This window comes from Providencia sp. 2024EL-00732 (assembly GCF_044006275.1).
In the GTDB taxonomy this organism is placed as follows: domain Bacteria; phylum Pseudomonadota; class Gammaproteobacteria; order Enterobacterales; family Enterobacteriaceae; genus Providencia; species Providencia huashanensis.
In genome coordinates this window covers 807,400-865,070 of record NZ_JBIPDG010000001.1, presented here as the reverse complement: position 1 = coordinate 865,070, position 57,671 = coordinate 807,400, and the positions used below count along the sequence as shown (strand labels likewise).

The 57,671-nt window shown below is 38.8% G+C and carries 46 protein-coding genes and 1 other annotated feature (2 of these 47 only partly in view); of the genes, 24 read left to right on the top strand and 22 right to left on the bottom strand.

Translation table 11 applies throughout. The features are described from left to right. On the bottom strand, positions 1-115 hold the 5' portion of the coding sequence (hns, locus tag ACHB7C_RS03975) for a histone-like nucleoid-structuring protein H-NS (protein WP_042843638.1). 296 nt of this gene lie to the left of the window's left edge; 115 of the gene's 411 nt are visible here — the first part of the coding sequence; the start codon lies at positions 113-115; its stop codon lies off the left edge, out of view. Between the two features lie 530 nt (positions 116-645). Here hns and ACHB7C_RS03970 point away from each other — a divergent pair. Continuing rightward, positions 646-1,275 (top strand): thymidine kinase, encoded by a 630-nt coding sequence (locus ACHB7C_RS03970; protein ID WP_048607277.1) that lies wholly within the window; start codon positions 646-648, stop codon positions 1,273-1,275. A gap of 199 nt (positions 1,276-1,474) precedes the next feature. Here ACHB7C_RS03970 and adhE read toward each other — a convergent pair whose 3' ends face one another. Then, positions 1,475-4,165, bottom strand: a complete 2,691-nt coding sequence (gene adhE, locus ACHB7C_RS03965) for a bifunctional acetaldehyde-CoA/alcohol dehydrogenase (RefSeq protein ID WP_042843639.1) — start codon at positions 4,163-4,165, stop codon at positions 1,475-1,477. A 465-nt stretch (positions 4,166-4,630) separates the two neighbouring features. On the opposite strand from adhE, the gene ACHB7C_RS03960 reads away from it, so the two are divergent. The 7 genes from ACHB7C_RS03960 to oppF all read left to right on the top strand — a co-directional run bounded on the left by ACHB7C_RS03960 (position 4,631) and on the right by oppF (position 13,101). After that, complete coding sequence (locus ACHB7C_RS03960; protein ID WP_042843640.1) at positions 4,631-5,275, top strand: YchE family NAAT transporter; 645 nt, start codon at positions 4,631-4,633, stop codon at positions 5,273-5,275. A 558-nt stretch (positions 5,276-5,833) separates the two neighbouring features. Beyond that, positions 5,834-7,447 (top strand): ABC transporter substrate-binding protein, encoded by a 1,614-nt coding sequence (locus ACHB7C_RS03955; RefSeq protein WP_042843641.1) that lies wholly within the window; start codon positions 5,834-5,836, stop codon positions 7,445-7,447. Between the two features lie 99 nt (positions 7,448-7,546). Continuing rightward, positions 7,547-9,187 (top strand): oligopeptide ABC transporter substrate-binding protein OppA, encoded by a 1,641-nt coding sequence (gene oppA / locus ACHB7C_RS03950; RefSeq protein WP_042843642.1) that lies wholly within the window; start codon positions 7,547-7,549, stop codon positions 9,185-9,187. Positions 9,188-9,259: 72 nt separating this feature from the next. Further along, positions 9,260-10,180, top strand: a complete 921-nt coding sequence (gene oppB / locus ACHB7C_RS03945) for an oligopeptide ABC transporter permease OppB (RefSeq protein WP_042843644.1) — start codon at positions 9,260-9,262, stop codon at positions 10,178-10,180. Positions 10,181-10,194: 14 nt separating this feature from the next. Then, the gene (gene oppC / locus ACHB7C_RS03940) at positions 10,195-11,103 is read left to right on the top strand and encodes an oligopeptide ABC transporter permease OppC (protein ID WP_042843645.1); all 909 of its coding nucleotides are present in this window, start codon (positions 10,195-10,197) and stop codon (positions 11,101-11,103) included. 10 nt (positions 11,104-11,113) lie between these two features. Further along, complete coding sequence (locus ACHB7C_RS03935) at positions 11,114-12,103, top strand: ABC transporter ATP-binding protein (RefSeq protein ID WP_042843646.1); 990 nt, start codon at positions 11,114-11,116, stop codon at positions 12,101-12,103. Then, positions 12,100-13,101, top strand: a complete 1,002-nt coding sequence (gene oppF, locus ACHB7C_RS03930; RefSeq protein WP_042843647.1) for a murein tripeptide/oligopeptide ABC transporter ATP binding protein OppF — start codon at positions 12,100-12,102, stop codon at positions 13,099-13,101. The genes ACHB7C_RS03935 and oppF overlap by 4 nt, the downstream gene beginning before the upstream one ends. A gap of 77 nt (positions 13,102-13,178) precedes the next feature. Here oppF and ACHB7C_RS03925 read toward each other — a convergent pair whose 3' ends face one another. Together ACHB7C_RS03925 and cls are read right to left on the bottom strand one after the other, a co-directional pair. Further along, positions 13,179-13,511 carry an HI1450 family dsDNA-mimic protein gene (locus ACHB7C_RS03925; RefSeq protein ID WP_042843648.1) on the bottom strand — a complete coding sequence of 111 codons (333 nt, stop codon included), beginning with the start codon at positions 13,509-13,511 and terminating at the stop codon, positions 13,179-13,181. A gap of 22 nt (positions 13,512-13,533) precedes the next feature. Beyond that, positions 13,534-14,994 (bottom strand): cardiolipin synthase, encoded by a 1,461-nt coding sequence (gene cls / locus ACHB7C_RS03920; protein WP_048607274.1) that lies wholly within the window; start codon positions 14,992-14,994, stop codon positions 13,534-13,536. 287 nt (positions 14,995-15,281) lie between these two features. Between cls and ACHB7C_RS03915 the strand changes: the two genes are divergently transcribed. Then, positions 15,282-15,455 carry a YciY family protein gene (locus ACHB7C_RS03915; RefSeq protein ID WP_129465958.1) on the top strand — a complete coding sequence of 58 codons (174 nt, stop codon included), beginning with the start codon at positions 15,282-15,284 and terminating at the stop codon, positions 15,453-15,455. A gap of 125 nt (positions 15,456-15,580) precedes the next feature. After that, the gene (locus ACHB7C_RS03910) at positions 15,581-16,315 is read left to right on the top strand and encodes a TonB family protein (RefSeq protein WP_042843650.1); all 735 of its coding nucleotides are present in this window, start codon (positions 15,581-15,583) and stop codon (positions 16,313-16,315) included. A 71-nt stretch (positions 16,316-16,386) separates the two neighbouring features. On the opposite strand, the gene yciA is transcribed toward ACHB7C_RS03910, so the two are convergent. After that, on the bottom strand, positions 16,387-16,815 hold the full coding sequence (gene yciA / locus ACHB7C_RS03905; RefSeq protein ID WP_166685047.1) for an acyl-CoA thioester hydrolase YciA: 429 nt from the start codon (positions 16,813-16,815) through the stop codon (positions 16,387-16,389). A 279-nt stretch (positions 16,816-17,094) separates the two neighbouring features. Between yciA and ACHB7C_RS03900 the strand changes: the two genes are divergently transcribed. Then, on the top strand, positions 17,095-17,292 hold the full coding sequence (locus tag ACHB7C_RS03900) for a YqaE/Pmp3 family membrane protein (protein ID WP_042843652.1): 198 nt from the start codon (positions 17,095-17,097) through the stop codon (positions 17,290-17,292). 68 nt (positions 17,293-17,360) lie between these two features. Here the strand turns inward: ACHB7C_RS03900 and ACHB7C_RS03895 are convergent, their stop codons facing one another. Then, a complete protein-coding gene (locus ACHB7C_RS03895; protein WP_042843653.1) occupies positions 17,361-17,918 on the bottom strand; it encodes a septation protein A in 558 nt (185 codons plus the stop codon). Positions 17,919-18,143: 225 nt separating this feature from the next. On the opposite strand from ACHB7C_RS03895, the gene ACHB7C_RS03890 reads away from it, so the two are divergent. Next, a complete protein-coding gene (locus tag ACHB7C_RS03890; protein WP_080750848.1) occupies positions 18,144-19,958 on the top strand; it encodes a SulP family inorganic anion transporter in 1,815 nt (604 codons plus the stop codon). A gap of 109 nt (positions 19,959-20,067) precedes the next feature. Here ACHB7C_RS03890 and ACHB7C_RS03885 read toward each other — a convergent pair whose 3' ends face one another. Continuing rightward, positions 20,068-20,820 carry a YciC family protein gene (locus ACHB7C_RS03885; RefSeq protein WP_395346445.1) on the bottom strand — a complete coding sequence of 251 codons (753 nt, stop codon included), beginning with the start codon at positions 20,818-20,820 and terminating at the stop codon, positions 20,068-20,070. Positions 20,821-21,236: 416 nt separating this feature from the next. Here ACHB7C_RS03885 and ompW point away from each other — a divergent pair, with 416 nt between their 5' ends. Next, the gene (ompW, locus tag ACHB7C_RS03880; RefSeq protein WP_272678656.1) at positions 21,237-21,878 is read left to right on the top strand and encodes an outer membrane protein OmpW; all 642 of its coding nucleotides are present in this window, start codon (positions 21,237-21,239) and stop codon (positions 21,876-21,878) included. 356 nt (positions 21,879-22,234) lie between these two features. Here the strand turns inward: ompW and ACHB7C_RS03875 are convergent, their stop codons facing one another. The 8 genes from ACHB7C_RS03875 to ACHB7C_RS03840 all read right to left on the bottom strand — a co-directional run bounded on the left by ACHB7C_RS03875 (position 22,235) and on the right by ACHB7C_RS03840 (position 33,742). Next, the gene (locus tag ACHB7C_RS03875; RefSeq protein ID WP_217008325.1) at positions 22,235-23,917 is read right to left on the bottom strand and encodes a ShlB/FhaC/HecB family hemolysin secretion/activation protein; all 1,683 of its coding nucleotides are present in this window, start codon (positions 23,915-23,917) and stop codon (positions 22,235-22,237) included. A gap of 537 nt (positions 23,918-24,454) precedes the next feature. Then, entirely contained in the window at positions 24,455-26,599 is a 2,145-nt protein-coding gene (locus ACHB7C_RS03870) for a filamentous hemagglutinin N-terminal domain-containing protein (protein WP_166685044.1), read from the bottom strand. A 483-nt stretch (positions 26,600-27,082) separates the two neighbouring features. After that, positions 27,083-27,889 carry a tryptophan synthase subunit alpha gene (gene trpA, locus ACHB7C_RS03865; protein ID WP_198860652.1) on the bottom strand — a complete coding sequence of 269 codons (807 nt, stop codon included), beginning with the start codon at positions 27,887-27,889 and terminating at the stop codon, positions 27,083-27,085. Then, the gene (gene trpB / locus ACHB7C_RS03860) at positions 27,889-29,079 is read right to left on the bottom strand and encodes a tryptophan synthase subunit beta (protein ID WP_395346442.1); all 1,191 of its coding nucleotides are present in this window, start codon (positions 29,077-29,079) and stop codon (positions 27,889-27,891) included. The genes trpA and trpB overlap by 1 nt, the downstream gene beginning before the upstream one ends. Positions 29,080-29,155: 76 nt before the next feature. Further along, positions 29,156-30,532: a bifunctional indole-3-glycerol-phosphate synthase TrpC/phosphoribosylanthranilate isomerase TrpF gene (trpCF, locus tag ACHB7C_RS03855; protein WP_166685042.1), complete on the bottom strand. Its 1,377-nt coding sequence runs from the start codon at positions 30,530-30,532 to the stop codon at positions 29,156-29,158. Between the two features lies 1 nt (position 30,533). Further along, entirely contained in the window at positions 30,534-31,535 is a 1,002-nt protein-coding gene (gene trpD / locus ACHB7C_RS03850) for an anthranilate phosphoribosyltransferase (protein WP_042843661.1), read from the bottom strand. Between the two features lie 21 nt (positions 31,536-31,556). Beyond that, positions 31,557-32,168: a gamma-glutamyl-gamma-aminobutyrate hydrolase family protein gene (locus tag ACHB7C_RS03845; RefSeq protein WP_129465954.1), complete on the bottom strand. Its 612-nt coding sequence runs from the start codon at positions 32,166-32,168 to the stop codon at positions 31,557-31,559. Continuing rightward, the gene (locus ACHB7C_RS03840; RefSeq protein WP_048607262.1) at positions 32,168-33,742 is read right to left on the bottom strand and encodes an anthranilate synthase component 1; all 1,575 of its coding nucleotides are present in this window, start codon (positions 33,740-33,742) and stop codon (positions 32,168-32,170) included. The genes ACHB7C_RS03845 and ACHB7C_RS03840 overlap by 1 nt, the downstream gene beginning before the upstream one ends. 26 nt (positions 33,743-33,768) lie before the next feature. Then, positions 33,769-33,870 (bottom strand) — a sequence feature (Trp leader region). 164 nt (positions 33,871-34,034) lie between these two features. Here ACHB7C_RS03840 and ACHB7C_RS03835 point away from each other — a divergent pair. The 4 genes from ACHB7C_RS03835 (at position 34,035) to aphA (ending at position 37,946) form a co-directional block, all read left to right on the top strand. Next, positions 34,035-34,895, top strand: coding sequence for a PHP domain-containing protein (locus tag ACHB7C_RS03835; protein WP_166685097.1), 861 nt, complete (start codon positions 34,035-34,037; stop codon positions 34,893-34,895). Between the two features lie 160 nt (positions 34,896-35,055). Continuing rightward, positions 35,056-35,676 carry an L-threonylcarbamoyladenylate synthase gene (locus ACHB7C_RS03830; protein ID WP_042843664.1) on the top strand — a complete coding sequence of 207 codons (621 nt, stop codon included), beginning with the start codon at positions 35,056-35,058 and terminating at the stop codon, positions 35,674-35,676. A gap of 201 nt (positions 35,677-35,877) precedes the next feature. Further along, positions 35,878-36,795: a 23S rRNA pseudouridine(2605) synthase RluB gene (rluB, locus tag ACHB7C_RS03825; RefSeq protein WP_042843665.1), complete on the top strand. Its 918-nt coding sequence runs from the start codon at positions 35,878-35,880 to the stop codon at positions 36,793-36,795. A 437-nt stretch (positions 36,796-37,232) separates the two neighbouring features. Continuing rightward, positions 37,233-37,946 (top strand): acid phosphatase AphA, encoded by a 714-nt coding sequence (gene aphA, locus ACHB7C_RS03820; protein WP_042843666.1) that lies wholly within the window; start codon positions 37,233-37,235, stop codon positions 37,944-37,946. 63 nt (positions 37,947-38,009) lie between these two features. On the opposite strand, the gene ACHB7C_RS03815 is transcribed toward aphA, so the two are convergent. The 3 genes from ACHB7C_RS03815 to ACHB7C_RS03805 all read right to left on the bottom strand — a co-directional run bounded on the left by ACHB7C_RS03815 (position 38,010) and on the right by ACHB7C_RS03805 (position 42,045). Beyond that, positions 38,010-40,160: a filamentous hemagglutinin N-terminal domain-containing protein gene (locus tag ACHB7C_RS03815; RefSeq protein ID WP_395346437.1), complete on the bottom strand. Its 2,151-nt coding sequence runs from the start codon at positions 40,158-40,160 to the stop codon at positions 38,010-38,012. A 523-nt stretch (positions 40,161-40,683) separates the two neighbouring features. Beyond that, positions 40,684-41,274 (bottom strand): cob(I)yrinic acid a,c-diamide adenosyltransferase, encoded by a 591-nt coding sequence (gene cobO / locus ACHB7C_RS03810; RefSeq protein WP_042843668.1) that lies wholly within the window; start codon positions 41,272-41,274, stop codon positions 40,684-40,686. A 6-nt stretch (positions 41,275-41,280) separates the two neighbouring features. Further along, entirely contained in the window at positions 41,281-42,045 is a 765-nt protein-coding gene (locus ACHB7C_RS03805) for a YciK family oxidoreductase (protein WP_042843669.1), read from the bottom strand. Positions 42,046-42,224: 179 nt separating this feature from the next. Here ACHB7C_RS03805 and sohB point away from each other — a divergent pair, with 179 nt between their 5' ends. Next, positions 42,225-43,271, top strand: a complete 1,047-nt coding sequence (gene sohB, locus ACHB7C_RS03800; protein WP_042843670.1) for a protease SohB — start codon at positions 42,225-42,227, stop codon at positions 43,269-43,271. 95 nt (positions 43,272-43,366) lie between these two features. Here sohB and ACHB7C_RS03795 read toward each other — a convergent pair whose 3' ends face one another. Further along, positions 43,367-43,624 carry a DUF2498 family protein gene (locus tag ACHB7C_RS03795; protein WP_042843671.1) on the bottom strand — a complete coding sequence of 86 codons (258 nt, stop codon included), beginning with the start codon at positions 43,622-43,624 and terminating at the stop codon, positions 43,367-43,369. 289 nt (positions 43,625-43,913) lie between these two features. On the opposite strand from ACHB7C_RS03795, the gene topA reads away from it, so the two are divergent. Next, on the top strand, positions 43,914-46,520 hold the full coding sequence (gene topA / locus ACHB7C_RS03790) for a type I DNA topoisomerase (RefSeq protein ID WP_042843673.1): 2,607 nt from the start codon (positions 43,914-43,916) through the stop codon (positions 46,518-46,520). A gap of 277 nt (positions 46,521-46,797) precedes the next feature. Then, a complete protein-coding gene (gene sodC, locus ACHB7C_RS03785; protein WP_042843675.1) occupies positions 46,798-47,322 on the top strand; it encodes a superoxide dismutase family protein in 525 nt (174 codons plus the stop codon). A 213-nt stretch (positions 47,323-47,535) separates the two neighbouring features. On the opposite strand, the gene ACHB7C_RS03780 is transcribed toward sodC, so the two are convergent. Further along, positions 47,536-49,569 carry a M13 family metallopeptidase gene (locus ACHB7C_RS03780; protein ID WP_395346433.1) on the bottom strand — a complete coding sequence of 678 codons (2,034 nt, stop codon included), beginning with the start codon at positions 49,567-49,569 and terminating at the stop codon, positions 47,536-47,538. A 314-nt stretch (positions 49,570-49,883) separates the two neighbouring features. Between ACHB7C_RS03780 and cysB the strand changes: the two genes are divergently transcribed. From cysB to ACHB7C_RS03760, 4 genes are all read left to right on the top strand, one after another. Further along, a complete protein-coding gene (gene cysB / locus ACHB7C_RS03775; RefSeq protein WP_042843677.1) occupies positions 49,884-50,858 on the top strand; it encodes an HTH-type transcriptional regulator CysB in 975 nt (324 codons plus the stop codon). A 298-nt stretch (positions 50,859-51,156) separates the two neighbouring features. After that, on the top strand, positions 51,157-53,829 hold the full coding sequence (gene acnA, locus ACHB7C_RS03770) for an aconitate hydratase AcnA (protein WP_198860650.1): 2,673 nt from the start codon (positions 51,157-51,159) through the stop codon (positions 53,827-53,829). 285 nt (positions 53,830-54,114) lie between these two features. Beyond that, entirely contained in the window at positions 54,115-54,558 is a 444-nt protein-coding gene (locus ACHB7C_RS03765; RefSeq protein ID WP_129465950.1) for a hypothetical protein, read from the top strand. 253 nt (positions 54,559-54,811) lie between these two features. Next, positions 54,812-55,906, top strand: coding sequence for a hypothetical protein (locus tag ACHB7C_RS03760; RefSeq protein WP_198860649.1), 1,095 nt, complete (start codon positions 54,812-54,814; stop codon positions 55,904-55,906). Positions 55,907-56,024: 118 nt separating this feature from the next. Here ACHB7C_RS03760 and hemB read toward each other — a convergent pair whose 3' ends face one another. Continuing rightward, on the bottom strand, positions 56,025-57,002 hold the full coding sequence (hemB, locus tag ACHB7C_RS03755; RefSeq protein ID WP_129465948.1) for a porphobilinogen synthase: 978 nt from the start codon (positions 57,000-57,002) through the stop codon (positions 56,025-56,027). Positions 57,003-57,200: 198 nt separating this feature from the next. Then, positions 57,201-57,671: the 3' portion of a GTP cyclohydrolase II gene (ribA, locus tag ACHB7C_RS03750; protein ID WP_042844326.1), read on the bottom strand. 126 nt of this gene lie beyond the right edge of the window; the window shows 471 of its 597 coding nt (coding positions 127-597); its start codon lies beyond the right edge, outside the window; it ends in the stop codon at positions 57,201-57,203.

The following is a 57,671-nucleotide window of genomic DNA, read 5'->3' as shown; positions in this document are numbered from 1 at the left end:
CTTCAACAACGACGGTTAATTTTTCCAGCATTTCTTCTAACGATTCTAAAGTTACTTCGCGAGCTTGAGCACGAAGAGTACGGATGTTATTTAACGCTTTTAATGATTCGCTCATTTTCCTGGTCTCAAATTATTTGTTGGCATGTGTACAGTAATAATAGAATGCTATTTTAAATTCTGCAATAGCTAAATTACTTCTCTAGTTTAAAAGTTATCTTTTACGAATGCAATTTTTTTACAAAAGAAAAATAAAACTTTCGTAGATATATATACCGCTATTATCAATAACTGAACTAATGAAAAAAATAGCAATAAGAAAAAAACTTTGTGATTTAATATTTCGCAGTGCTTGTCGAAAGTCGCATTCTACTTTTACTCAGAATGAATTGAAGGGGGATACTAACTTAAATTTTCTTTTTTTGATGATGAATTTTAGCTTAACATGCTTTAGCTGATACGGTTTATAGTTAATATCAAATTGGTTTTTATTGTATATAAGGTAAGCTTTATTAGCGATAAGAAGCAAAATAATTGTAAAAAGGGTTAAATTTTCAATAAGTAAAGTGAGATAGTGTCATTTTGTTAATCTAACGATATGTTTTATGGTAAAATTATTGCGTATATTAATTGTGAGGAAACAGCCAGATGGCTCAGCTTTATTTTTATTATTCAGCAATGAATGCAGGCAAATCAACGTCGTTATTGCAATCATCGTATAACTATAATGAAAGAGGGATGCGTACCGTTATTTTCACAGCAGAGATAGATAATCGCTTTGCTCAGGGGAAAGTATCCTCGCGTATTGGTTTATCTGCTGAAGCGTTGGTTTATTCAACAACGACGGATATGGCAGAGGTTATTAAGCGCGAAAATCAGTTACAGAAAGTGCATTGTGTCCTTATTGATGAATGTCAGTTTTTAACAAAAAAACAAGTTGAAGAATTATGTGACATCGTTGATAACGAGGATATCCCTGTTTTGTGCTATGGACTTCGCACTGATTTTGCTGGGCAACTATTTGCAGGCAGTCAATATTTACTCGCATGGGCAGATAAATTGGTTGAGCTAAAAACCGTATGCTACTGTGGGCGTAAGGCTAATAAGGTATTACGTATAGGAAGTGATGGTATTGCTGTATATGAGGGTGCTCAGGTCGATATAGGCGGTAATGAAAAGTATATATCTGTTTGTCGTAAACACTATTCAGAAGCAATAAAACAAGCGCAAATGATGAATGAAGGGATAATTCCTAAAAAACCAATTCATTTTAGGTAGTTTTATATAGTTACGTGTATGGAAATAAAATAATTATTATAATCTCGTTATGCGAGTAGAAGGTGATATAAAACTAGCTATTAGTAAAAATCATATATATCAACGTTAATATTTAGTACGCCGCAACTCATTTTAAGTCCTCAAAAAAGGCACTGTTTCTATAACAGTGCCTTTGCTAATTTAATAATCTATAAATAAATTATTTTTTAGTGGTTTTCTTTTCAGCTGTTTTTTTCTGAGGAACTTTCTTTTCTATATGTTCGGTAACAGGTGCTGTTGAATGCTCAACAAAATCACGACCATAATAGGAATCCAATAATAATTGTTTAATTTCAGAGATTAATGGATACCTTGGGTTAGCACCAGTACATTGGTCATCAAATGCATCTTCAGATAGTTTATCTACGCGAGCTAAGAAGTCTGCTTCAGGTACCCCTGTCTCACGAATAGATTTTGGAATGCCTAAATCTGCTTTTATTTCATCAAGCCATGCTAATAATTTTTCAATTTTAGCGCCTGTACGATCCCCTGAATCAGTTAAACCGAGATGATCAGCAATTTCAGCATACTGTCGACGTGCGTGAGGACGGTCATATTGGCTAAAGGCTGTTTGCTTAGTTGGATTGTCATTCGCATTGAAACGGATGACATTACAAATCAATAGGGCATTGGCGAGGCCATGTGGAATATGGAACTCTGAACCTAGTTTATGTGCCATTGAGTGACATACCCCTAAGAACGCATTCGCAAATGCAATACCTGCAAGGGTAGCCCCATTATGTACACGCTCCCTAGCGACAGGGTTTTTAGCACCTTCGTGATAGCTGGCAGGTAAATAATCTTTTAATAAACTTAATGCTTTAAGCGCTTGGCCATCGGTAAATTCGTTAGCTAGCACTGAAACATAAGCTTCTAATGCATGGGTCACTGCATCTAGACCGCCAAAGGCAGTTAAAGATTTAGGCATATTCATGACTAAGTTTGCATCAACGATAGCCATGTTCGGGGTGAGTGCGTAATCCGCTAATGGATATTTTTGACCTGTTTTATCATCAGTCACAACCGCAAACGGCGTAACTTCAGAGCCAGTACCCGAAGTAGTTGTAATCGCAACTAGTTTCGCTTTAACGCCCATTTTAGGGAAACGGTGAATACGTTTGCGAATATCCATAAAGCGTAGCGCGAGCTCTTCAAAGTGTGTTTCAGGATGTTCGTACATGACCCACATAATTTTCGCTGCATCCATCGGTGAACCACCACCTAATGCAATAATAACATCAGGGTTGAATGCTTGCATTTGGGCAGCGCCTTTACGTACAACTGTTAATGTTGGGTCTGCTTCAACTTCAAAGAATACGTCTGTTTCAATGTGGTGTTTTTTGAGTACATTGACTACTTCATCAACATAACCATTATTAAATAAATAACCATCAGTGACGATAAAGGCACGTTTCGCACCGTCAGTTGCAATCTCTTCAAGGGCGATAGGTAGGCAACCACGACGGAAGTAGATTGAATTTGGTAGTTTATGCCATAACATGTTTTCAGCTCTCTTCGCCACAGTTTTAGTGTTGATCAAGTGTTTTGGCCCGACGTTTTCGGAAATAGAGTTACCCCCCCAAGAGCCACAACCCAATGTGAGAGAAGGAGCTAGTTTGAAGTTGTATAAGTCACCAATACCACCTTGCGAGGCCGGCGTATTAATTAAAATACGTGCTGTTTTCATTTTTTGGCCGAAGTAGTTCACTCGTTCATGTTGATTGTCTTGGTCGGTGTATAAGCAAGAAGTATGGCCAATCCCTCCCATTTCGACTAATTGTTCAGCTTTGGAGACGGCATCTTCAAAGTTTTTACCACGATACATGGCTAAGAGCGGGGACAGTTTTTCATGGGCAAAGGGTTCTGAATCATCAATAACTTTAACTTCACCTATCAAGATTTTAGTCGTGATAGGGACAGTGATGCCCGCCATTTCGGCAATTTTAACAGCAGGTTGGCCCACAATGGCAGCATTTAAGTTACCATTTTTCAAAATGATTTCTTGAACCGCTTTAAGTTCTTTACCTTGCAGTAAATAGCCGCCATGGCTGGAAAAACGCTCACGAACTTGGTTGTAGATCTCATCCACAACAACAACGGATTGTTCTGAGGCGCAAATAACGCCGTTATCGAAGGTTTTTGACATAAGAATAGATGCAACAGCACGTTTGATATCTGCTGTTTCATCAATCACAACAGGGGTATTACCCGCGCCGACACCAATCGCTGGCTTACCAGAGCTATAGGCTGCTTTAACCATACCTGGTCCACCTGTCGCTAAAATCAGGTTAATATCAGCGTGGTGCATCAATGCATTGGATAATTCAACGGAAGGGGAATCAATCCAGCCAATAATATCTTTTGGTGCACCTGCAGCAATAGCGGCATTAAGTACTATTTCAGCTGCACGATTGGTTGCATTTTTCGCACGTGGATGTGGAGAGAAGATAATGGCATTACGTGTTTTTAGACTAATTAATGATTTAAAAATTGCAGTTGAGGTTGGGTTAGTGGTTGGCACAATGCCACAAATAATACCGATAGGCTCTGCAATCGTTATTGTCCCAAATGTTGGGTCTTCAGATAAAGTCCCACAGGTCTTTTCGTCTTTATAGGCATTATAGATATACTCAGAAGCAAAATGATTTTTTATCACTTTATCTTCAATAATACCCATTCCAGATTCTTCAACAGCGAGTTTTGCTAGGGGGATACGTGCATCAGCGGCAGCGAGAGCAGCAGCACGAAATATTTCGTCAACTTTTTCTTGTGAGAAAGTCGCGAATTCGCGTTGAGCTTTTTTGACACGAGCAACGAGTTCATTGAGTTCGGTAACGTTAGTTACAGACATATAGATTACTCCTGATAAATGTTAAACTTTTTAAGCCAATGAGCAATGTATCGACAAACTGGGCGAAAAAGACTGCCTAAAAGTGAAAGTATAGATAATTCTAATAATAACGCTGCTCATCATCGCCTATTGGCTTAAAAATCTTATTAATCCTGTCTATCAGTTAAGAATAGATTAACAAAATAGGAATTAAATAAAGTGATCTAAATCACGAAAATGCCAAGCTGACACCTTTCAGCAGGCTTATATTCATATACGTTATGTAAGTGTTATTGTTCTATGACTTAATTTAATATGACTAATACATCTGTGGGGAAAAATTCATTCATTACTCACTAAAATAACAAGGAAATTTAGTTTGTTATAGAAAAAATTATTTCGCGCAAGGAAATTGGCACCAGAGGTGATAAAATTAGAAAAGGTATCAATGCATCTCTTAAGAGAACTGTTTAAGGAAATGGCTGAGTGAGCATCGCATTACTCGATTTATCTGGTTACATTAAATTTTTTATTGGTCTTTTTGCACTTGTAAACCCAGTAGGCATTCTACCTGTGTTTATTAGTATGACTAACTATCAAAGTAATGCAGGGAGAAATAAAACTAATACTGTAGCGAATACTTCAGTCGCTATTATTTTATGTACTTCACTACTCATAGGTGACTCAATACTTCAGTTGTTTGGTATCTCCATCGATTCATTTCGCATCGCAGGGGGGATATTAATTGTGACAATCGCAATGTCGATGATTAGTGGAAAAATTGGTGAAGATAAACAGAATAAGCAAGAAAAAACAGAAACTGCAGTAAGAGATAGTATTGGTGTTGTCCCGTTAGCACTACCACTAATGGCCGGTCCGGGGGCAATTAGTTCTTGTATTGTATGGTCATCTCGTTGGCACGGTTGGCAAAACTTTTTGGGTTTAGCGCTGACCAGCATTCTCTTTGCATTTTGTTGTTGGTTGCTATTTCGTTCAGCATCTTTACTTGTTCGTTACCTTGGCCAAACTGGGATTAACGTTGTAACTCGTATTATGGGGCTGTTGCTTATGTCGTTAGGGATTGAGTTTATCGTGACAGGGGTTAAGGCGTTATTTCCTGGGTTGTTATAATTTTTATTCTTTTGCCTATCTAGCTATCTTTGTTGGTTGCAGTGGTTTGTTGCAGCCAACATTCCCTCGAATTGTATTTTCTACTTCTGAATACTAACCATTCATATACAGACTACTTTTATTACCCTCAGATGTCCTCAAAATTAGAGTAATTAACAATTACGGATAACAAATATGTTAACTGTAATTATATGTCGCATTTTTTGCTAAAGTAGGGATAAAAAGTAAGAAATTGTGAGCTACGTAAATTTATTCACTATTCTAATTAGTGTTTGTTAATGATATGTTTGGAACCACAAAAAAGGCGATACTGCTTTTTGGGTGCAGTAATTTTTTTATCATAATGTTATTAAAGTATATTTTTTACTTTTGCATGATTATTTGAATATTCATATAAAGTTTTTATGCGCAAGAATGTTAAAAACTTGTTATTGATATTTATTGGGGAGAGCGCTATTTACTTTAATAAACAGCAAACTTGATAGTTATAACAATCAACTAATTTTGTAGAGAAGGCTGCTAATGCAGTGATAGCGCCATCAATTAATCATGAGGGATATGATGATCAAATCAAAAATGGGTTTTGGTGCACTCTCGATATTATTTATTACGCTTCAGGCTAATGCGACAGATACGGCAATTAAGTCACCGCAGGTGATCACGATAAACAATGGCTCAGAAGTCACATCACTTGACCCTCATAAAGTGGAAGGGGTACCAGAAAGCAATATTATTTTAAACTTACTTGAAGGGTTAGTTTACAGCGATATCGACGGAAAAGTAGCGCCTGGGGTCGCGGAAAGTTGGACAAATGACAATTATATAACGTGGGTTTTCACTTTACGGCAAGGGGCTAAATGGAGTGATGGTACGCCAGTTACTGCTGAAGATTTCGTTTATAGCTGGCAGCGGTTATCGGACCCAAGTACAGGGTCTCCTTATTCGAGTTATTTACAAAATGCGTATATTTTAAATGCCGATGCTATTTTAGCCGGTAAATTACCTCCGACGGCGTTGGGTGTTAAAGCGCTTGATCCTCAGCATTTACAAGTGACACTTAGCCATCCAGTTCCCTATTTTGTCGATATGCTTTCTCATACATCATTGAAACCTGTTAATAAGAAGGCAATAGAGCAGCACGGTGAAAAATGGACTCAACCACAAAATTTTGTAGGCAATGGGGCTTATTTACTTGATAAGTGGGTCGTTAATGAACGTATTGTAGTAAAACGTAACCCATATTATTGGAACAATGACAGTAGCCGTATAGACCAAGCTACATTTTTAGCGATTACCTCAGAGGTCAGTGATATTAACCGTTACCGTAGTGGTGAGATAGATATCAGCAATTCTGCAATCCCGCCTGTTCTGTATAAAAAAATGCAGCAAGAAAAGCCGGATGAACTGTATGTTCGCCCTTATTTATGTACATTTTATTATGAAATAAATAACCAGAAACCGCCATTCAATGACCCACGAGTACGTGAGGCAATTAAGCTAGGGTTAGATAGAGAGACAATAACCAATAAAGTTATGGCGCAAGGGCAAGTCGCAGCTTATGGGTTTACACCAACTTTTATCAATAATGGGAATTTTACGTTACCTGAATGGGCCGATTTAACCCAAGAACAGCGTTATAAGAAGGCCAAAGAGTTACTTTTAGAAGCCGGTTATAATAAAGCAAACCCGTTAAAATTTTCATTACTCTATAACACTTCAGATCAGAATAAACAGCAAGCTATCGTCGCAGCCTCTATGTGGAAAAAAAATATAGGGGCGCAGGTGACTTTACAAAACCAAGAATGGAAGACGTCATTACAAAGCCGTCATGAAGGCCATTATGATGTCGCTAGAGCGACTTGGTGTGCAGATTATAATGAGCCTACTGCTTTTCTAAACATGATGTTGTCACAAAATAGTAATAATACTGCATTTTATAGTAATTCTGCTTTTGATGCGTTACTTGCACAGGCTTTAACTGCTCCTGATGACCAATCTCGTCATGATATATATCAGCAAGCTGAAGCCTTGTTGGACAAGGACTCGGCCATAGTTCCTGTTTATTATCGCGTTAGTGCGCGCATGATAAAACCTACGATTAATGGATTTAAAGGCAAAGACCCTCTTGATTATACGGATATTAAACGGTTATATATAAATGAACCTAATTAATAATATCTAAATAATTATAAAAAGTGTTCACTATTCTAGGTTTTAGTGAATATGAACAACACACAATCATAATAAATATGAACGGGAGTAACCGATAAGATGAGTAAATTAATCAATAAATCGATTATTGCACTTAGCGTGACCGCAGGGCTGGCTGTGGGGTCAATAGCGACGAGTTTTGCGGCAGTTGTTCCTGCGGGTGTGGAACTTGCAGAGAAGCAGGTGATGGTGCGTAATAATGGGTCGGAACCTCAATCGTTAGACCCGCATAAAATTGAAGGGGTACCTGAGTCAGCATTAGCGCGGGATCTTTTTGAGGGGATCACAATTGTCGGCCCTGACGGTGAGATTTTACCTGGCTCAGCAGTTAGCTGGGAAAATAAAGATTTTAAAGAGTGGACGTTTAAAATACGTGATGATGCAAAATGGTCCAATGGTGACCCTGTCACAGCAGAGGATTTTGTCTATAGTTGGCAACGTTTAGCAGACCCTGATACGGCATCACCTTACGCAAGTTACTTACAGTATGCACATATTCAAAATGTTGACGATATTATTGCAGGTAAGAAAAAGCCTCAAGAGCTTGGTGTTAAGGCTCTTGATGATAAAACATTAGTTATTTCACTTAGCGAAGCCGTACCTTATATTCCTAAGCTATTAGCTCACTCATCTATGTCGCCAGTGAATAAAAAAACCATCGAACAGCATGGCGCAAAATGGACTCAGCCACAAAATTTCGTGGGTAATGGCGCGTATAAATTAAAAGGTTGGACGGTGAATGAACGTATTGTGTTAGAGCGTAGCCCTAGTTATTGGGATAATGCGAATACTGTAATTGACCAAGTGACTTTCTTACCGATTTCTTCCGAAGTGACTGATGTTAACCGCTATCGTAGTGGTGAAATCGATATGACTTATAGTAATTTACCGATTGAGCAGTTTAAAAGCTTACAACAAAATATGCCAAATGAGTTAAAAGTGAGCCCATATCTGTGTACTTACTATTATGAAATCAATAATGAGAAACCACCGTTTAATGATCCGAAAGTCCGTGAAGCTCTAAAATTATCCATGGATAGAGATATCATTACTTATAAAGTGAAGGCGCAAGGAGATATCCCAGCGTATGGCTTTACTCCTCCATTTACCAGCGGAATGAAAGCTGAAAAGCCTGACTGGTATGCGAATATGACCCAAGAGCAACGCAATGAAAAAGCCAAACAGTTACTTGAAGAGGCCGGCTACAATAAAGGGAACCCATTAAAATTCAATTTACTGTACAACACTTCAGATTTACATAAACGTATCGCAATAGCCGCTTCTTCTATGTGGAAAAAGAATATAGGCGCGGAAGTTAAATTAGAAAACCAAGAATGGAAAACTTTTTTAGATAGCCGACATCAAGGTAATTATGATGTTGCTCGTGCTGGTTGGTGTGCTGATTATAATGAACCGTCATCTTTCCTCAATATGTTACTTTCCTACAGCAGTAATAATACCGTTCACTATAAAAATACAGATTTTGATGCCGTAATGAAAAAAACATTGCAAGTCAAAACAGATGAAGAGCGGGCGGCGCTCTATCAGCAGGCTGAAGAATTACTCGATAAAGACTCAGGTGTTGTTCCTCTTTACTACTACGTTAATACGCGTTTGGTAAAACCTTATGTTGGTGGTTACAGTGGCAAAGACCCGTTAGATAACCTGCATACTAAAGACTTATATATTATCAAACACTAATAAACTTGTTCTGGCTCCATTTAGTGTGGAGCCAGATATTAGCCTAATAGGCAATAGATGTAGGAAAGAGCAATGTTTAAATTCATTTTGCGTCGGTTGCTAGAAGCGATCCCGACGTTACTGATCCTTATTACAATCTCATTTTTTATGATGCGCTTGGCGCCAGGAAGCCCTTTTACAGGGGAACGTAAACTCCCGCCTGAAGTTATGGCCAACATTGAAGCGAAATATCATCTCAATGACCCAATGTATAAACAGTATTTCAATTATTTGATTCAGTTATCCAAAGGGGATTTTGGCCCATCATTTAAATACAAAGATTATAGTGTTAATGACCTCGTTGCTAAGGCTTTCCCAGTGTCAGCAAAGTTAGGTGCAACGGCATTTATTATTGCGGTTCTTTTTGGTGTTTCAGCCGGGGTTATTGCGGCGCTAAACCAAAATACTAAATGGGATTTTACAGTCATGGGGTTTGCCATGACGGGGGTTGTCATCCCCAGCTTTGTTGTAGCACCACTATTGGTGCTGATTTTTGCCATTCATTTGAAATGGCTCCCTGGTGGTGGCTGGGATGGCGGTAACCTTAAACACATGGTTTTACCCATGGTTGCATTGTCATTAGCTTATATTGCTAGTATTTCCCGTATAACTCGCGGGTCGATGATCGAGATTATGCACTCAAATTTTATTCGTACTGCACGCGCGAAAGGGTTACCCCTAAGAACTATTATTCTACGTCACGCATTGAAACCGGCTTTGCTTCCTGTGCTTTCTTATATGGGGCCAGCATTCGTTGGGATCATTACGGGGTCAATGGTCATTGAGACAATTTTTGGCTTACCGGGCATTGGCCAGCTTTTTGTTAATGGAGCACTTAACCGTGACTATTCATTAGTACTAAGTTTAACAATTTTAGTGGGTGTATTAACCATTGCATTTAATGCAATTGTTGATGTGTTGTATGCCGTTATTGACCCTAAAATTCGTTACTAAGCCGGAGAAACACTATGATATCGAATCAGCAAAATAGTGAAGCTCTGGAGCATTTTTCGGAGCAGTTAGATATTGAAGGGCGCAGTTTATGGCAGGATGCAAGGCGTCGCTTTATCCATAATCGAGCCGCAATCGTCAGTTTGTTTGTGTTATTTTTAATCACAATGTTTGTGATTTTTGCCCCTATGCTCTCCCCATTTTTATATGATGATACCGATTGGGAAATGATGTCCATGCCACCAGATATGGCGACGGGGCACTATTTTGGCACTGATGCATCAGGTCGAGATTTACTCGTCAGAGTTGCGATTGGTGGGCGAATTTCCTTAATGGTTGGGGTTGCAGCTGCGTTAGTTGCAGTTATTGTTGGTACTTTGTATGGTTCATTGGCAGGTTATATTGGCGGGAAGGTTGATTCCCTGATGATGCGCTTGCTAGAAATTTTAAACTCATTTCCGTTTATGTTTTTCGTCATTTTATTAGTGACCTTATTTGGTGCAAATATTTTATTGATATTTGTGGCGATTGGTATGGTCTCATGGCTCGATATGGCACGTATTGTGCGTGGGCAAACACTGGGATTAAAACGTAAAGAGTTTATCGAGGCAGCCCTTGTTTGTGGTGTCAGTACGCGGCAGATTATTTTACGCCATATTGTCCCTAATGTTTTGGGGGTTGTTGTGGTATATGCCTCATTATTAGTACCAAGTATGATTTTATTTGAATCTTTCTTAAGCTTTTTGGGGTTAGGAACGCAAGAACCACTAAGTAGTTGGGGGGCTTTGCTCAGTGATGGGGCTAATTCAATGGAGGTTACTCCATGGTTATTGCTGATCCCAGCGGGTTTCTTGGTCATTACACTATTTTGTTTTAACTTTATCGGGGATGGGCTGCGCGATGCTCTTGACCCGAAAGATCGCTAGAGGGAAACACATGTCAAATAATGCAATAAAAACCCCTCTGTTATCAGTAAAAGATCTCAGCGTTAATTTTGCCACTCAAGATGGCAGTGTAACGGCGGTTAATAAATTAAATTTTGAGTTAAGTGCAGGGGAAACACTCGGCATTGTCGGTGAATCGGGTTCTGGTAAATCACAAACTGCTTTTGCATTAATGGGTCTATTAGCTAAAAATGGCCGGATCAATGGGTCAGCGGTATTTAATGGACGTGAAATACTGAATTTAAGGGAGAAAGAATTAAACCGGATGCGGGCCGAAGAAATTTCAATGATATTTCAAGACCCAATGACATCGCTCAATCCTTATTTAAAAATTGGCACTCAATTATCTGAAGTTTTAATGCTTCACAAGGGTATGAGTAAAAATGAGGCTTTTGAAGAGTCTGTTAGGATGCTTGATGCAGTTAAAATGCCTGAAGCGCGTAAACGGATGAATATGTATCCTCATGAATTTTCAGGGGGAATGCGCCAGCGAGTGATGATTGCTATGGCATTATTATGTCAGCCTAAGTTGTTAATAGCAGATGAGCCTACAACGGCGCTTGATGTTACTGTGCAAGCACAAATCATGACGTTGCTTAATGAATTAAAACAAGAATTTGATACTGCGATTATTCTGATCACGCATGACCTTGGGGTAGTAGCTGGCGTTTGCGATAAAGTTCTTGTGATGTATGCTGGGCGAACGATGGAATATGGTACCGCTCGAGATATATTTTATCATCCTTCTCATCCGTATTCTCTTGGTTTATTAGCTGCGGTTCCCCGTCTTGACGGTGATGATGAGAGCCTAGCAACAATACCGGGTAATCCACCAAACTTATTAAGGTTACCCAAGGGTTGCCCATTTTCACCGCGTTGCCAATATGCCACACAGCAGTGTGTGGATAATGAACCCGTATTAACAACCTTTGAACAAACACGTTTACGCGCCTGCTTTAAGCCTATGGAGGAACTTGTATGAGCACTCATGAGAATAGGCCGGTCTTATTAGAGGTGAACGACTTAAAAGTCCATTTTGAGATTAGGGATAAAAAACAATGGTTTTGGCAACCTAATAAAAGTTTAAAGGCCGTTGATGGGGTAACATTGCGGCTGTATGAAGGCGAAACCTTAGGTGTTGTGGGTGAGTCGGGATGTGGTAAATCGACATTTGCTCGGGCATTGATTGGCTTAGTCAAAGCCACAGATGGCACGGTGAGTTGGCTAGGGCAAAATTTATTAGGTAAAAGCGATAAAGAATGGCGGCGTGTACGCAGTGATATCCAAATGATTTTTCAAGATCCATTAGCGTCGTTAAATCCGCGTATGACGATTGGGGATATTATTGCTGAGCCGTTGAAAACGTATCATCCTAAAATGTCACAGCTTGAAGTCACCGAAAAAGTGAAAAAAATGATGATGCGTGTAGGGCTGTTGCCAAATTTGATTAACCGCTATCCTCATGAATTTTCAGGTGGGCAATGTCAACGAATAGGTATTGCTAGGGCACTGATCTTAGAGCCTAAATTAGTGATTTGTGATGAACCCGTATCTGCATTGGATGTTTCCATTCAAGCACAAGTGGTTAATTTGTTGCAAGAATTACAACGGGAAATGAAGTTATCATTAATATTCATTGCTCACGATTTAGCTGTCGTTAAGCATATTTCTGACCGTGTATTGGTTATGTATCTGGGGCACGCGGTAGAGCTTGGTACATATGATGAGGTGTATAATAACCCCTTGCATCCTTATACTCGGGCTCTCATGTCTGCGGTGCCAGTTCCTGACCCCGATAAAGAAAAAAACAAAGAAATTGAGCTACTTGAAGGGGAGTTGCCATCCCCCATAAACCCACCTTCCGGGTGTGTGTTTAGAACCCGTTGCCCATTAGCAGATGAAGAGTGCGCAAAAACACGACCCTTGCTAGAAGGGAGCTTTAAACATGCGGTATCTTGTTTGAAAATTGACCCGCTTTAAGGGATAACATTAATTTTGTTGTAAATAAAACAGAGCGTTTTGCTCTGTTTTATTTGTTAGCCATAGCGGTTATTGCGCTATTTTTTCCATAAAATGTGATGAAATGGTTTAGAAGGGTGACGGCTAATTAAAATACGGGCAAAAATATCATTCAGTTCTGCATCAGGGGTTTCAGCCAGCCCAATAACCACTTCACTTAATGCATTTAAATCAACTTGTTCCGTGATGATATTTTGCCAATTATCACTCAAAGGGGCTATTTCTGCCGCCCCTAATTCTTCAAACTGTAACGCAAAAATGAGTTGATCTGCGGGTTCTAAATGGGTCATTGCACCTTCAAGAAACAGGTCATAAGCAATTTCAATGATGTCATCCTCATCGATTAACCGGGTAAATTGTTTTTCTGTCATGACCTTTCCTAATTAATTCAATTTATAACAATGGACTAAAGAAGTAACAAATACGTTCAACGACACGATTCCAGAAAGGGCGCTGTTCCCATTCTTCAATTTCTAACCGTGTTGAACGAGCGATGTAATCATACTGTACTAGTGTCAGATCGCTACCAAAACTTTTATCATCAATGACCACGGTAATTTCGAAGTTTAACCATAAACTACGCATATCTAAGTTAACCGAACCAACTAGACTGAGCTCCCCATCCACAAGGACGCTTTTAGTGTGCAGCAAACCATCTTCAAACTGGTAAATTTTAACACCTGCTTCTAATAATTCACTATAAAATGAACGGCTTGCCCAGCGTACAAGAAAAGAATCATTTTGACGCGGCATAATGATACTAACATCTACACCGCGCATTGCTGCAGTGCAAATCGCGTGGAGTAAATCATCACTTGGCACAAAATAAGGGGTCGTCATGATCAGTTGTTTCCGAGCGGAAAACATTGCTGTCATTAAGGACTGTTGGATCAGTTCATCGGGGAAACCAGGGCCTGATGCGATAATTTGGGTGGTATGACCGTTTGCTTGCTCAAATGGCATTATATTGCTGTCTGGTGGCGGTGGGAGAACACGTTGGCCTGTTTCCATTTCCCAGTCAAAGGCATAAACAATGCCGAGGGTTGTACTGACAGGACCTTCCATGCGAACGAGAATATCAACCCACTCACCGACGCCCGAATCTTGTTTAAAATAACGAGGATCAACCATATTCATACTTCCAGTATATGAAATATAGTTATCAATAACGATTATTTTACGATGCTGACGTAAGTCCATGCGGCGTAAGAAAAAACGCATTAAATTGACTTTAAGAGATTCAACAAACTCAATGCCAGCTGCTCGCATTTTTGCTGGGTAGTCGCTCCGGAAAAAATGCCAACTTCCTGCTGAGTCGACCATAATACGGCATTTAACGCCACGCTTTGCCGCATTCAATAAAGCTTCGGTAACACCATCGACTAAGCCACCCGGCTGCCAAATATAAAACACCATTTCGATAGAGTGCTGGGCGTTGTTGATATCATTGACAATCGCTTTCAGTGAATCTTCGCATGTAGTTAATAACTGGATTCGGTTGCCTTTAACACCAGCAACTCCTTGACGTTTTTCCACTAATTGAAAAAGTGGCTCAGCGACACGGCTATTTTCGGTTGCAAAGATGTGTTTTGAACTGCGTAAATTTTCTAGCCATGTAGCAACTGAAGGCCACATATGATGCGCTTTATCAACACGGCGTTTTCCGAGGTGGAGTTCACCAAAAGCCACATAAGCAATGATACCGACTAAAGGGAGAATATAGATAATCAGAAGCCATGTCATGGCAGAGGTGACAGGCCTTCTTTTGACTAAAATGCGGACAGTGACTGCTGCAATGATTAGCCAATAAAGGAAAAATAAAAGCCAACTCATAAGTGTATAGACGGTTGCCATAGTGGATCACATGCCTCACTGATAAGGGAATTGAGTTAAAGAAAGACGACCTAGTTAAAAAAACCGTTAGTAAAATATCAACTTAATAGAATTTAGCAAAATTTTGCAGTAAAAGCTTTGTGAAATAAGCAAAATCATTAGGAAATAATGATTACATACATTGATAATATCAATGAGATATTAAATTGTAAGAGAAACTGTCTCAAAAAGTTCCCCTTGGTTCTTTTTTACAAAAGAATATAATATTTTTTTGACGTTATTTTTTGATGATAAAAGGACAAAATAAAATGAGACGTAGTAGGCATGAAGTGGGGCGCTGGCGGATGTTAAGGCAGACCCTTCGTCGCCGTAGACGCTGGCTGGAAGGGCATTCTAGACGGAATATGCACATTTATACAATGCGCAAAATCGATGTGTACCGTCGTCGCCATTCGCTACTTTTTACTCAATGGATTGAATAAGGTTATTAAAGCGCACATTCACATTTTTCACTTTGTATGACAAAGCTTATTGAATATGATTGCTATTTGCATTTAAACTATTGGGCATATTATTATAGTTAGACTGGTGTAGGTAGAAATTGCATATGCGTTGGATCCGTTGGACTTTAATTATCGTCATTTCATTATCTATTCATGCAGGCCTTGCGATGGCATGGATTTTTAATCAACCTAATTTGGCCAGAGATCCTGAACCAATGACGATAGCAATGATTAGTTTTGCTGCCCCTGAACCTGCATCTGAGCCTGCTCAACCTGTTGAGACGCCAGTAGAGCCAGAGCCGGTTGTTGAACCAGAACCTGTTGTTGAGCCCGAACCGGAGCCTGTTGTTGAGCCAGTCATTGCATTACCAAAGAAAAAACCTGAGGTGAAAAAGAAACCTAAACCTAAACCTAAACAGGAAGAAAAGAAAAAAATTAAAGAAGAGGTCAAGCCAGTAGAAAAACAACTGGCGATGAGCAACTTAAAGTCTGATGCAGATGCGCCTAAAACTAATAATAATGCGGTTACTACAGCAAAAAATGCAGGAACAAGCAGCAAAACCTCGAATAAAAGTGGGCCAAAAGCATTACATAAACAGCCACCAATGTATCCGGACCGCGCCCGTCGTTTAGGTAAAGAAGGGTATGTTAAAGTACGTTATGATATCGACGACTCAGGCCGGGTTACCAATATTGAGTTTGTTGAAGTTTCACCGAAAGGTTTATTTGAACGCGAAGTTAAACGTGCCATGAACCGCTGGGCTTATGAAAAACAACCTGCTAAAGGGTATGTAACGGAGATTTACTTCAAATTGGATGGAACTGTGAGCCAAGTTTAGGCACTCGTTTTTCATAAAAAAAGCACCTTATGCCATTACTGCACAAGGTGCTTTTTTATAAATAATATCAATTAATCAAACTGTTGTTCTGAACTTGCTAACTGAAAATGTTGTTTTTCTATGGGGAGTGGCCTAGTTGTATTGTCGTCATTGACAGCAACATAGGTGAATACCGCATCAGTGGCTTGATATCGTTGACCAACAGGTGCTGTAGCCACTTTTTTTACCCACACTTCGATATTAATAGTGATTGAGCTTTTGCCTGTTTTTAAGCAACGGGCGTAACAGCAAACGACATCCCCTACTGCAACAGGCTTTTGGAATTTAATACCATTTACAGCGACGGTGACCACACGGCCAAGTGCAATTTCTTTAGCTAAAATAGCACCACCAATATCCATTTGCGACATTAACCAGCCACCAAAAATATCACCATTTGCGTTAGTGTCTGCGGGCATGGCTAACGTTCGTAAAACCAATTCACCGTTTGGTAATTGCATATTTGACTCTTATTAAAAAGGATAAACATATTGATTTGGCATTTATAGCAAATTACATATGTAGTCGTAAACAATAACCATTAAGTTATCCATTGTTTACGCACCTATAATTGATTTAATGTAAAAATAAGGGGGGAAACCCGCCATGTTGCTTCTAAATTCACCAAAAAGATATAGTTATGCAAAGAATAAACAAGAAGTGTGTTTTACGTTTAGTCAACTGATTAGATTGTTTATACTATAATAAATTAATATTGGTAACTCACTGTGGGAGATAACATGAGACTGTTATTAGCAATATTATTACCTTGGTTACAGTTTTTCACGATAGGCCGTCCTTTTGCTGGCATTATTTGCTTGGTTCTTCAAATAACACTTATTGGCTGGCTACCGGCTGCAATTTGGTCAGTATATGCGTTATCGCAATACAATACAGATAAAAAAATTGAAAAAGCATTTGGTGAGAAGCGATATTAATATTTAACGAGTAAAAAAAAACCTGCGAAATAATATTTGCAGGTTTTTTTTGTGTTTTATCACCAGTATTACTCTTCGTGTTTTTCTATCGGCTCTTTAGTCATATTTTTAAAAATATAGACAACGCTCAGTACAGTAAATATCAACGTACCAGCAGTAAGACCAAACACTTTAAAGTTTACCCAAATATCTTGTGCCATCCAAAATGCAACATAGATATTGAGAAGAGCACAGAAAATAAAGAAAATAGCCCAAGCGCTATTTAGTTTAGTCCAATAGCTGTCAGCAAGTTTAATTTCTTGATTACTACCTAACATTCTTTGAATTAATGGTTTTTCAGTAAACCATTGGCTAAACAATAATGCCCCTGCAAAGGCTGCATAAATGATGGTGACTTTCCACTTAATAAAGGCATCACTATGAAATATAAGGGTTAAAGCTGCAAACCCCATTACGATTGCACAGGTGATTTTCGCCACCTTTTCAACTTTTTTATAAATAAGGTATGTCGCTAACAAAGCAAGAGGTGTTGCTACCATTAGTGCGCCACTTGCGTAGAAAATGTCATATCTTTTATAGACGATGAAAAATATGATTAAAGGGATAAAATCAATAAGTTGTTTCATAACAGTGAATAAAGCGCCTCAACGTAAAGATAATGGAGTAGTTTAACTGATTTTGACCATAATTGTTAAAAGTTTGCACCTTTTTACCAATAAATACGCTTTGTTACCAAAGATATTTGCACTATTTTACTATTATTTGACTTACTTCTAGATAAACTTTATTAGTTCAGCTATATATAGTGTTAAAGCTAATTTAACTTACTAATTTATAGGTATTTTTCATCAATGATAAAGGCGAAGCTGTTTGCTTGGATGCCAGGGTTAGAAACGCTGTTTAATTACCAACTTTCAGATCTTGGCCCTGATGTAAAAGCAGGCTTGTCTGTTGCTGCTGTTGCTTTGCCTGTCGCAATTGCTTATGCCGAATTAATGGGGATGAATGCAATCGTTGGGCTTTACTCCTGTATTTTACCCATGTTTTTTTATGCATTATTTGGGACATCCAAACAATTGATTATCGGCCCCGATGCAGCAACCTGTGCGGTGATTGCAGCAGCAGTTGCACCACTTGCGATGGGGGATGATGATGTCCGTTGGCAATTGGTCATGGTAATGAGTTTCATGACAGGGATTTGGTGTTTGATTGCAGCTAAATTTCGCTTGGGAACATTCGCTGACTTTTTGTCTCGCCCCATATTGCAAGGGTTATTAAATGGGGTTGCATTAACTATTATCGTTAGTCAAATTAGCAAGGTTTTTGGTATCAGTACATTACCAGCCGGTTTTATTGAACGTTTAGTCGCTTTACCTTTAGCATTAAAAGAGACACATATTCCGACATTATTAGTTGCGGTGACGACGTTAGCGATTACGCTTGCGATTAAGCGTGTTCGCAGTAAATGGCCTTCTTTACTCATTGCAATGATTTTAGCCACCGCGGCTAGTGTTGCATTTAATCTTGAGCAATATGGCGTGAGTACTGTTGGTGATTTAGGTGATGGGCTTCCGTATGTTCCGCTGCCTGATTTCCCTCCGGGGCTAATTCGTGATTTGGTTATCCCATCTTTAAACTTAGCGGTGATTAGCTTTGTGAGTTTTATGATGACTGCCCGCAGTTTTGCCAGTAAAAATGGCTACACGGTTGATGCAGACCAAGAACTTAGGGCATTAGGCGTAGCGAATATTGCATCCGCTTTGGCGCAAGGCTTTGCGGTAAGCGCAGCAAGCAGCCGTACTGCAGTGAATGATATGATGGGGGGGAAAACTCAGTTAGTCTCTATTGTCGCGGCTTTAACTATTTTAGCTGTCTTACTTTTTTCAATAAACTTATTAGAATATATTCCGATGCCTGCATTGGGTATGGTACTGATTATTTCGACATTTTCCTTATTGAGCTTCCGTAGTATTTTTTCGATGCGTAAACGCAATCGACAGGCATTTTTCTTATGCGTGTTTACGCTGTGCGCTGTACTTGTTGTCGGGTTAATTAGTGGTGTGGGGTTGGCGGTATTATTGGGGTTGTTGCAGTTTATTCGGATAATATTTAGGCCTACAGACCAGTTATTAGGTGTCGATGAACAGGGAATGCTGCATTCTATGGCGCCTGAGAATGGTATTCAACAAATTGATGGGGTTTTAATTTATCGGTTTAATTCACCATTAACTTATTTTAACGTGAATTATTTTAAAGAACGATTAAACAAGCATATAGATAATCAATTAAAAAGGCCTGCTTGGGTAATTGTGGATGCGGCAGTTAGCTTCACGCATAATGATGTGAGCGTATTTTCAGCGCTAAATGATATTGTTACCTCATTGAAAGCAAAAGGGGTAACTCTTGTACTTGCAGGTCGTAGGACTTCGGTAAAACGGTGGTTGGAACAAAATAAAATCAGTCGCTCTGATGATGATTTATTGGTTGTGCCTGATATTTATTTTGCTATTCGACTTATTCAGAGTAAACAGCAAGTACAAATAAAAACAGTTGAAGATAGAAAGTCTGAAGCAGACAGAAAATCGTTAGAGACATTCGATGGTGAAAAAACTGAACCACTGAATTCAAAAATTGACCTAGAGCCAGAACAGCCCAAAGAAGTATGATTAATGTGTTGGTAGGGTGTTTTTAGGAATAAAATACTTGATGGGCCTTATTCGGTGTTTAATAACGCGAAGATAAATGGGGGATTAGATCCCCCATTTACCCTTTAGATCAATTCTTAGCGACTAACATGTATAGGCGATAAAAATAAATTAAAGCAAAGGCTGCAACGAAATTATTAAGTAAGAAGGAAACCCCGTTAACAGCAATATGATTCATATTTAAGCTACCCAAGAGAACGCTAACCAGCATTTGTGCAGCCATCCAAATTAATACCATTGGCAATGCAATGCGCCAGTTTGCATAAGCCATTTTCCAACTTTTACCCATAGCACTAAACGGGTTTGTACGCTCACTCATTAAGATAGCAGGGGCTAAAGAGAAGCCAATAGCTAATACAATTCCAGGTAGCACCATGATGGTGATACCTAATTGGATAAGTAAAGAGCAAACAACTAATAGAAGAAACATTGATGGTGCTTTGTTTAAAGATGCGGTGAGCGCCTGAATACCCGATAGGTGTTCACCACGAGACAGACCAGCAATATAAGATAGAGTGCCGCAAATAAGGACTAAACTGCCCAGAGTAACCGAGAGAATTAACCCAAAAGAAACGCGTAAGATACTACTTTTATCTTCTTCTGAAAGACCTAGTATCCAGTCTTGTAAGCCGGAGTTACCAGACTCAATCATTTTAGTCTGTGCTTGCGCTAGCACGCTTATCATTTGCTCGCTAGGGATCATCATTGCGTAAATCGCAAGGCTTACTACGGTTGCTGACAACACAATAGTAAACAGGCCACTCAATTGGTTTTTAAAAAAATTGACGCTATCACTGATGAGTGAGTTGGCCGAAATGGACATTTAACTGCTCCTATCTACAAACGGGTCAAGAGTTTCAGCCAATTGTAACCGAGTATCAGGGCTAGAGGTAGAGAAAGATAAGAAAATTCGGAATGTTAACAACTCTAATCAGTAAGATATTTGGAGCAATATAAGTAAGTTAATGCGCGAAATCTAAAGATAATTACTTATGTTGTATATTTAATACATGTTTAAAATGCAGGATTAATATAAATAAATTATAATCAATTTTATATTTTATTGGTTATTTCCTAAAAATTGATTTAAATCAAAATTAAAAAAAATATAAATGAAATAATAAACTCATATTTATCGGGTTGCCTATAAATAAGCAAAAGATGTGATCTTGATTTGAACATCAATTTAAATAATACGGTATATTTTCCTAAAATAAAAACACAGGAATGGGATTGATAATGAAAAAACTCACTGCGCTTGTATTAGCAGCTGCAACTTTAGCTCCAGCAGTTTCTATTGCACATGAAGCTGGCGATTTTCTTTTCCGCGCTGGTACTGCAACAGTCAGACCAAATGCGGGCTCTGAGGATGTATTAGGTTTAGGTAAATTTAATGCTAATAATAATACTCAATTAGGTTTAACTTTTGGCTATATGATCACAGATAATATTGGCGTAGAATTATTAGCAGCAACGCCTTTCGAACATAAAGTCAGCCTAGGTGATTTGGGAACAATTGCTTCAGTTAAACATTTGCCACCAACTTTAATGGCTCAATATTATTTTGGTAGTAAAGAAGATAAGTTACGTCCTTATTTAGGTGCAGGTGTTAACTATACTTTTTTCTTTGATGAAAAATTCAATAGCAAAGGTAAAAATTTTGGTCCTGGCCTAAGTGATTTAGACCTGTCAAGCTCTTGGGGCTTTGCTGCACAAGCTGGTATGGATTATATGCTGACTGACAACTGGATGTTAAACGCATCAGTTTGGTGGATGGATATTGATACTGAGGTTAAATTTAAAGCGGGTGGAAGTCAGCAAAAAATTGACACACGTTTAGACCCATTTGTATTTATGTTTGGAGCAGGTTATCGCTTCTAAATATTTGATAGGACGCAATGCAGGGTAATGCCTGAATTCTGATGGATTAGATTGCAGTAGGAAATCCGAGAGTATTTATATTCTCGGATTTTTTGTTTTTAATGACGTCTTATATTTAATAAAATTACATGAAAGCAAAAATAAACAATAATTAACACGTAGATGAAGGAGGCTAAGTTATAATCAGTATAATATTTTTAGTGATAGCAAAGGGGGACTTTTTCGATATGTGATTATTTTGGTGCTGTTGAATTTTTTAAAATACAAGATGAAAACGAATAAATTAAATAGTAGGGCATAAAATAAAAAAGGCTGAAAGTAGTGATTTACAGTCAACCTTAAATATTAAATTAATTTTACCAGAACCATTGAACATTTAAACCAGCATTGACACTATTGGTTTCATATTCATCAGGTTTATACAGTGGGACGCCTAGGAATAAATCATAACTAAATATATTAATATTGCCTCTCATCCCTATGGCAGTTCCCAACAGTTGGTCATCAGAATAAAGCCCTAATGGGTAAACACCACCTAATATACGACCATAATCAACCGCATAGTAAGGGTAAACGGGTAAACCTGGAATATAAAAATTAAACTCATTACGTAAATAGAAGCCTTTATCGCCTATTAATGAGAATTCTTCGTCGAAACCACGAACCGTCCAGCGGCTACCTAATGAAAATTGATCTTGAATGGTTAAACGGTCCCTTGAGTATTGTACAAATAGTTGAGGGTTATAACTCATGATAAAATCATCAAAAGCAACGGGGATCATGGCGGATACATCCATTGTATAAACACGAGCCATATGACTCGCATCGCCATATTTCATATCCCAACTTTCTTCTGCACCAAACCAAGGTACATTGCGCTGGTAATAGATTGATGCATCGAGGGTTGCGTTATCAATATTTTGTCGGTGGCTAACACCGACTTTGAAAGTGGTTAAATCTCGTTCCTGAGACAGTAATTTTACATCTTCAAGTTTGTACTTCGATTTTCGTTTAATTAGTTGAATAGATGCAGTATCTTTATAAGTTTGTCCACGTAGAAACACGTTACTTGCGGTAGCGTTATAATATTTGCTATCACCATAATATTTATAGCTGGCAACGGTATCATTAATTGTCTGTTTATAATCACTTTTGCTAGCATAGAGTGAAAAAAGCCAATAATTATAAGGCACAGCATAGTAAACAGCAGCATTGCTGGTACTGTTACGAGCTTGGTTTTTTAGGTTTTTACCCGCTGAAACATAAATAGTATCATTTAAACTTGTCAGATTATTACCGTAAAGGGTGACTCCGACCTGATCTTTACCGGTTTGACGGCTACCTGAGTTATTATAATAGCCACCAACATTAACAGGAGATGATTTTTCCCTTTGAATTGAAATATCGGATGTCGAAAATTCTTTACCGGGGGAGAGTTCAATATTAACTTTTGCGCCAGGGATACGCTCAAGGTTTTCTAAACCTTGTTCAATATCACGAATATTTAATAAGTCGCCTTCCTTCGCTGGCATAATTGCACCTAGGGTAATATATGTATCACTACCTTCAGTTAATTTTACGTTTGCTACTTTGCCCGGTATGATTTGTAAGGTTAAGATGCCATCACTAATATTTTGTTCAGGAATATTCACGCGTGTTGTGACATATCCTGATTTGATGATTTTATCTTGCAAGCCTTTAGCAAGCGTTTCAACACCATTAATACCAATACAAATTCCCATAACTTGATTTGCATAAGCCTCTAATGGGCGCATAGATGGTAATTTGGGTTCTGATATTAAAATGACTTTTTTCATTTCAAAACAGTCTTTTTCTTCATCAAAAACTAAAATATTATTAGCCTGTTCTCTTGTCCTTGCTAGAGCATCCTTCGTTTCTAATCTAGTCTGCTGTTCACGAGATTTATCTTGGCTAGCTTGGTTGTTGATTTGTTGGTCAATTATTTGTGAAGCATTAGCGAATACGTATAACGGAAAGGCTAATAAGGTAGTAGATAAAAAAATAGAGCTAAAATTCATACTCACCACATTTATTCTTAAACGAAAAAACAATAAAGTTATTTTTATGATATAAAATATAATTAAATGATAGGTTAGGCTATTCACTCTGAAATTGCCTTTTTGTCTTATTTTAAATTGATTTTCATATATATCCCTATAATGAACCTATCGGTAAATGTGTGGTTTTTGGTTGTTTTAACACGGTTTTAATTATGCGTTAATTTCTTTTGAATTAAAAATTAATTATATTAACTTAGTCTGAATAATAGGGGGCGATAGTTAATGCTAATATTTCTGAGGTTACAATTTAATTTATTGTTGTTGCTTTTATTTTTAATTAAATCAATGAGTAATAATTACTCTAAAATGGGATATATAAGTTATTTTACTTAGATTTAATTGATTAGCAATTAATTACAATATCGGGGTGATATTAGATTTTTTTAACTTTTTTAGAATGGATAAGTCTGAAGGTAAAAATATATTATTTCATAACTCTAAAATGGGGTTTTTTATTTGATATAAGGAGGCTAGATAGCCTCCTTAATAGCCTAATTAATAATAATTAGAGGTGTTTAAAATAACTGTTTGGCCTAAAATTTGCCCATAAGAACCATTAGAAATAGTTGGGCTAGAGATTGTAGTTGTACCGAGTGAACTTAAACGGCCACCGTAATTATCGACACGAGAAAATGCATCAATAGTAAGGTCTTTACCTGCCTGAACTAAACCTGAACTAGTATTATCTAATTTGTTCACATCTAATTTAACAGTATTAGAACCTTGAATTTTACCATGACGGTTATCAAGGTTGTTTCTTAAGGTAATATTAACATTACCATTTGTGAGCACATTTTGCGCACCATTAGCTGAGATAACACCATTGTAGTTGTCTATGTTATTAGCTTTGATAGTGACAGAACCATCTTTAGCGTAGATACCGCCAGTATGCCCAGAAACCCCAAATTTACTTGCATATTTATCAAATCCAACAGAACTATAATTATTTAAGCTGGTGGTATTAATAACAACATTAGAGTCTGCAGTAATTAAGCCTTCAGTATTTGATAAATTTGTCGTTTTAATATCTAAATTATTTCCTTTAATATAGCCATATTGGTTGTTTAAGCTATAAGCATTAAATTTAGACTTACCTGCACTCGCGCTTAGAGAGCCTTTATTATTAATGGCATTAGCAGTAATATTTAGTGCTCTACCACTTGAAATTGCAGCATAGCTATCATTTGTAAAATTACCAGATAGGTTAATATTAATTAAACCATTTGTTGATTTGATCAGTGAATTGTTATTTTGTAATGTATGGGCATCAAGAGTAACTTTTCTTTTAGCGATAACTTGGCTGTTGCTATTATTATAAATGCTATCACGAGCGTTAACGCTGACATCGCGGCCAGACAATGTTGAGTTACTGTTGGCGATCCTCGTTGTGTTAACGGTTAAATCATTACCAGCCCTGATCCCACGCTCATCAACATTAATTACGTTATTGCGTAGGTCATAGTTATTATCAATCGAGCCAGAAGCTTTAATCGTTAGGTCACCACGGTTTGTTTTAATTGAACCATTACCATTACTAATATTGACAGTTGATATATCCATAGCCTTCTGTGCATTGATGATACCACCTCTATTATCAATAGATGCACCAGCAAGTTTGATATCACCACTATTTGACTTGATTTGGGCATTGGCATTACTCAACGTCGAGTTATTACTATTAATGTCAATATTCCCATTAGCAGCGATAGCGGAAGAGTTGTAAATACCATTAGCCTTAATATCGATGTTACCATTTGCGTATATTCTAGCGTTTTTGTTATACACAACACCTGAAGAATCAATATTGATACCGCCGGTACCAGCAATTAGGCTGCCGTTATTAGAAACACCAGTGCCACTTTCAGTTGAAACTAAGGTGATTTTATCTGCATACATACCGCCCATAGCGGCAACATCGATGCCTACGCTAGTTGGAGAACCAACGCCTTGCACTTTAGTGACTTGTTTACCGCTTGCATCAACAAAGTTATTACCAGCAACAACATTGACTTCTTTAGCATGAAGATCGCCACGAATAACAGCAGAACGAGCAATAATATCGGTTGGTGAGTCAGATTGTAGGCGGCTATTAATAATGATTTGGCCTTTTTCTACGTTATAACCAAGTATATCACCACCAGCTACAATTGGTTTCCCAGTTGTTAAGGTCACACGGTTAGTATTGATAAATCCACAGTTATTGCATGTGATACCTGATGCGTTAGCAACAATAACTTGCGCTTTATCCCCAGCAACTTCAATCATCCCACCGAGTGTACTGGCTTTATTTGAATTGACTTCGTTTAAAATAACGCTAGCCGTGCCATTATTTAAATTAAGGTTTCCATTAATTTGTCCACCGAGAGTGGTATTCGTATTTGTTTTACTGTTATTTAAAATAACACCTTTTTGGTCAACATCAAATTGACTATAGATATTATGAGAAACACCTTTATCGCTTGCACCTTTAATATGAACAATGGTTGGCCCGTTAGATTGGTTTATTACACCAGCACCATTAGTATTGATAACCGCACCGTGAGCAACGGAAGCAGATCCTAAGATAACAGAGACACTTAAAAAGAGTGGTTTGATTTTTAGCATCGGATTTCCGATTGATTTATCAGAATGCTTTTTCATAAAATATTCCTAAATATAGACTATAGATAAAATAAAATAGCTAAAATTATTGCTATTAAAGCGTGAAAATTATGCGTTATATTGGTTTTTATTAAAATTTAATTGTACTTAAGTCTGGTTGTTTAGGGGGTGGGAGATTTAAATTCCATAATCAAAGAAAGCGAAGTCTTTTATAATAAATAAAATATAATAACAAATAAAAACAACAAATAACGTTTACTCTGCTATAGATTATTAAGTAAATACACCAAGGTAATAACACCTAGCTTTAATTTTCTATAACTAATTGATTGGTGAAAGTTATTTATGCGTACTAAAAAAAGGCTAATATTTAATCTAATCACGCCTAACTTTAGAAAAATATATTTTAATTGGAAAGGTTATAAATAATAGATATACACTATAAGTATCATTAAAGTTAATTTTCATTTTTAAATAAGAGACCGTTATTAAAAATAACGGTCTCTTAAAAGATAGTTAAAGTTATTTCTGTGTTGCCGATTTCATTTTAAATACAAATTCTGTTAATGTTTTTAGCAGAACATCAGGTTTATTTAAGTTATCTTCAATGATTTTTACTATCGCTGAGCCAGAAATAGCGCCAGCTGCACCATTTTTAATTGCTTCTCTAACTTGTTCCGGTTCTGAAATACCAAATCCTTGTAATGCGGGTGCTGCTTGATACTGATTTAATTTATCAATCAAGTGAGTTAACGGCATTTCCGCACGCTTCTCTGTACCTGTTACCCCTGCACGAGATAATAAATAAGTGTATCCACGGCTATACTGCCCAATTTGTTGTAACAATGCATCATCACCATTTGGCGGGCAAATAAAAATTGGGGCGATATTGTGTGCTAAAGCTGCTTCACGGAAAGCTTTTGACTCATTCATTGGAACATCTGCAACTAATACGGAATCAACACCTGCTTTCGCACAACGGATATAAAAGTTTTCAATCCCATTAGTAAACACCAAATTCGCATATACCAATAAGCCGATTGGTATAGTAGGGTGCTTTTCCCTTATACGGCCCAATAACTCAAAACAGATAGTCGGAGTAATTTCGCTTTTAAATGCGCGTAAATTGGCATTTTGGATCGTAGGGCCATCAGCGAGAGGATCAGAAAAAGGAATGCCTATTTCCAAAGCATCTGCACCACCTGAAATTAATGCATCGATAATTTTTAACGATAACTCAGCATCAGGGTCGCCTAATGTAACAAATGGAACAAATGCACCTTGATTGTTATGGCTTAAACGCTCAAAAAGTTGGGTATAACGTTCCATTAAATTTCTCCTTTGCTGGCCAGAATATCATGCACTGTAAAAATGTCCTTATCTCCACGGCCTGATAAATTTACGATGAGTAATTGTTCTTTATTTGGTTGTTGCTCTGCCATTTTTAATGCATAAGCGAGTGCATGCGATGATTCTAATGCAGGAATAATACCTTCTTTACGAGATAATAACTTGAAGGCATTAAGTGCTTCATCATCGGTAATGGAAACATACTCTGCTCGACCAATACTATTTAAGTGTGCGTGTTGAGGGCCAACAGAAGGAAAGTCTAACCCCGCAGAAATGGAGTAGGACTCTTCAATCTGCCCTTCGTTGGTTTGCATCATTGGGGACTTCATACCAAAATATATACCTACACGACCGTGTTTTAATGGTGCCCCGTGTTGGCCTGATTCAATTCCCAACCCTGCGGGTTCCACACCAATTAATTTGACGTTTTCTTCTGGTATAAATGAGGCAAATAAACCAATCGCATTGGAGCCACCACCAATACAGGCAATAACGGCATCAGGTAAACGACCTTCTTTTTCAAGAACTTGTTGTTTTGCTTCGTCGCCTATCATGCGTTGAAATTCACGTACAATGGTTGGGTAAGGGTGAGGCCCTGCTGCTGTCCCTAATAGATAATGGGCATTATCATAGCTACCAGACCAGTCCCTCAATGCTTCATTACATGCATCTTTGAGTGTGGCGGAACCACTGTACACAGGGATAACTTCAGCTCCCATTAATTTCATACGAAATACGTTAGGCGATTGGCGTTCAACGTCTTTAGCTCCCATATAAATACGGCATTTCATATTTAATAATGCGCAAGTTAAAGCAGTTGCCACGCCGTGCTGTCCTGCGCCTGTTTCCGCAATAATTTCAGTTTTGCCCATTCGTTTGGCGAGTAAAGCTTGGCCTAATACTTGGTTGGTTTTGTGGGCACCACCATGTAATAAGTCCTCACGCTTTAAGTATAATTTGGTCTTTGTACCAGCGGTTAAGTTTTGACAAAGTGTCAGGGCCGTAGGGCGACCTGCGTAGTTTTTAAGAAGGTCGTGAAACTCTTGCAAAAAACTAGCATCATTTTGCGCTTCAATAAAAGCATCTTCTAATTGGTTTAAAGCGGGAATAAGAATTTCTGGGACATATTGTCCACCAAACTCGCCGAAATACGGATCTAATTTGCTCATTGTTTGTTATCCATCTCGTCAATTAAATTGGGTCTAAATATTGTTTATTACTAATAAGGCTATCGTTATCTAGTGGTTAGCTATGTGTTGATTCCGCGAATAAAGTTGATAGCACTAAGTTTATTTTTTGTTCACTTTTAATTCCGGGCTCAATTTCCACCCCTGAATTAAAATCAAGTCCATTACAAAGTAATTTCGACGCTTCAAGGCAATTTTGGGCATTTAGCCCGCCTGCGATCATAAAACGTTGATTAACAGATTGTGGGATGGTGCTCCAGTCGAAAGTTTTCCCTGTACCGCCATGGCCATTATCTAGCAACAAAACATCGACACCTTGGGTGTCATAGTGAGACAAATCCACTTGTGACATATCGACTGCTTTCCAGATTTCACAATAATTGGGGAGCAGGTTTCTCAGCGTTGCTATGTACTCTTGATTTTCTTGTCCATGTAATTGAACCGCGGATAACGCAAGGCGCTGAGCAATATGAGCAACAAAATCAGCTGACTGATTGCGAAAAACCCCAACGTATTTTAAGGGGGCAGCATGAATAATGTTTTGTGCTTGTGACAGTGTCACTTTACGTGGGGAACCTTCAGCAAAAATTAACCCCCCAAAGCAAGCACCCGCATCTAATACTGCTTTTGCGTCTTGTTCACGAGTCAAACCACAAACTTTATGTTCACCAACTAATAAACGTTGTAGCGCTTTATCAAGATCAGTTTGTTCCATCAACGCACTGCCAATTAAAAAACCATTAGCAAATTGGTTAAGCGATTGAATATGTTGGTGTTGATGAATACCTGATTCGCTGATAATAATTGTGCCTTGCGCTAATCGAGGGGCAAGCTCACGTGTCCGGTTTAAATCAATGGAAAGGTCACGTAAATCACGGTTATTGATACCCACGACTTTAGATTTTAAAGCAATCGCTCTTTCTAATTCTTCTTCATTACTGACTTCTGTTAACACGCCCATATTGAGTTGATGAGCAACTTGAGCTAAAGCGATATATTCATCATCACTTAGGACTGATAACATCAATAAGATAGCGTCTGCTTGGTAATATCTAGCAAGATAAATTTGATATGAATCAATGATAAAGTCTTTACATAATACAGGTTGCTTTACTGCCTGACTAACAATAGTCAGGTAATCCATATTACCTTGAAAATATTTTTCATCAGTAAGTACGGAAATGGCAGATGCATAAGGTGCATAGGTTTTGGCGATCACTTCTGGGTCAAAATCTTCTCTGATTAGGCCTTTAGATGGAGACGCTTTTTTGCACTCCAAGATAAAAACAGGGCGTTTTGCACTGAGCGCATTATAGAAGCTACGTTGACTAGGCTGAACCTCATCGATAAAGGCACTTAAAGGTTGTTTCGCTTTACGTTCAATGAGGTAGCTGGCTTTATCATCAACAATTTTTTGTAATACGGTTGCTTTCATGTTATTGGTTCCTTGCCGCTAGTGCAGTGACGCGGTCAAATGCTTTACCGCTACGGATAATTGCGAGTGCATGTTCACTATTTTGTTTTAGATTTTCATGGCCATTAATGCGCATTAACATCGCGACATTAGCCGCAACAGCGGCTTCATGAGCAGCTTTACCGTGCCCCTGAAGCAAGTTGCTTAGCAATACGCGGTTCTCATCTGGGGTTCCCCCTTCTAAATCAGTTAACGCATAGGGCGTTAAGCCAAAATCCTCAGCGGTTAACTGATAATAGTGTAAAGCACCATCTTTTAATTCAGCCACTTGTGTGGGCGCGTGTAGTGATACTTCATCCATCCCTCCACTGTGTACCACAGCTGCGCGTGTAAAACCAAGCATCTGTAATGTTTCAGCAACAGGTTTGACTAGTGTTTCTTGATAGACGCCAATAAGTGCGATTGGTGGGCGAGCTGGGTTAATCAACGGACCGAGTACATTAAATAAAGTGCGTGTTTTAAGTTGTGTACGTACCGGGGCCGCATGGCGAAAACCGCTGTGATATTGTGGTGCAAATAAAAAACAGACGCCAAGCTCATCTAGTGCATCGCGCGCACTTTGAGCACTTAGATCAAGAGCAATACCAAATGCGGCGAGTAGGTCAGAAGAACCGGAGCGGCTTGATACGCTACGATTACCATGCTTAGCGACTTTAATACCGCATTCTGCGGCGACAAAGGCACTGGCCGTCGAAATATTGATACTATTAGCCCCATCACCACCAGTACCAACAATATCACTGAATGTATAATTAGGGCGAGGGAATGGCTGTGCATTTTCTAAGCAAGCCAGTGCAGCACCTGCAATTTCTTGAGGCTGCTCACCACGCATTTTCATACTGATCAACACCGCAGCTAATTGGGGCTCAGTTAACTCACCTTGGATAATAGCATTAAATAAAAACTGGCTTTCTTGTTGAGTCAGTGGTTGTGCTTTAAATAATTTGTCATAAATATTTTGCATAATTGGCTCTTTAGTATCCCGTTAGTGCGAATGAGTGGTGGTATTTTCATTGGGTGTAGAAAGAGCCCATGCCACGGTATTTTCTAACAACTGTTTGCCTGTGGTTGTTAAAATAGATTCAGGGTGGAATTGGAACCCACAGACTCGGTCACTATCATTGCGGACTGCCATAACCATGCCATTTGATTGCGCACAAATTGTCAGGCTGCTAGGGATTTGGCTACCAACTAATGAATGGTAACGGGCTACAGAAATTGGGTTTTCAAGATTAGCAAACATGGCGAGTTCATCGTGAGTTGCGATAGAGGATTTACCATGTAATATTTCACCAGCAGCAGAAACAGTCCCACCATAAGCTTCGACAATAGCTTGGTGTCCTAAACAAATACCAATAACTGGAATTTTGCCTTTTACCTGCTGTAAGACTTCAGGCATTGAGCCCGCCTCGCTTGGTTTCCCAGGCCCAGGAGACAGAACTAAAATAGGGGAATCCATATTGTTTAATACTGACAGAATATGCGATGCGCTGACGGTATTACGGTAAATAACCACTTGATGCCCGCCAGAGCGTAGCTGGTCTACCAAGTTATAAGTAAAGGAATCTACATTATCGAGCAGTAAAATATTCGCCATTAAAATAACTCCTTTACTTGGTGTGCTTGGGCAATTGCGCGGATCACCGCTCGTGCTTTATTACGGGTTTCATCTGCTTCAGCTTGTGGTGAAGAATCCAATACAACGCCTCCGCCAGCTTGTACCGTTGCAATTCCATTTTCGACATAGGCGGAGCGAATAACAATGCAAGTATCAAAATCACCATTTCCTTGGAAATAACCAACGGCACCGCCGTATGAGCCGCGTCGTTCCTGTTCATTTTGGGCAATTAACTGCATGGCTTTTACTTTTGGTGCCCCAGTAAGGGTGCCCATATTCATACAAGCTTGATAAGCATGAAAAATATCTAAGTCTTGGCGTAATGTTCCTACAACGTGAGAAACCAAATGCATAACAAAGGAATAGCGGTCAACTTTAGTTAAATTAGCTACATAACGGCTGCCAGCTTCACAAATACGCGCTAAATCGTTACGAGCAAGGTCTACTAGCATGATGTGCTCTGCTAATTCTTTTTCATCTGAGCGCATTGAGAGTTCAATACGGCTATCTAAATCGAGGTCTAAATCTCCCTGCGCATTACGCCCACGAGGACGCGTTCCAGCGATTGGGTAAATTTCCACTTTGCGGGTTTGGGTGGCATATTTCAGTGCGCTTTCTGGTGAAGCACCAAATAGGGTGAAATCTTGATCTTGCATGTAAAACATATATGGGCTTGGGTTTTGCAACTTCAGTTTTTGATATGAAATCAATGGGTGTGCACAAGGCATGGTAAATTTACGTGAGGGGACAACCTGGAAAATATCACCACGGTAAATAGCTTCTTTTAAAGACGTAACGATTGCACCATACTCTTGGTCGCTTTTATTTACTGTCACGGTAAAATTGGGCGCCGACTCAAGGGGAAGCTCAGGTAAAAAAGGGCGGCATGAAACGATAATTTGTTCATGTCTTTGTTTTACGGTTTCTATATTCTGTTGATTATCAGAAAAAATACAGCTTTTGATCCGTGCAGCCTGATTTTGATGGTCGATCACTAAATAATGTTCGGCGACAAAAAAACAATAGTCGGGGCATTGATTAACGCTCTTAACCTCAGGTAAATCTTCAAATCCTGCAACTAAATCGTATGCGAACAGACCACCAACAAATAGTGTTTCAGGTTTAGTCGAATAAGTTTGAGCAATTGTCGGTAGCGCTCTTAAAACATCCAAGCTAGAAGGGGCTTTAAGGCGATTATCTTCATCCAGATCTTGTTTCGGTTGGTTAAATGATACCGTTAATAGATTGTCACTAAGGTCGTGATGAGCTATTCGTCCATTAAGCTCAGCTAATAGCTTTGGTAATAGGGATTGGCCATTAGGTGTTAAAGCTTCTATTTCAACACGTTGAGCAAATGCGCGTATACGTAGCGCACTATTAACAATCAGCAAACTTTGTAAATTCGCTTTGTTATTAACCTCGGCAGATTCTAATAACATCGTGGATGGAACCTGCTGACACAGGTGATTAAATAATAATGTTGGGTCTGGCTGATAGTTAATTGGGCTATCCAGATACTTAAAATGTGCTAATGTGGTGTTTTGTTTGTTCATTTTGTTGCCTTACGCTAATTTTAGACATTAAAAAACCCGCCGTAGAAAGGCGGGTTCGGCACTGAGACATACAATAACTATGCGCGTGCGGCTTCCGCCCAATTTGGGAAGTCACGCCACCAACGATTTGTTAGGTTAAATAAAGTCATGATATGCCTCACTGGATAAACTGATTAATTATTGGCGCCAAGCCATCTTGCGTACTAGTTAACTGGATCATGTCTTTAGTGTCAAGCACTTTGTTAATTTATTAGGAAAATAGTTGTTAATGGAAATTGGAGAAGATACCACCATGCCGCAAGCAGCAACGTCATTATTGACTCGTTATGATTTACATAGTCATACGATTGCTTCGGATGGGGAGCTAACCCCTGAAGCGTTAATTGAACGTGCGATAACCATGGGCGTAAATATTTTGGCTATCACAGACCATGATACTTGCGATGGTGTATTGCAAGCGAGACGTTATTTGGCTGAAAATGATCGGCCAATTGAACTTATCAACGGCGTAGAAATATCCACTCTTTGGGAAAATATAGAAATACATATTGTGGGGCTAAACTTTTCTACGGAGCATCCCGCAATGATTAAATTGCTGGAAGAACAATCAGCTCGTCGATTAGAACGTGGAATAGAGATGGGGCGTCGTTTGCAAAAAGCTGGCATTGACGATGCATGGGAAAATGCACGAAATATTTCTGCCGGTGGGCAAGTGACTCGTGCGCATTTTGCACAATATATTGTTAAAATTGGTAAAGAAAAAACGATTAACAATGTATTTAAACGTTATTTATCAAAAGGCAAAACAGGGTATGTTCCTGCAAAGTGGTGCTCTATTCACGAATCTATCGAAGCCATTCACGCCGCAGGTGGGGTCGCTGTTTTAGCGCACCCATCTAAATATCAACTATCAAATAAGTGGTTGAAACGCCTTATTGCTTATTTTAAGCAATGTAATGGTGATGCTATGGAAGTTTCCCATTGCCAACAACCTCCAAATGAAAAGCAGTATTTAGCTGAGCTTGCAAAAGTTGCTGAGCTACGAACCTCAGTTGGTTCCGATTTTCATCGACCATGTTCTTGGATAGAACTGGGGCGCAATTTATGGTTACCTGATGATGAACAGGCCGTTTGGGCGCAGTGGGCTGAGTAAAAAACACCTAATACTTTGATGTATTAACAATGCGGTGTAAAATAACCAGTATGGATAATGATTTATTTCACATAAATCATTTAATTGAATAAATAGATAGTACCATTTATAGGTATTTTGCCGGGTGATGCTGTCGATACTACGAAAAGTAGAGGTATGTATGAGCCAGTTTTTTTATATCCATCCGGACAACCCTCAGACGCGGTTAATTAGCCAAAGCGTTGAAATCCTAAATAAAGGTGGTGTTGTTGTTTATCCGACAGACTCAGGTTATGCAATAGGTTGTCGTTTAGAAGAAAAAGATGCATTGCAACGCATTTGCCGTATCCGCCAACTCGATACCAATCATAATTTCACACTAATGTGCCGTGACCTTTCTGAATTATCCAATTATGCCCATGTTGATAATACGGTATTTCGTTTAATTAAAAATAATACACCCGGTAATTATACGTTTATTTTACGTGCAACCAAAGAAGTCCCGCGCCGTTTAATGAATGAAAAACGTAAAACAATTGGTTTACGAGTGCCTTCTAATCCTATTGCAAGGGATCTACTTGAAGCGGTGGGAGAGCCGTTGATGTCGACCAGTTTAATCATGCCTGGTGATGATTTTACTCAATCTGATCCTGAGGAAATTAGGGATTTATTGGATAAACAGGTCGATTTAGTGATCCACGGTGGTTACATCGGGCAAAAACCAACAACAGTCATTGATTTTACGGATGACACGCCAGTAGTTGCTCGGGTCGGTACTGGAGACCCATCGCCTTTTGAGTAATGTTTAGCTAATAAAACACTGTGTTTATATAGCTAATTATATGAAAATGTATTGAAAGTGCGATATTCTGATAAGTAATAGGGCTTCAAGATAAACCTGTGTATAATACGCGGGTTTACAAATTCAATACTTTTTGGAGAGGGTAAACATATCACTCCCAAAAGTCATTTGACGCCTGTGAAGGCGACAGTAGAGGGTTACATGAGCGCTAAACCGCAAAAAACTGAAAAATTACAAAAAATCCTTGCCCGTTCTGGGCATGGTTCCCGTCGTGAAATCGAAACGTTCCTGCAGGCAGGTCGTATTAGTGTTGATGGTAAAATTGCAACATTAGGTGATCGAGTAGAAGTTACAGCAGCAACAAAAATCCGTTTAGATGGCCGTTTATTAGCGATTAAAGAGCCTGAGAAAGAGATTTGCCGTGTTATGGCGTATTATAAGCCAGAAGGTGAATTATGTACTCGCCATGATCCTGAAGGCCGTCCTACTGTTTTTAATCGTTTACCGAAGTTAACAGGGGCTAGATGGATTGCCGTTGGCCGTTTGGACGTCAATACGAGTGGGTTATTATTATTTACGACAGATGGTGAATTAGCGAATCGGTTAATGCACCCAAGCCGTGAAGTTGAACGTGAGTACGCGGTACGTGTTTTTGGTGAAATTAACGATGCTAAAATTCGCCAATTAACCACTGGCGTGCAATTAGAAGATGGTCCTGCTTCTTTTAAAACGGTTTCATATCGCGGTGGTGAAGGGATGAACCAATGGTATAACGTGACGTTAACAGAAGGGCGTAACCGTGAAGTTCGACGTCTTTGGGAATCAGTCGGTGTTCAAGTTAGCCGTTTGATCCGTGTTCGTTATGGCGACATTGATTTACCAAAAGGGCTTCCTCGTGGCGGGTGGACAGAGCTTGGTTTACAACAAACCAATTATCTTCGCGAATTGGTTGAACTAGCACCTGAAACAGAAAGTAAGGTTGCTGTTGAACGAGACCAACGCCGAATTAAAGCGAACCAAATTCGTCGTGCGGTGAAACGCCATACACAAGTTACAGCACGCCCTGCAGCTAAGCGTCAATCATCAAGGCCGACAGCGAAGCGTCGTACACGTATCTAATTTCGTAATAATCATTATTTCATTATTAAAGAAAAGCGCTAAGGGATACCGATGCGCTTTTTTATTTGCAAAAATAATTTTGTTAAGTGTGTAGAAGGTTACAGTTAGCACTACTTTAAAGAAATATTAAGTTTTATCACTTATTGAACTAACTTCGTCATAAGACCATCAATTATTAAATTAATGGTCTAGCTCACATTATTATTAAACCCATCAAGAATAGATAACATTTATGAGATATGTGTCTCATTTTAATGTAACTAAAAAACTTAGTATTACCTCTCATGTGAGATGTCCCTCACATAATTTCTGCATTATTTATTGATAGTAATAGAAAAATAAGCAGTTAAACATTTTACTTACACGTTAGCTAGACAGTTTATCCAGATGAATAAAGAATGGTTTTTAAGCGGATAAACCTTGAATAAGGATAAGAAATGAAAAAAATAACACTAACTCTGAGCGCGGTTGCTTTGGCATTAAGTTTTACTGCAACTTCTCAGGCAAAAATACCAATGCCAGAAACAGTCAGCCCTGGTGTGACAGTCGTTGAATTAGCGCAACAGCAGCCTATTCATTGGGTTTCCATTGAGCAAATCAAACAAAGCTTAGAAGGCAAAGCCCCAATGGCGGTTGGTTTTGATATTGATGATACAGTGTTATTTTCGAGCCCTGGTTTTTATCGTGGTAAATTAGAGTTTTCACCAAATGATTTTAGCTATCTAAAAAACCAACAGTTTTGGGAAAAAATGAACAATGAATGGGATAAGTTTAGTATGCCAAAACAGGTGGGTATTGACTTAGTCAAAATGCACTTAGACCGTGGAGATACTGTTTATTTCATTACTGGCCGTACTAAAACAAAAACTGAAACCGTCACTCAATATGTTCAAGAAGGTTTAGCTATTCCTGAAGATAAAATGCAGAAAGTTATTTTTGCAGGTGATGAACCTGGTCAAAATAATAAAGTAAGCTGGATGCATGACCATAAGCTGACTATTTATTATGGTGATGCAGATGCAGATATTGCAGCAGCTCATGAATTAGGTATTCGTGGTATCCGTATTTTAAGAGCGGCAAATTCCTCTTATCAGCCATTGCCGAAAGCAGGGCGTTTTGGTGAGGAAGTGGTGATTAACTCAGAATATTAATTCTGAACGACAATTAATGAAAAAGGAGACGTTTATCATCTCCTTTCTTATAACTTAAGTAAATTAGTTGGTTACAATAGAATCGATAACGACTCGATTACCTGTGATGGTACCTGTTGTGCTATTAGTAACGATAGGGCTTGTGACCTTAGTTGTATTTGAAGAACTCAAAGTACCATATTGATTGTTGACTCGATTTTTTGAATCAATTGTCAGGTTTCTACCTGCATCAATGCTTCCTGAGTAATTTTCTAATGAACCCACATCAAGTTTTTGGTTATTAGCGCCTAAGATCTTCCCATAATTATTGTTAAGTGTTGATTTAAGCTTAACATCAACATCATTACGTGAAGCCGAAATATTATTCACATTTGCAGCAATAGAACCATTAATATTGTAGAGAGTATCCCCTTGAATTTTTACAGTACCATTATTGGTTTGCAGACCACCGTTCTGATCCACCAAGCCAAACTTAGCATTAGCCTGTTTAAAGTCAGCACTATTGTTATTATTCAGATGACTGGTTTCGATGTTTAAATTGTTTTCTGTATGGATTAATCCAGCCTGGTTATCAATATTAAATGCCTTAATGGTTAGATTATTTCCTTTAATATAACCTGAGCGATTATTTAATATATTCGAATTAATAGCCATTTGACCATTATTTGAAACAATAGCGCCAGAGTTATTGATCTGGTTAGCATTGATATTCATTAACCGACCACTGTCTATTTTTGATGATGCATCATTGCTTAATGATACAGATGCATCAATATCCATACGACCATTAACTGTCTTTATCTCGGAGTTAGCTTGAGTCAAAGACATGGTACTGATCTCCGCACGGCGTTGGGCGATGATTTTGCTATCCGCTAAGTTTTCAATTGATGATTGTGAATTGATAACGGCATCTCTACCTGCAGTGATATTGGAGTTTTGATTTACAACACGCACTGCACTGATATTGATATCACGAGCAGAATTGAACCCTTTAGATGGGTCATTAGGGTTACCTTGATTATCTCGATTATAGATAATATTCATGGAATGGATATTCATATCACCTTTTGAGGTATTGAATGAGCCATTATCGTTAATCAAAGTATCAGACGTTGAATTTATATTTTGTAATGCGGTGATTGCTCCTCCATTATTGCTTAATCGCCCCAATGTCGTTAAATTAATATCATTGTTGTAAGATGTGATTTCGCCCTGATCATTATTGATGGTACCCGTACCTGCAACGGTGATATTGACGTTTTTATTACCAACCAGATGGCCGTTATTCGTTACAGCTGTTGCTTTAATGTTTAAATCTTTAGCGGCATTGACCCTTGCGTTAGTATTATTGACGCTACCTGCGCTATCAATCGTGATAGCACCATTATGGGTACCAATATCCCCCGCATTAGCAACACCCACTCCGCTTTCAGTGGCAATCAATGAGATTTTATTTGCATACATGCCACCCATAGCGGAAATATCGATGCCGACGCTAGGTTTAGTACCAATAGCCGTCGTTGAACCAATAACTTCACCAGAGGCATTGACTTGATTATTACCTGCAACAACGTTGAGACGCTGGGCATCAACAATACCATTAATCGCTACGGAACGAGCAATGATATCCGTTGGAGAATTAGCGTTAAAACTGCCGTTAATTGCGATTTTACCTTGTTGTACATTATAGTTAGCAATAGAACCATCACTGGCTAAGTTGACTTTGCCTGTCGTCAGAGTCGCGTGATTGGTATTGATAAAACCACAGTTATTACAGGTGATACCTGAAGCGTTTGCAACGATAACTTGTGCTTTCCCTCCGGCTACTTCAATCATTCCGTTTAGGGTGGTTGCTGTATTAGAATTTACTTCATTTAAAATCACTTTAGCTCTATTACCACCAGCAACATTACCATTACTACCGATTTTGCCACCAAGAATGGTATTAGAGTTTCCTCCATTGTTATTTAAAATAACGCCTTTTTGGTCAACATCAAATTTACTATACACATTATGAGAGACCCCGCCTTGGCTTGGTTTATTAATATAAACAACGGTAGGGCCATTACCTTGATTTAATATACCTGCACCATTCGTTGAGACAATCTCAGCTTGGGCTACTGTTGTTGAACCGACAACCATGGAAACGCATAAAAAGAGTGGCTTAAATTTCAATGTGGGAATATTGAAATTATGGTTTAAAATATTCTGCATATATATCCCTTAAAATAGGTAAGTTTTAATTAAACTAACAATCCTTTCTGGCTGTTTAATTATGCAGGTATATTGATTTTAATAAAATTAATAATATTAACGTGAATATATTGTTTATTGTTTTTCAATAAATAACTAAAACCGCATAAATATAGATGATGATCTATTAACTTCAACCAAAACTCTTAATTTTCAATTTGTTATAATTACTCTATTTCTGTAATGCATGGTATTTTTACTCAGGCAATTATACTTAATCAATTGGAATTGATAGGTTAAATTAAGTCGGCTGCATTAATAATTTTTATATTCTTAACTTATGCTATAAAACATTATTATTTAATGATAAGTCTGAAATGTAATTATTTTAGGGAAAACAACAATGCAAGTTAACAATAAATGAAAAACTTTATAAGTTTATTATTATTTTGCACTCTTATTATGGGGGTCAATAAGGGGTGGCTAGATTGCAGGGGGCATAGCCCAAAAAATGATTGGACTATGACCATTTAAATATTACAAATTACCAGTCAATTCCTTTTTGTGCTTTAATCCCTGCATCAAACGCATGTTTGATAGGCCGCATTTCAGTTACTGTATCAGCCAATTCTAACAAAAAGCGATGACAAGCCCTGCCAGTGATAATAACTGACTGGTTTTCTGGGCGGCTTTGTAGTGCTTGGGTGACTTCATTTAGATCAAGGTAGTGGTAGCTCACCATATAAGTTAGCTCGTCTAGAACCACCAAATCGTATTGTGGGTCACTGAGTAATTGTTTGGCATGTTGCCATGTCTCAAGGCAGGCAAGGGTGTCTGTTTCTTTATTTTGAGTTTCCCATGTAAACCCAGTGGACATCACGTAAAAAGGTACGCCTTGTGGTTCTAATAGCTCGCGTTCGCCATTATCCCAACTACCTTTGATAAATTGTATGACACCCGCTTTTTTACCATGCCCAATTGCGCGGCAAACAGTACCAAAAGCAGCGGTCGTTTTACCTTTACCGTTCCCTGTGAAAATAATTAATATTCCACGTTCAATTTGCGCCGCTTCAATGCGCGCATCCACCTTGTCTTTCAAACGTTGTTGACGTTCTTCGTGTCGGCTTTGAGACATAAATTATTACTCCGCTGCACCAGCCTTACGACCTGGTTGTGCATCATAACTTTCCCCTGTTTTACGGAGGCTATCATCACCCATTAAATAAATATAAATAGGCATAATATCAGCAGGAGTTTTCAGTTTAAGAGGGTTTTCTTCTGGGAAAGCACTTGCACGCATGCTAGTTCTTGTTCCTCCAGGATTAATACAGTTTACACGAAGATTACTTTGTTTATATTCTTCTGCTAAAACTTGCATTAAACCTTCAGTCGCAAATTTTGATACGGCATAAGCACCCCAGCCAGCACGCCCTTGTTTACCAACACTTGAGCTAGTAAAGACTAATGAGGCATTAGGTGCGCGAAGTAGCAGAGGAAGTAATGCTTGGGTTAACATAAAGGTAGCATTGACATTAATTTGCATGACATCATGCCAAAGGTCAGTCGGCTGCTCAGTGATTGGAGCAACCACACCGAGCATCCCTGCGTTATGTAAAACACCATCTAAATAGGGTTTTGTATCAGAAATTTTTGCAGCCAATGCATGGCAGTCATCGATAGTAGCAGTGAGTAAATCTAATACATAGCAAGGGGATTTCTTCCCAGATAAAGCGGCGATTTCGTCGCTAACGGTTTCTAATTTGTGCTGTGTTCTACCAACTAGGATTAAGGATGCACCAAAACGTGCGTAAGTGAGAGCGGCTTCGCGACCAATACCATCACCGGCACCAGTTACGAGTATGGTTTTTCCTTTCAGTAGGTCTTGTCGAGGTTGATATAGGAGCATATTCTTTCCTATCATTATGTTTAACATGTATTCTTATCATCGCATTGATTACGATTATTGGCTAATCTAACACAGATATCTACTAATTATATTGTGTTAATGACTGTTTTTTTCTGGTTGTTTACTGACAATCGTGAGATTATTTTTGTATTGAAGATAAATATCAGAAGGATCAAGTTGTGGAGTATTTCTCTTTGTATGGGTTATTTTTAGCAAAAGTCATAACAATCCTTGTGGCTGTTGTTTTGCTAGCTGTTTTTGTGTTTGGTGTTGGTATGCGCCGTCAAGGTACAAAAGGGGCATTAAAAATCACTGATTTAGGTGAAAGCTATCGTGAACGCCAGCGCCAAATGCAGCAAGTAAAAATGAATGAATCAGAACATAAGGTCTGGCTGAAAGCATTTAAAAAACAGCAGAAAGTTAAATCAAAAAGTGAGAAAACTGGGGCAAAACTGGGGCAAACAGGCGTTAAAAAACCGTGTTTATATGTCTTAGACTTTAAAGGTAGTATGGATGCGAGAGAAGTTTCTTCTTTACGAGAAGAAATCAGTGCAATCCTTGCCGTTGCTGACCAGCAAGATGAAGTTTTGTTAAGGTTAGAAAGCCCTGGTGGGATGGTGCATGGTTATGGTTTAGCTGCCTCGCAATTATTAAGGCTAAAAGAAAAAAATATTTCACTGACCATTGCTGTTGATAAGGTTGCTGCAAGTGGTGGCTATATGATGGCCTGTATTGCTGACAAAATTATTGCTGCACCATTTTCTATCATTGGGTCAATTGGTGTTGTTGCACAAATACCTAATATTCACCGTTTACTCAAAAAACACGATGTAGATGTTGAGTTGCACACTGCAGGTGAATATAAACGAACGCTAACCATGCTTGGTGAAAATACGGAGCAGGGGCGTAAGAAATTTGTGGAAGACTTAAATTCAACTCATGAATTATTTAAGCAGTTTGTACATCAAAATCGACCTACCTTAGACATAGCATCTGTGGCTACTGGTGAGTATTGGTATGGTTCACAAGCCATAGATAAGGGCTTGGTTGATAAAATTGGTGTGAGTGATGATGTCATTATTAACGCTATAGACACCAAAGAAGTGGTGAGTATTCGTTATGTATTAAACAAAAAAATGATGGATAAATTTATGGGGAGTGCGGCAAATAGTGTTGATAAATTGTTACTCCGCTGGTGGCAACGAGGCCAAAAGCCATTATTATAATTTTAACTGTAACCTCGTAAATAAATCATTTTAGTCCTAAAATTAATTACCGGCCTTAATCGCCGGTAATTTTTATTAAATAGCTTAATAGTTAACTAATTGTTATTACTTAGTTGGTATTGTTCAGATAGAACATGAGCTAGGTGTTTGTACATATTAAAAGCAGCCGTACTTTTTAATGTGGGAATATTATTTTCATCTAGAAAAAATTCCCCTTTAAACACAAAAGTACCCCGATGTTGCTCAACAGCGTTGACAAACATGCCATGAATATAGTCATCATGTTTCTTTATGATATCATTAGCTTTTTCAAGTAACTCTTCTTTTGTAATGATTGGTAGATTATCTTGCATAACATGGCTTCCTTGAAAAAATAATTGGTTGCTTCTAGCATTTTATCAGGTAGAGTGTGTGTTTTTCAATGACAGCTAAACACATTTATTTGGTTAAAATCAGTGAACTAGAAGACTTTGTGTTCTTTTAGAATAACGTGACTGAGTTTATAAGTTTTGTTTCAGCACAAATAATTGTTTAAAAAATTATTGATATATTGTGATTGTGTCGCAATATAAAAAAGAGATTCTCATTTTGCGCATTTTAATGTAGAAATGCGCCATTGTTGATATTTAGGTAAAGGTAAATATGGGTAAAGCTCTTGTTATAGTGGAGTCCCCGGCAAAGGCCAAAACGATCAATAAGTATCTTGGCAGTGGCTACGTTGTGAAAAGCAGCGTTGGCCACATTCGTGATCTGCCGAAAAGCGGCTCTGGTTCACAAACCGGCTCACAAAAGAGTACAGGCTCATCTACCGACAAAACAAAGAAAGTTAAAAAAGATCCTCGTGATGCGTTAGTCAAGCGTATGGGGATTGATCCTTACCATGGTTGGGAAGCGAATTATCAAATTCTGCCAGGCAAGGAAAAAGTTGTTTCTGAACTGAAATCACTGGCAGAAGATGCTGATCATATCTACCTAGCAACGGACTTGGACCGTGAAGGGGAAGCTATCGCATGGCATCTGCGTGAGGTGATAGGTGGTGATGAATCTCGTTTTAGTCGAGTTGTGTTTAATGAAATTACAAAGAATGCCATCACACAAGCTTTTGATAGCCCTGGTGAATTAAATATTGATAGGGTTAATGCGCAGCAGGCTCGTCGTTTCATGGACCGTGTTGTGGGTTATATGGTCTCACCACTTTTGTGGAAAAAAGTGGCTCGTGGCTTATCTGCCGGTCGTGTTCAATCAGTCGCAGTGAAACTGATTGTTGAGCGTGAAAGGGAAATTAAAGCGTTTGTTCCTGAAGAATATTGGGAACTACACGCTGATTTAGCGGATAAAGACATTGCAAATTTACGCATGGAAGTTACGTCGCAATCTGGTAAATCGTTCAAGCCTGTTAATAAAGCGCAAACTACAGCGGCGGTAAAATTGCTTGAAAAAGCACGCTTTGAGGTTATTGACCGCGAAGACCGTCCAACCTCGAGTAAACCGAGTGCGCCTTATATTACTTCAACCTTGCAGCAAGCAGCGAGTACGCGCTTAGGCTTTGGGGTGAAGAAAACCATGATGATGGCACAGCGCCTGTATGAAGCTGGTTACATCACCTATATGCGTACCGACTCAACTAACTTGAGTCAAGATGCATTAGATATGGTTCGTGGCTATATTAATGACAACTTTGGCGCGAAATACCTGCCTAAAGATGCCAACGTATATAGCAGCAAAGATAATTCTCAAGAAGCGCACGAAGCTATCCGTCCTTCTAGTGTTGATGTGTTACCTGATTCACTAAAAGATATGGAAAATGACGCCAAAAGATTGTACCAATTAATTTGGAACCAATTTGTTGCATGTCAAATGACGCCTGCGAAATATGACTCTACGACCTTAACAGTGAAAGCGGGAGAGTTTGAACTGAAAGCCAAAGGGCGTACGTTACGTTTTGATGGTTGGACGAAAGTGATGCCTGCGCTGCGCAAAAACGATGAAGATAAAACGTTGCCACCTATCCAAGTAGGCACGGAATTATCATTAATCGAATTATTGCCTAGCCAGCACTTCACCAAGCCACCAGCGCGTTTTAGTGAGGCATCATTAGTTAAAGAATTAGAAAAACGGGGAATTGGTCGTCCTTCTACCTATGCAGCCATAATCTCGACTATTCAAGATAGGGGTTATGTTAAAGTAGAAAATCGCCGTTTTTACGCGGAAAAAATGGGTGAAATTGTTACTGATCGTTTAGAAGAAAACTTCAACGATTTGATGAACTACGATTTTACCGCACGTATGGAAAATCAGCTCGACCATGTTGCTAATCATGAGGCGGAATGGAAAGCGGTTCTCGATGAGTTTTTCTCTGACTTTAGTACGCAACTCGATGTTGCTGAAAAAGATCCAGAAGAAGGGGGAATGCGCACTAATCCGATGGTTATTACATCAATAACCTGTCCTGATTGTGAGCGGCATATGGGCATCCGCACAGCGTCAACAGGGGTATTCCTTGGTTGTAGCGGTTATGCATTACCACCGAAAGAGCGTTGTAAGAAAACGATCAATTTAATCCCTGAAGATGAAGTTCTTAACGTGCTTGAAGGGGATGATGCGGAAACTAACGCGCTAAGAGCTAAGCGTCGTTGCCCGAAATGTGGCACTGCGATGGATAGCTATTTGATTGATAACCAGCGTAAATTACATGTGTGCGGTAATAACCCTGCGTGTGAAGGTTATGAAATCGAAGAAGGTGAGTTCCGTATTAAAGGCTATGATGGCCCAGTTATTGAGTGTGACAAATGTGGTTCTGAAATGCACCTGAAAATGGGGCGTTTTGGTAAATACATGGGCTGCACCAATGAAGAGTGTAAAAACACACGTAAAATTTTAAGAAGTGGTGAAGTTGCACCGCCGAAAGAAGATCCAGTGCCACTACCGGAATTGCCGTGTGAAAAATCAGATGCTTACTTTGTATTGCGTGATGGCGCAGCTGGGGTATTCCTTGCCGCGAATACTTTCCCTAAATCTAGGGAAACTCGTGCGCCTCTAGTGGCTGAGCTACAACGCTTTAAAGACCGTCTGCCTGAAAAATTAGCCTATTTAGCAGAAGCGCCTGCTGAAGATGGTGAAGGTAATCCAACTGTTGTGCGTTTTAGTCGTAAGACTAAACAGCAGTATGTTTCTTCCGAAAAGAACGGAAAAGCAACGGGTTGGAGTGCTTTTTATGTTGATGGTAAATGGGTCGTCAAAGAAAAGTAACAGGTTACTTTTACGTTAAAAAATCAAAGCCAGTCAGAAATGACTGGCTTTGTTATTTAGAGGTGAATACCGATCTTTGGCCTTATTGAATGGCACTATTGTGATATAACCACCAATTATTAACTAAACTCAAATACAGCACCAAAGCGATAACAGATTTGTGCTAACTTAGATATTGTCATTAATAATGATGATTAAAACAGTACAATTCTTATCTTATGAATGTATTAAGGTAAGTCGATGGAATGATAGATAAACGTTATCCACCGGAGGCAAAATGAAGTTAAAAATGTGTTTACTGGCTGCATTATTTACTGCGGGCACTGCGTATGCGGCTCAATCTACCGTAGTATTAAAAGAGGCAACGCCGACTGGCGATGGTAAAGCAATAGGTGAGGTTGTTATCACAGAAACAGAATACGGATTACTGTTTACTCCTAAATTAGCTGGCTTGCAAGCGGGAGTTCATGGCTTCCACGTCCATGAAAACCCAAGTTGTGAACCCGCAGACAAAGATGGCAAATCTGTCCCTGCATTAAAAGCTGGTGGTCATCTAGACCCTGCAAAAACCGGGGTTCATAAAGGCCCATACGATAATAGCGGCCACTTAGGTGACTTACCCGGTTTAGTTGCTGATAGCCAAGGCAATGCAAACTATGCGGTATTAGCACCACGCTTAAAATCACTGAAAGATGTCCAAGAAAGAGCTCTCATGGTGCATGTTGGTGGTGATAACTATTCTGACAACCCTGAAGCTTTAGGTGGCGGCGGGGCGAGGATGGCTTGCGGCGTTATTAAATAATATTCGTTATATTTCGAGCTGTGGCGTTGTTGGCTACGGTTGTTAACCCTAATCACATACTTTTTGTTATGCTCTTAGGGCTTACAGCATTTGCTCGCTAGTCACAACTCGAATTATTTAGCGTATTTTAGTGAAAAGATAGAACCTTGTTTTCGGTTTCGATGAAGGTTAGAAAAATAAGGCTCGGGTAGTATCCCGAACCTTATTTTTGTATTACCAAATACGAATACGTTGTTCTGGCGCTAAATACAGCGCACTATCTTTATCAACACCGAAAGTTTGGTACCAATCATCAATATTTCGTACCACGCCATTTGCACGGAACTGGTTAGGGCTATGTGGGTCGGTCATAATTTTGTTACGTTCAGACTCTTTATTTGACAGTTCTTGCCATGTACGCGCCCAAGCAATAAAGAAACGTTGTAACCCTGTTGTTCCATCAATAATAGGGGCTTCTCCATTCGGGTAATTTTCTTTAACGAATTGTTTATAAGCACTTAAGGCAATATTGAGCCCGCCAAGGTCGCCAATATTTTCGCCTAATGTGAGTTGCCCATTAACATTTAAATCGTCAACAGCAAAACCATTATATTGTTCAACAAGCTTCTCAGTTTTTTGTTTAAAATGCTCTTTTGCGCTATCGCTCCACCAATTGCGTAACTGGCCAGTACCATCATATAATCTGCCTTGGTCATCAAAGCCATGGCCCATCTCATGACCAATAACTGCCCCGATGGCACCATAGTTATAAGCAGGGTCAACATTTGGGTCAAAGAATGGCGCTTGTAAAATTGCAGCAGGGAACACTATCTCATTTTGTACAGGGTTAAAATAGGCATTAACCGTTTGCGGTGTCATGCCCCATTCCCATTTACGCACTGGTTGGCCAATTTTGCTGATCATGTCATCGTATGACCATGCTAGAACCTGTTTGTAATTATCTAAGAGGGTATTTGGGTTTAAGTTGATTGTACTAAAGTCATTCCATTGGTCAGGGTAGCCGACTTTTACTGTGAATTGTTCTAGTTTTTTTAATGCTTCTTGGCGAGTGGTGTCATCCATCCAGTCATTATCCTTCAGGCGCTCATTAAATGTTCCCCTGACATAACTGACGAGATCTTTAATTTTTTCTTTGGATTGTGGATCAAAGTATTTTTCGACATAAATTTGACCCAATGGCTCACCTTGTAGGGAATTAACTGTTTGTAGTGCGCGTTCTTGGCGAGTTCTTTGTTTCTCTACGCCATTGAGTTTTTTTGAGTAAAAATCAAACTGGGCATCAGCAACGGTTTTATTTAAATAGCGAGCATGCTCACTAATATATTGAAAAGTTAAATAGTCTTTTAATGTTGAAATAGGCGTATCTGCGAAAATTTTTGCTGTTTGTTCAACAGCGCTGTTTGTTTCCACAATGACTTTTTCAAGTTGTTTATCCGTTAATTTTCTACTGCTAATAAATGCATCCCAATCAAAACCTTGGGTATATTTTTTCATTTCATCAAGGGACATCGCATGGTAATTTTTTAGAGTATCACGGCGTGCCTCAGGGCTCCAATGAACGGTGGCAAGAGACTTTTCTAAGTCAAAAATCTTCTGTGCTTTTTGCTCAACACCTGTTTCACCTGCTAACTTCAACATTGTCCCGATATAAGCAATATAACTTTGGCGAATATCTTTCATTTGAGGAGTATCTTCAAGGTAATAATTTCGATTAGGCAACCCTAACCCGCCTTGACCAAGATATAACACGTAAGTATCAGGAGCCTTTGCATCTAAATCGACCCAATAGGAAATCAGTGATTTATAGTCAGGCTGAGTCATTAACGCACTTATTTCATTATGATCTTTAGCTTTTTTGATGGCGTCTAAGTCATGTTGTATTGGGCTGAGACCTGATTTTTCGATGGCTTCCTCATTAAGGTAGCTGAGATATAAATTACGAATATTACGTTGATTATGACTCAATGAGTTTTCTGGTATTTTTTGTAACTCATCAATAATAGATTGGGTCTGTTTTTCGGTGTTCAAATACAAGTCAACAAAAGAGTTTATACGTGGCATACCTGTTGGAATTTTGGCTTTGCTTATCCAATCCTCATTTACATAGCGGTAAAAGTCATTCCCTGGGTTGATTGAATCAGATAGGACAATCTTTTGTTGCCCATAAGAGACTTCTTTTGCCAGCAAATGGGGGGCAAAAGAAATAGTAGACATACCAATAATTAAAGCCAAAATATTTATACGCATGTAGCAACCTCTCTTCGTTGAGAATATTGATTTTCACTATTACTCATTAATATTGGTAATGCAGTGGAAATCTTTCCAGTTTGATTTTATCTATTGAATCACATTATGAAATTAAATTAACCCGTCTTTGCAATTTCTTACGACCCTAATGATAGAAGTAAGGTATAGATGAAATTTTATCATCATACTGTTTATTCTTGTTTGAATAATGTTATATTAGTTATATCAAATTGGTTATATATATCTTTTGGTTATAACTAATATTATTTAGCTATAGTGAAAGCCACATAATTAAGCAAGAGGTAGACTGAAATATGAAATTGCAGCAATTACGTTATATTGTTGAGGTCGTTAACCATGACTTAAATGTCTCCTCGACTGCGGAGGGGCTTTTTACTTCACAGCCAGGGATCAGTAAGCAAGTAAGGATGCTTGAAGATGAGTTAGGGATTCAAATTTTTGCCCGCAGTGGTAAACACTTAACTCACGTAACCCCAGCAGGGGAAGAAGTTATACGTATTTCTCGTGAGGTATTGTCTAAGATAGAGGCAATCCGGTCGGTGGCAGGGGAACATACCTATCCTGATAGAGGGAGTTTGAGTATTGCAACCACACATACTCAAGCACGTTATGCATTACCGCCGGTAATCAAAGGTTTTATAGAGCGTTATCCCCATGTTTCTTTGCATATGCAACAAGGCTCACCGACACAAATTGCAGAGGAAGTTTGTAAGGGGAATAGTGATTTTGCTATCGCGACGGAAGCATTGCATTTGTATAGTGACTTAATAATGTTGCCGTGTTACCACTGGAACCGTTGTGTTGTGGTACAAAAAGACCATCCATTAGCCGCGAAAAAAAATGTCACTATTGAGGATATAGCCCAATACCAAATTGTGACTTACACCCATGGCTTTACAGGGCGTTCAGAGCTCGATGTTGCATTTCAAAAAGTCGGCATAGAACCAAAAATTATTTTTACTGCTACGGATGCAGACGTTATTAAAACTTATGTAAGGTTAGGTCTAGGGATCGGAATTATTGCCAGTATGGCTGTTGACCCAATTAGTGACAGTGATTTAGTTGTTATTGATATGCGCGATAAATTTAGCTATAGCACAACAAAAATTGGTTTTAAACGAACCACATTTCTTCGTAGCTATATGTATGATTTTATTTGGCGTTTTGCACCTCACTTAACGCGTGATGTCGTCGATAAAGCAGTCGCATTAAGGCATAATGAGGATATCGAAGAATTCTTTAAAGATATGAAGTTGCCGATTATTTAATTCTTTGTTGTAGCTAGGGCGATGGTTACTAATAGCGCTATCTACCTAGCTACAATTTGCTATTCAAGAAGGCTAGTCACTTTATTTTACCTACGCAACTGTTCACTGACCACATATTTTCAATGTATCAATTTCCCTTCTTAACTTAAATTTCCTATGATAAATAGATAGGAATTCAAAATTTGGCACAAAATCTATAAATCAAATTTCTAAAGCAACTATGATTACAATTGGTTAACAAAAAATAAGGGCGGTAGCTAATACCTATCGTTATAGTTATAAAAACCAAGGAGGAGTTATGTCGTTGAGCCTAAAATCAGACAGTGCTTCCATGCTCACTGTTGGAAACAAGCAGTATCATTACTTCAGCTTAGCACGTGCTGCTAAAAAACTTGGTGACGGTTCTAAGTTACCTAAATCTTTAAAAGTCCTACTTGAGAATCTACTGCGTCATATTGATGGAACCTCGGTGGTAGAACAAGACTTACAAGCGATTATTGATTGGCAAAAAAAGGGGCACGCAGACAGGGAAATTGCTTACCGACCTGCTCGTGTACTCATGCAAGACTTTACGGGTGTTCCCGCAGTTGTTGACCTTGCGGCGATGCGTGAAGCCGTTAAGTCTCTTGGGGGGAATGTTGAACAAGTAAATCCATTATCTCCGGTAGATTTAGTCATTGACCACTCTGTTATGGTGGATGAATTTGCCACACAATCTGCATTTGGTGAAAACGTCGAAATTGAAATGAAACGTAATCATGAACGTTATCTATTTTTGCGTTGGGGCCAAAAGGCTTTTAATCGATTCCGAGTGGTTCCACCAGGTACGGGGATCTGCCACCAAGTTAACTTAGAATATTTAGGTAAAGCGGTTTGGTACGAACAAATTGACGGTCAGTTATACGCTTATCCTGATACCTTAGTAGGAACTGACTCCCATACTACGATGATCAACGGGCTAGGTGTACTTGGCTGGGGTGTGGGTGGGATTGAAGCAGAAGCTGCTATGTTAGGTCAGCCAGTTTCGATGCTGATCCCTGATGTCGTGGGCTTTAAATTAACAGGGAAATTATCCGAAGGGATCACCGCGACAGACCTAGTGCTGACGGTAACACAAATGCTACGTAAACATGGTGTTGTCGGTAAATTTGTTGAATTTTATGGTGATGGGTTAGCCGATTTGCCGTTAGCGGATAGAGCGACCATTGCGAATATGTCACCGGAGTACGGGGCAACATGTGGTTTTTTCCCTATTGATGACATTACATTGTCATATATGCGGTTAACCGGCCGTAGCGATGATGAAGTCGCGCTGGTGGAAGCATATAGTAAAGAGCAAGGCTTATGGCGTCACGTTGGTGATGAACCAATTTTCACCAGTACGCTAGAACTTGATATGTCGACAGTTGAATCTAGCCTTGCTGGGCCTAAACGTCCACAAGACAGAGTTGAGCTAAGCCAAGTCCCTAAAGCTTTTCGCGGTGCAGTTGAATTAGAAGTTAATAAGAAAGAAAAAAATGCACAACCGACAGTGAAATATCAAAATAAAACTTTTGAACTCACAGATGGGGCGGTTGTGATTGCCGCAATCACATCATGTACTAATACATCTAATCCAAGCGTATTAATGGCCGCAGGGTTACTAGCGAAAAAAGCGGTTGAAAAAGGGTTAATGCGCCAGCCTTGGGTGAAAACCTCATTAGCACCAGGTTCTAAAGTTGTTACTGACTATCTGGCCGTCGCGGGCTTAACCCCTTATCTTGATAAATTAGGTTTTAACCTTGTCGGTTATGGTTGTACGACTTGTATTGGTAATTCAGGGCCATTACCAGAACCGATAGAAGATGCGATTAAGCAAACAGACTTAACTGTTGGGGCGGTGCTGTCAGGTAACCGTAACTTTGAGGGGCGTATTCATCCATTAGTGAAAACTAACTGGCTAGCATCACCGCCTTTGGTAGTCGCGTATGCATTAGCGGGGAATATGAATATTAACTTGAAGAATGAGCCACTAGGTGTAGATAAGCAGGGCAATGATGTCTATCTGAAAGATATTTGGCCTTCTAGTGTCGAAATTGCTCAGGCAGTGCAGCAAGTTAAAACGGATATGTTCCGTAAAGAATACAATGCGGTATTTGACGGTGATGAGGCTTGGCGTGCATTAGAAGTTGCAAGTTCATCAACCTACCATTGGCAGGCGGATTCAACCTATATTCGCCATCCGCCCTTTTTTGAAGGGATGTCAGTTCAACCCGCACCAATCAAAGATATTCATGGTGCAAATATTTTAGCTATCCTTGGCGATTCAGTTACAACAGATCATATTTCACCTGCGGGTAACATCAAAAAAGAGAGCCCTGCAGGACGTTATTTGCAAGAGCATGGTGTTGCGGTTGCGGATTTTAACTCTTACGGGTCACGTCGTGGTAACCATGAGGTGATGATGAGAGGGACATTTGCAAACATTCGTATTCGTAATGAAATGGTGCCAGGGGTTGAGGGTGGCTACACATTGCATATCCCAACAGGGCAGCAAATGGCGATTTATGATGCAGCGATGTTATATCAACAAGACAAACGTCCATTGGCTATCATTGCGGGTAAAGAGTATGGTTCGGGTTCTAGCCGTGACTGGGCAGCTAAAGGGACCAATTTGTTAGGTGTTAGGGTTGTGATTGCTGAGTCGTATGAGCGTATTCATCGCTCTAACTTAATTGGAATGGGGGTTGTTCCTTTAGAGTTTAAAGATGGCGAGTCCCGTAAAACACTAGGGTTAAAAGGTGATGAGTGTATTGATGTTAATGGTCTACAGTCACTTGTGCCAGGGCAAGACATTGTCGTTAAAATTACTTACGGCAATGGTGAGGTAAAGGACGTTACCATGCGCTGTCGTATTGATACCTCGACAGAAATGGATTATTACCGTCATGGCGGTATTTTACATTATGTAATAAGACAAATGTTACACTAACTTTTACTGCAATAACGTCTGCATGGTTCGCCCAGCAGACGTTTTTTTTTAAATATATTATCTTGTTTATTAATCTTGTTCTTTCTCAATTTTTTCGTTTCGATTCTGGGCTATGGTAATAAATAGATGACCAATTAAAGGGGAACACGATTATCATTATTGCTTAAGAATAGGGTGTAGTTCGCTATAAATCAGTTTCTTTGTTGAAAATAATATAAATGTAATCGCTTCTGCATCAACCATACAGTGATTGAACTTATCGAAAACACTATAAAGGAAATAAATATGGCAGATATCAATGAAACCGATTTCTATAAAGGGGCATTGTGGGCAGCAGACATTTTATTGACGACTTCTCATTTTGATGGGGCAAATGAAGAGGTTCGTGACATTTTAGAGCATATCCCTAATTTATATTCTATCGTTATGAGAACACCAGAAACGGAAGTGCATGACTTACGTTTGTACGCGGATAAAGAATTTCCACTCGGTTTAAATGCAGATTATACCGCTATCACCATTGCTCCATTAAAAGATTATTTTGATATTTTACCAATGCCTGATCAAGACCCTAAGAGTATTACCTTTGAGGTCGAGTATTGGGGAGTAGTCGCAGAAACGTCCTCAGGGAAACCGGATTTATTGATTGCGGGCTTGTTAACACCAGAAGAAGCGCAGAGATATGCACAAGGGTTATCGAAACAGCTAGAGTTACAGCTTGAAAAATAATCGATTGAAAGTGTTTTGGGCTTTTTCTGTTTATTTATTCTTCTAAAATGACCAAAAACGGCAATACTGTGTTTATATACAGTGTTGCTGTATGTGGCATTATAAGAGGCTTCCATATTGTCATTCTGATATATTCCGAAGAAATAATAATTTTTCAAAATAAGTGAATTGTCTCATGTTTGTTAGGTAAATATTCTTGAGGATGCAATACATCTGTAAAAATATCATTTACTTAATAAAGGAACATAATATTATGGCAACGATAAGCCAACCCCAGCGTTTTATTAACGCACTCAATAAATTAGAGGTGTCAAGTAAGGTATCAAAAAAACCGCTCAATGAACTGAATAAGTTAGTCGGTAATATTGCAAAGATCACTAATAGTACTGATAGCTCCGAATTTAATAGACTGATGAGTGGCGGGACGGAGGTGTTTGAATCCCGCATAGATAAACTTATCGAAAAACTTAAATCACAGAACTCAGGCATGTATCAAGAGAAGAGTACAAAATTAAATTTTGTCAAAACAACGCTTTTAGCATCAATAGGTGCAAAAGAGAAATGCACATTAGAAACAAAAAAATCGAATTTAATAGAAAAATATAATAATACAAAGAATGAACTTAACGGAATTAAAAATGACATTATCAAGACTGAAGAAAAAATAAATAAGAAGAAATTAGAAATTGAATTTCTTAAAACACCTGATGTTGTTTCTTTACTGGCTGAGGATCATCAAGGGCTAGTTACTGAAAAAATAGCAACGGCAATTGAAAACTATAATAAAGGCATTAAGCAACTTGATACGGCTATTGAAAATAACAAAAATAAATCACTAACTAAAAGAAACGAGCTGGTTAAAAAAATTCCAGATATAGGAGATTCATTAGATAAGGCGATAAAGGGAGAAATTTTTAAGGTAGAGAATAGTGGTTTTTTCGGGGAGATAAAGACTACATGGAAAAGCTATCTAACCAGTGATTCCTTTGCGATGAAAAAATTTGGTTTCGAGTTAAAGGACGGACACAAAGAGTTTTCAGGAAAAACCAAGGTTCCAAATCTCGAGGGTCGCAATTTTACGGAAAACGTACAACAATATTTTGTAGCATTAGATAAAATCCAAGAATTACAAAACAAAAAGAATGAACTCAGTACAGAACATGAAAATAAAATCCAGAATTATAGTAAAGAATTGAATGTTTCAGTGCAAAATTACGTACAGGAAAAAATGAATTCATGTACAACTAGCTTAAATAAATTGCAAACTGAGTTAGATAAGCAGAATAACACAAAAGATATGTATCAAAATCAGCTTGCTGGATTAGAAACAAGCATTACAGGTAATTAAGAGCAACAAAAGGGGCTACAACAGTATTCTCGTTAGTCATTAATTGGGTAGGACCTAAATATAAATAGGGTATAGATGGCAACAAATAACCTTGTTGCCATCTATAGACTGATGAAAATTATAACGCCTTGTCTTCGGCTAATTGCAGGGCGAAGTAACTAAAAATTAAGTCAGCTCCTGCACGTTTAATAGAACCTAACGTTTCGAGTGCCACGCGAGTTTCATCAATTGCTCCCGCTTGAGCTGCAAATTTAATTTGAGCGTATTCCCCACTCACTTGGTAAGCCCCAATCGGTAATTGGGTTTGTTCACGCAAGTCACGGATGATATCTAAATACGCTCCTGCAGGCTTAATCATTAATGCATCAGCACCTTCACGCTCATCAATTAATGACTCATGTAACGCTTCACGGCGATTCATTGGGTTCATTTGGTAGGTTTTTCTATCACCTTTTAAGCAAGAACCTGCGGCGTCACGAAAAGGGCCATATAATGCGGAAGCAAACTTTGTTGAGTAAGACATAATTGCTGTATCCGTAAAGCCGGCGGCATCAAGAGCTTGACGAATAGCAGCTACCTGACCATCCATTGCTGCGGATGGAGCTATAAAATCAGCACCAGCCCGTGCAGCTGCAACAGCTTGTAACCCTAAGTTATGGATAGTTGCATCATTATCAACAATATGGCCATGCATCACACCACAGTGACCATGTGAGGTATATTCACAGAAACAGGTGTCTGACATAACAATCATCTCAGGTACCGTTTCTTTACAAATTCGGGACATTCGCGCAACAAGGCCATTTTCTTGCCATGCATCGCTACCATTATCATCAAGGTGATGAGAAACACCAAAAGTCATCACAGATTTAATACCTGCATTGGCAATCCGCTCAATTTCATAAGCAAGACGTTTTTCAGGAATACGCATCACGCCGGGCATACTGGCAATCGGCATATAATCATCAAGTTCTTCTTCAACGAAAATAGGTAGACATAAGTCATTAATAGTTAACTGAGTTTCTTGGAATAAAGTGCGGAGCTTTTCTGTTTTACGCAGTCTTCTCATGCGTTGAATGGTTGGCAGGTTGTTCACAATATCTCCTTGTTGTTTGAAAAACAAACTTAAATGATTAAGCGTATTTATCAAGGTAATAATATTGCTAACAGTATAAACCTTATAGAAAGAAAGTGAATATAGCAGTTAATAAATGCAACCATCAGGGTTGTTATATTTGGTTAAAATTTAAAAAGGTATTATAAGGAAGAGCATGACGCTCTTCCTGTGAGGGGGCTATTGGTGCTTAAACAACATATGACCCATTTTTTGTGCTTTTACATCCAAGTAATGCTCATTACTAGGGTTGCGCCCAACAATAAGTGGTACACGTTCAATAACGTTAATACCCGCGTCACGCATCTTTTCGATTTTTTGTGGGTTGTTGGTCAATAAACGGACTTCGTTAATACCGAGTAATTTATACATATCAGAACATAAGGTAAAATCACGTTCGTCAGCTTTAAAGCCTAATTTGATATTTGCCTCAACGGTATCAAGACCTTGATCTTGTAAAGCATAAGCACGGATTTTATTTAGTAAGCCAATATTTCGTCCTTCTTGACGATGGTAAAGTAATACCCCTCGGCCTTCTTTACTAATCTGAGAAAGCGCGGCTTCTAATTGAAAACCACAATCGCAGCGTAGACTAAATAGCGCATCTCCTGTTAAACATTCGGAATGGATCCGGCTAAGTACCGGCTCATT

Excerpts from the sequence above, each read along its gene's own strand:
- ACHB7C_RS03970 (WP_048607277.1), top strand. The coding sequence starts at position 646 with ATGGCTCAGCTTTATTTTTATTATTCAGCAATGAATGCAGGCAAATCA.
- adhE (WP_042843639.1), bottom strand. The coding sequence starts at position 4,165 with ATGTCTGTAACTAACGTTACCGAACTCAATGAACTCGTTGCTCGTGTC.
- ACHB7C_RS03955 (WP_042843641.1), top strand. The coding sequence starts at position 5,834 with ATGATGATCAAATCAAAAATGGGTTTTGGTGCACTCTCGATATTATTT.
- oppA (WP_042843642.1), top strand. The coding sequence starts at position 7,547 with ATGAGTAAATTAATCAATAAATCGATTATTGCACTTAGCGTGACCGCA.
- oppB (WP_042843644.1), top strand. The coding sequence starts at position 9,260 with ATGTTTAAATTCATTTTGCGTCGGTTGCTAGAAGCGATCCCGACGTTA.
- oppC (WP_042843645.1), top strand. The coding sequence starts at position 10,195 with ATGATATCGAATCAGCAAAATAGTGAAGCTCTGGAGCATTTTTCGGAG.
- ACHB7C_RS03935 (WP_042843646.1), top strand. The coding sequence starts at position 11,114 with ATGTCAAATAATGCAATAAAAACCCCTCTGTTATCAGTAAAAGATCTC.
- oppF (WP_042843647.1), top strand. The coding sequence starts at position 12,100 with ATGAGCACTCATGAGAATAGGCCGGTCTTATTAGAGGTGAACGACTTA.
- ACHB7C_RS03925 (WP_042843648.1), bottom strand. The coding sequence starts at position 13,511 with ATGACAGAAAAACAATTTACCCGGTTAATCGATGAGGATGACATCATT.
- cls (WP_048607274.1), bottom strand. The coding sequence starts at position 14,994 with ATGGCAACCGTCTATACACTTATGAGTTGGCTTTTATTTTTCCTTTAT.
- ACHB7C_RS03915 (WP_129465958.1), top strand. The coding sequence starts at position 15,282 with ATGAGACGTAGTAGGCATGAAGTGGGGCGCTGGCGGATGTTAAGGCAG.
- ACHB7C_RS03910 (WP_042843650.1), top strand. The coding sequence starts at position 15,581 with ATGCGTTGGATCCGTTGGACTTTAATTATCGTCATTTCATTATCTATT.
- yciA (WP_166685047.1), bottom strand. The coding sequence starts at position 16,815 with ATGCAATTACCAAACGGTGAATTGGTTTTACGAACGTTAGCCATGCCC.
- ACHB7C_RS03900 (WP_042843652.1), top strand. The coding sequence starts at position 17,095 with ATGAGACTGTTATTAGCAATATTATTACCTTGGTTACAGTTTTTCACG.
- ACHB7C_RS03895 (WP_042843653.1), bottom strand. The coding sequence starts at position 17,918 with ATGAAACAACTTATTGATTTTATCCCTTTAATCATATTTTTCATCGTC.
- ACHB7C_RS03890 (WP_080750848.1), top strand. The coding sequence starts at position 18,144 with ATGATAAAGGCGAAGCTGTTTGCTTGGATGCCAGGGTTAGAAACGCTG.
- ACHB7C_RS03885 (WP_395346445.1), bottom strand. The coding sequence starts at position 20,820 with ATGTCCATTTCGGCCAACTCACTCATCAGTGATAGCGTCAATTTTTTT.
- ompW (WP_272678656.1), top strand. The coding sequence starts at position 21,237 with ATGAAAAAACTCACTGCGCTTGTATTAGCAGCTGCAACTTTAGCTCCA.
- ACHB7C_RS03875 (WP_217008325.1), bottom strand. The coding sequence starts at position 23,917 with ATGAATTTTAGCTCTATTTTTTTATCTACTACCTTATTAGCCTTTCCG.
- ACHB7C_RS03870 (WP_166685044.1), bottom strand. The coding sequence starts at position 26,599 with ATGAAAAAGCATTCTGATAAATCAATCGGAAATCCGATGCTAAAAATC.
- trpA (WP_198860652.1), bottom strand. The coding sequence starts at position 27,889 with ATGGAACGTTATACCCAACTTTTTGAGCGTTTAAGCCATAACAATCAA.
- trpB (WP_395346442.1), bottom strand. The coding sequence starts at position 29,079 with ATGAGCAAATTAGATCCGTATTTCGGCGAGTTTGGTGGACAATATGTC.
- trpCF (WP_166685042.1), bottom strand. The coding sequence starts at position 30,532 with ATGAAAGCAACCGTATTACAAAAAATTGTTGATGATAAAGCCAGCTAC.
- trpD (WP_042843661.1), bottom strand. The coding sequence starts at position 31,535 with ATGCAAAATATTTATGACAAATTATTTAAAGCACAACCACTGACTCAA.
- ACHB7C_RS03845 (WP_129465954.1), bottom strand. The coding sequence starts at position 32,168 with ATGGCGAATATTTTACTGCTCGATAATGTAGATTCCTTTACTTATAAC.
- ACHB7C_RS03840 (WP_048607262.1), bottom strand. The coding sequence starts at position 33,742 with ATGAACAAACAAAACACCACATTAGCACATTTTAAGTATCTGGATAGC.
- ACHB7C_RS03835 (WP_166685097.1), top strand. The coding sequence starts at position 34,035 with ATGCCGCAAGCAGCAACGTCATTATTGACTCGTTATGATTTACATAGT.
- ACHB7C_RS03830 (WP_042843664.1), top strand. The coding sequence starts at position 35,056 with ATGAGCCAGTTTTTTTATATCCATCCGGACAACCCTCAGACGCGGTTA.
- rluB (WP_042843665.1), top strand. The coding sequence starts at position 35,878 with ATGAGCGCTAAACCGCAAAAAACTGAAAAATTACAAAAAATCCTTGCC.
- aphA (WP_042843666.1), top strand. The coding sequence starts at position 37,233 with ATGAAAAAAATAACACTAACTCTGAGCGCGGTTGCTTTGGCATTAAGT.
- ACHB7C_RS03815 (WP_395346437.1), bottom strand. The coding sequence starts at position 40,160 with ATGCAGAATATTTTAAACCATAATTTCAATATTCCCACATTGAAATTT.
- cobO (WP_042843668.1), bottom strand. The coding sequence starts at position 41,274 with ATGTCTCAAAGCCGACACGAAGAACGTCAACAACGTTTGAAAGACAAG.
- ACHB7C_RS03805 (WP_042843669.1), bottom strand. The coding sequence starts at position 42,045 with ATGCTCCTATATCAACCTCGACAAGACCTACTGAAAGGAAAAACCATA.
- ACHB7C_RS03795 (WP_042843671.1), bottom strand. The coding sequence starts at position 43,624 with ATGCAAGATAATCTACCAATCATTACAAAAGAAGAGTTACTTGAAAAA.
- topA (WP_042843673.1), top strand. The coding sequence starts at position 43,914 with ATGGGTAAAGCTCTTGTTATAGTGGAGTCCCCGGCAAAGGCCAAAACG.
- sodC (WP_042843675.1), top strand. The coding sequence starts at position 46,798 with ATGAAGTTAAAAATGTGTTTACTGGCTGCATTATTTACTGCGGGCACT.
- ACHB7C_RS03780 (WP_395346433.1), bottom strand. The coding sequence starts at position 49,569 with ATGCGTATAAATATTTTGGCTTTAATTATTGGTATGTCTACTATTTCT.
- cysB (WP_042843677.1), top strand. The coding sequence starts at position 49,884 with ATGAAATTGCAGCAATTACGTTATATTGTTGAGGTCGTTAACCATGAC.
- acnA (WP_198860650.1), top strand. The coding sequence starts at position 51,157 with ATGTCGTTGAGCCTAAAATCAGACAGTGCTTCCATGCTCACTGTTGGA.
- ACHB7C_RS03765 (WP_129465950.1), top strand. The coding sequence starts at position 54,115 with ATGGCAGATATCAATGAAACCGATTTCTATAAAGGGGCATTGTGGGCA.
- ACHB7C_RS03760 (WP_198860649.1), top strand. The coding sequence starts at position 54,812 with ATGGCAACGATAAGCCAACCCCAGCGTTTTATTAACGCACTCAATAAA.